Origin of the sequence: Rhodococcus sp. 008 (assembly GCF_001682295.1) — a bacterium.
GTDB lineage: Bacteria > Actinomycetota > Actinomycetes > Mycobacteriales > Mycobacteriaceae > Rhodococcus_F > Rhodococcus_F qingshengii.
In genome coordinates this window covers 3,549,558-3,606,860 of sequence record NZ_CP012749.1, presented here as the reverse complement: position 1 = coordinate 3,606,860, position 57,303 = coordinate 3,549,558, and the positions used below count along the sequence as shown (strand labels likewise).

Annotated in this window: 56 protein-coding genes, 1 tRNA gene and 1 pseudogene (2 of these 58 running past the window's edge); 39 read left to right on the top strand and 19 right to left on the bottom strand. The window is 60.7% G+C overall.

Features of this window, described 5'->3' with window-relative positions; genetic code table 11:
- The 3 genes in view from AOT96_RS16770 to AOT96_RS16760 are tightly spaced (each overlapping or abutting the next) and all read left to right on the top strand, a layout consistent with a single transcriptional unit that may run on beyond the window.
- Positions 1 to 294, top strand: partial view of an acyl-CoA dehydrogenase gene (locus tag AOT96_RS16770; RefSeq protein WP_054826873.1) — the end only. 645 nt of this gene lie to the left of the window's left edge; the window shows 294 of its 939 coding nt (coding positions 646-939); its start codon lies off the left edge, out of view; its stop codon occupies positions 292 to 294.
- Positions 288 to 1,046 carry a PIG-L deacetylase family protein gene (locus tag AOT96_RS16765; protein ID WP_065352043.1) on the top strand — a complete coding sequence of 253 codons (759 nt, stop codon included), beginning with the start codon at positions 288 to 290 and terminating at the stop codon, positions 1,044 to 1,046. Before AOT96_RS16770 ends, AOT96_RS16765 begins: the two co-directional genes overlap by 7 nt.
- Positions 1,043 to 1,657, top strand: coding sequence for a class I SAM-dependent DNA methyltransferase (locus AOT96_RS16760; RefSeq protein WP_007726541.1), 615 nt, complete (start codon positions 1,043 to 1,045; stop codon positions 1,655 to 1,657). Before AOT96_RS16765 ends, AOT96_RS16760 begins: the two co-directional genes overlap by 4 nt.
- Positions 1,658 to 1,709: 52 nt before the next feature.
- Here AOT96_RS16760 and tatA read toward each other — a convergent pair whose 3' ends face one another.
- Genes tatA through AOT96_RS16745 form a run of 3 tightly spaced genes read right to left on the bottom strand, consistent with a single transcriptional unit; the run spans position 1,710 to position 4,177 of the window.
- Positions 1,710 to 1,886, bottom strand: a complete 177-nt coding sequence (gene tatA / locus AOT96_RS16755; protein ID WP_003943732.1) for a Sec-independent protein translocase subunit TatA — start codon at positions 1,884 to 1,886, stop codon at positions 1,710 to 1,712.
- Positions 1,886 to 2,557, bottom strand: a complete 672-nt coding sequence (locus tag AOT96_RS16750) for a Rid family hydrolase (RefSeq protein ID WP_007726540.1) — start codon at positions 2,555 to 2,557, stop codon at positions 1,886 to 1,888. The genes tatA and AOT96_RS16750 overlap by 1 nt, the downstream gene beginning before the upstream one ends.
- Positions 2,558 to 2,596: 39 nt before the next feature.
- A complete protein-coding gene (locus AOT96_RS16745) occupies positions 2,597 to 4,177 on the bottom strand; it encodes a flavin monoamine oxidase family protein (protein WP_054826872.1) in 1,581 nt (526 codons plus the stop codon).
- Between the two features lie 238 nt (positions 4,178 to 4,415).
- On the opposite strand from AOT96_RS16745, the gene AOT96_RS16740 reads away from it, so the two are divergent.
- The gene (locus AOT96_RS16740) at positions 4,416 to 5,927 is read left to right on the top strand and encodes an APC family permease (protein WP_042452324.1); all 1,512 of its coding nucleotides are present in this window, start codon (positions 4,416 to 4,418) and stop codon (positions 5,925 to 5,927) included.
- Positions 5,927 to 6,679, top strand: coding sequence for an IclR family transcriptional regulator (locus AOT96_RS16735; RefSeq protein WP_007726535.1), 753 nt, complete (start codon positions 5,927 to 5,929; stop codon positions 6,677 to 6,679). Before AOT96_RS16740 ends, AOT96_RS16735 begins: the two co-directional genes overlap by 1 nt.
- Positions 6,680 to 6,682: 3 nt before the next feature.
- Here the strand turns inward: AOT96_RS16735 and AOT96_RS16730 are convergent, their stop codons facing one another.
- The 4 genes from AOT96_RS16730 to dcd all read right to left on the bottom strand — a co-directional run bounded on the left by AOT96_RS16730 (position 6,683) and on the right by dcd (position 9,414).
- On the bottom strand, positions 6,683 to 8,206 hold the full coding sequence (locus AOT96_RS16730; protein ID WP_065352042.1) for a hypothetical protein: 1,524 nt from the start codon (positions 8,204 to 8,206) through the stop codon (positions 6,683 to 6,685).
- Positions 8,207 to 8,236: 30 nt separating this feature from the next.
- A complete protein-coding gene (locus AOT96_RS16725) occupies positions 8,237 to 8,443 on the bottom strand; it encodes a hypothetical protein (RefSeq protein WP_007726530.1) in 207 nt (68 codons plus the stop codon).
- A gap of 91 nt (positions 8,444 to 8,534) precedes the next feature.
- Positions 8,535 to 8,819 carry a hypothetical protein gene (locus AOT96_RS16720; protein WP_054187570.1) on the bottom strand — a complete coding sequence of 95 codons (285 nt, stop codon included), beginning with the start codon at positions 8,817 to 8,819 and terminating at the stop codon, positions 8,535 to 8,537.
- A 25-nt stretch (positions 8,820 to 8,844) separates the two neighbouring features.
- Positions 8,845 to 9,414, bottom strand: a complete 570-nt coding sequence (dcd, locus tag AOT96_RS16715; RefSeq protein ID WP_003943702.1) for a dCTP deaminase — start codon at positions 9,412 to 9,414, stop codon at positions 8,845 to 8,847.
- Positions 9,415 to 9,719: 305 nt separating this feature from the next.
- Between dcd and AOT96_RS16710 the strand changes: the two genes are divergently transcribed.
- The 4 genes from AOT96_RS16710 to AOT96_RS16690 all read left to right on the top strand — a co-directional run bounded on the left by AOT96_RS16710 (position 9,720) and on the right by AOT96_RS16690 (position 14,308).
- Positions 9,720 to 9,793 (top strand) — tRNA-Gly (locus AOT96_RS16710).
- 2,483 nt (positions 9,794 to 12,276) lie between these two features.
- A complete protein-coding gene (locus AOT96_RS16700) occupies positions 12,277 to 12,639 on the top strand; it encodes a GntR family transcriptional regulator (protein ID WP_042452337.1) in 363 nt (120 codons plus the stop codon).
- On the top strand, positions 12,636 to 13,571 hold the full coding sequence (locus AOT96_RS16695) for an ABC transporter ATP-binding protein (protein ID WP_058227586.1): 936 nt from the start codon (positions 12,636 to 12,638) through the stop codon (positions 13,569 to 13,571). The genes AOT96_RS16700 and AOT96_RS16695 overlap by 4 nt, the downstream gene beginning before the upstream one ends.
- Entirely contained in the window at positions 13,568 to 14,308 is a 741-nt protein-coding gene (locus AOT96_RS16690; RefSeq protein ID WP_007726514.1) for a hypothetical protein, read from the top strand. Before AOT96_RS16695 ends, AOT96_RS16690 begins: the two co-directional genes overlap by 4 nt.
- Positions 14,309 to 14,457: 149 nt before the next feature.
- Here AOT96_RS16690 and AOT96_RS16685 read toward each other — a convergent pair whose 3' ends face one another.
- Positions 14,458 to 14,949 (bottom strand): FBP domain-containing protein, encoded by a 492-nt coding sequence (locus AOT96_RS16685; protein ID WP_007726512.1) that lies wholly within the window; start codon positions 14,947 to 14,949, stop codon positions 14,458 to 14,460.
- Positions 14,950 to 15,149: 200 nt separating this feature from the next.
- Positions 15,150 to 15,767, bottom strand: coding sequence for a hypothetical protein (locus AOT96_RS16680; RefSeq protein WP_007726510.1), 618 nt, complete (start codon positions 15,765 to 15,767; stop codon positions 15,150 to 15,152).
- A 183-nt stretch (positions 15,768 to 15,950) separates the two neighbouring features.
- On the opposite strand from AOT96_RS16680, the gene AOT96_RS16675 reads away from it, so the two are divergent.
- From AOT96_RS16675 to AOT96_RS35760, 5 genes are all read left to right on the top strand, one after another.
- On the top strand, positions 15,951 to 17,615 hold the full coding sequence (locus AOT96_RS16675) for a hypothetical protein (protein ID WP_231917219.1): 1,665 nt from the start codon (positions 15,951 to 15,953) through the stop codon (positions 17,613 to 17,615).
- Positions 17,616 to 17,661: 46 nt separating this feature from the next.
- The gene (locus AOT96_RS16670; RefSeq protein ID WP_065352041.1) at positions 17,662 to 18,915 is read left to right on the top strand and encodes a wax ester/triacylglycerol synthase domain-containing protein; all 1,254 of its coding nucleotides are present in this window, start codon (positions 17,662 to 17,664) and stop codon (positions 18,913 to 18,915) included.
- A gap of 137 nt (positions 18,916 to 19,052) precedes the next feature.
- Positions 19,053 to 19,937 (top strand): MBL fold metallo-hydrolase, encoded by an 885-nt coding sequence (locus tag AOT96_RS16665; protein ID WP_042452347.1) that lies wholly within the window; start codon positions 19,053 to 19,055, stop codon positions 19,935 to 19,937.
- A 186-nt stretch (positions 19,938 to 20,123) separates the two neighbouring features.
- On the top strand, positions 20,124 to 20,585 hold the full coding sequence (locus tag AOT96_RS16660; protein WP_007726499.1) for an Hsp20/alpha crystallin family protein: 462 nt from the start codon (positions 20,124 to 20,126) through the stop codon (positions 20,583 to 20,585).
- A 58-nt stretch (positions 20,586 to 20,643) separates the two neighbouring features.
- Positions 20,644 to 20,787, top strand: coding sequence for a hypothetical protein (locus AOT96_RS35760; RefSeq protein ID WP_165639161.1), 144 nt, complete (start codon positions 20,644 to 20,646; stop codon positions 20,785 to 20,787).
- A 357-nt stretch (positions 20,788 to 21,144) separates the two neighbouring features.
- Here AOT96_RS35760 and AOT96_RS16655 read toward each other — a convergent pair whose 3' ends face one another.
- A complete protein-coding gene (locus tag AOT96_RS16655; RefSeq protein WP_042452349.1) occupies positions 21,145 to 21,861 on the bottom strand; it encodes a TetR/AcrR family transcriptional regulator C-terminal domain-containing protein in 717 nt (238 codons plus the stop codon).
- 223 nt (positions 21,862 to 22,084) lie between these two features.
- Between AOT96_RS16655 and AOT96_RS16650 the strand changes: the two genes are divergently transcribed.
- The 4 genes from AOT96_RS16650 to AOT96_RS16635 all read left to right on the top strand — a co-directional run bounded on the left by AOT96_RS16650 (position 22,085) and on the right by AOT96_RS16635 (position 25,688).
- Entirely contained in the window at positions 22,085 to 23,416 is a 1,332-nt protein-coding gene (locus tag AOT96_RS16650; RefSeq protein ID WP_065352040.1) for an ice-binding family protein, read from the top strand.
- Positions 23,417 to 24,070, top strand: coding sequence for a class F sortase (locus tag AOT96_RS16645; protein WP_065352039.1), 654 nt, complete (start codon positions 23,417 to 23,419; stop codon positions 24,068 to 24,070). It abuts the gene before it with no gap.
- A 95-nt stretch (positions 24,071 to 24,165) separates the two neighbouring features.
- Positions 24,166 to 25,317, top strand: coding sequence for an alkane 1-monooxygenase (locus AOT96_RS16640; RefSeq protein WP_054826870.1), 1,152 nt, complete (start codon positions 24,166 to 24,168; stop codon positions 25,315 to 25,317).
- A complete protein-coding gene (locus tag AOT96_RS16635) occupies positions 25,314 to 25,688 on the top strand; it encodes a hypothetical protein (protein WP_065352038.1) in 375 nt (124 codons plus the stop codon). The genes AOT96_RS16640 and AOT96_RS16635 overlap by 4 nt, the downstream gene beginning before the upstream one ends.
- Before the next feature lie 44 nt (positions 25,689 to 25,732).
- Here AOT96_RS16635 and AOT96_RS16630 read toward each other — a convergent pair whose 3' ends face one another.
- From AOT96_RS16630 to AOT96_RS16615, 4 genes are all read right to left on the bottom strand, one after another.
- A complete protein-coding gene (locus AOT96_RS16630) occupies positions 25,733 to 26,149 on the bottom strand; it encodes a hypothetical protein (RefSeq protein ID WP_065352037.1) in 417 nt (138 codons plus the stop codon).
- Positions 26,150 to 26,162: 13 nt separating this feature from the next.
- Complete coding sequence (locus AOT96_RS36055; RefSeq protein WP_442978619.1) at positions 26,163 to 26,486, bottom strand: pentapeptide repeat-containing protein; 324 nt, start codon at positions 26,484 to 26,486, stop codon at positions 26,163 to 26,165.
- A 682-nt stretch (positions 26,487 to 27,168) separates the two neighbouring features.
- A complete protein-coding gene (locus AOT96_RS16620) occupies positions 27,169 to 27,969 on the bottom strand; it encodes a peptidoglycan DD-metalloendopeptidase family protein (RefSeq protein WP_231917217.1) in 801 nt (266 codons plus the stop codon).
- Positions 27,970 to 28,657: 688 nt separating this feature from the next.
- Complete coding sequence (locus AOT96_RS16615) at positions 28,658 to 30,373, bottom strand: 3-ketosteroid-delta-1-dehydrogenase (RefSeq protein WP_003943733.1); 1,716 nt, start codon at positions 30,371 to 30,373, stop codon at positions 28,658 to 28,660.
- A gap of 187 nt (positions 30,374 to 30,560) precedes the next feature.
- Between AOT96_RS16615 and AOT96_RS35325 the strand changes: the two genes are divergently transcribed.
- From AOT96_RS35325 to AOT96_RS16595, 4 genes are all read left to right on the top strand, one after another.
- On the top strand, positions 30,561 to 30,701 hold the full coding sequence (locus AOT96_RS35325; protein WP_156778952.1) for a hypothetical protein: 141 nt from the start codon (positions 30,561 to 30,563) through the stop codon (positions 30,699 to 30,701).
- Between the two features lie 159 nt (positions 30,702 to 30,860).
- Positions 30,861 to 31,409 (top strand): hypothetical protein, encoded by a 549-nt coding sequence (locus tag AOT96_RS16610; RefSeq protein WP_064443219.1) that lies wholly within the window; start codon positions 30,861 to 30,863, stop codon positions 31,407 to 31,409.
- Between the two features lie 470 nt (positions 31,410 to 31,879).
- Positions 31,880 to 32,302: a hypothetical protein gene (locus AOT96_RS16600; protein ID WP_007726468.1), complete on the top strand. Its 423-nt coding sequence runs from the start codon at positions 31,880 to 31,882 to the stop codon at positions 32,300 to 32,302.
- Positions 32,303 to 32,400: 98 nt separating this feature from the next.
- Complete coding sequence (locus tag AOT96_RS16595) at positions 32,401 to 33,651, top strand: amidohydrolase (protein ID WP_065352036.1); 1,251 nt, start codon at positions 32,401 to 32,403, stop codon at positions 33,649 to 33,651.
- 66 nt (positions 33,652 to 33,717) lie between these two features.
- Here AOT96_RS16595 and AOT96_RS34720 read toward each other — a convergent pair.
- Positions 33,718 to 34,815, bottom strand: a pseudogene (locus tag AOT96_RS34720) (MFS transporter); the annotation flags it as partial.
- A gap of 127 nt (positions 34,816 to 34,942) precedes the next feature.
- On the opposite strand from AOT96_RS34720, the gene AOT96_RS16590 reads away from it, so the two are divergent.
- The 11 genes from AOT96_RS16590 (at position 34,943) to AOT96_RS16540 (ending at position 48,098) form a co-directional block, all read left to right on the top strand.
- Entirely contained in the window at positions 34,943 to 35,392 is a 450-nt protein-coding gene (locus AOT96_RS16590) for a winged helix-turn-helix transcriptional regulator (protein WP_007726458.1), read from the top strand.
- Positions 35,393 to 35,415: 23 nt separating this feature from the next.
- Positions 35,416 to 36,018, top strand: a complete 603-nt coding sequence (locus AOT96_RS16585) for a hypothetical protein (RefSeq protein ID WP_083197641.1) — start codon at positions 35,416 to 35,418, stop codon at positions 36,016 to 36,018.
- A gap of 556 nt (positions 36,019 to 36,574) precedes the next feature.
- Positions 36,575 to 37,738, top strand: coding sequence for an aminotransferase class I/II-fold pyridoxal phosphate-dependent enzyme (locus tag AOT96_RS16580; RefSeq protein ID WP_231917216.1), 1,164 nt, complete (start codon positions 36,575 to 36,577; stop codon positions 37,736 to 37,738).
- Entirely contained in the window at positions 37,735 to 38,934 is a 1,200-nt protein-coding gene (locus AOT96_RS16575) for an MFS transporter (RefSeq protein ID WP_065352033.1), read from the top strand. The genes AOT96_RS16580 and AOT96_RS16575 overlap by 4 nt, the downstream gene beginning before the upstream one ends.
- Positions 38,921 to 40,522: a carboxyl transferase domain-containing protein gene (locus tag AOT96_RS16570; RefSeq protein WP_003943673.1), complete on the top strand. Its 1,602-nt coding sequence runs from the start codon at positions 38,921 to 38,923 to the stop codon at positions 40,520 to 40,522. Before AOT96_RS16575 ends, AOT96_RS16570 begins: the two co-directional genes overlap by 14 nt.
- Positions 40,523 to 40,526: 4 nt before the next feature.
- On the top strand, positions 40,527 to 42,494 hold the full coding sequence (locus AOT96_RS16565; protein WP_065352032.1) for an acetyl/propionyl/methylcrotonyl-CoA carboxylase subunit alpha: 1,968 nt from the start codon (positions 40,527 to 40,529) through the stop codon (positions 42,492 to 42,494).
- Positions 42,495 to 42,555: 61 nt separating this feature from the next.
- On the top strand, positions 42,556 to 43,386 hold the full coding sequence (locus AOT96_RS16560) for a sulfurtransferase (protein ID WP_065352031.1): 831 nt from the start codon (positions 42,556 to 42,558) through the stop codon (positions 43,384 to 43,386).
- Positions 43,383 to 44,687, top strand: coding sequence for an NtaA/DmoA family FMN-dependent monooxygenase (locus tag AOT96_RS16555; RefSeq protein ID WP_007726446.1), 1,305 nt, complete (start codon positions 43,383 to 43,385; stop codon positions 44,685 to 44,687). The genes AOT96_RS16560 and AOT96_RS16555 overlap by 4 nt, the downstream gene beginning before the upstream one ends.
- Positions 44,688 to 44,701: 14 nt before the next feature.
- Positions 44,702 to 46,312, top strand: coding sequence for an ABC transporter substrate-binding protein (locus tag AOT96_RS16550; RefSeq protein ID WP_065352861.1), 1,611 nt, complete (start codon positions 44,702 to 44,704; stop codon positions 46,310 to 46,312).
- Positions 46,313 to 46,371: 59 nt separating this feature from the next.
- Positions 46,372 to 47,349, top strand: coding sequence for an ABC transporter substrate-binding protein (locus AOT96_RS16545; protein WP_007726443.1), 978 nt, complete (start codon positions 46,372 to 46,374; stop codon positions 47,347 to 47,349).
- A gap of 281 nt (positions 47,350 to 47,630) precedes the next feature.
- On the top strand, positions 47,631 to 48,098 hold the full coding sequence (locus tag AOT96_RS16540) for a DIP1984 family protein (RefSeq protein WP_007726442.1): 468 nt from the start codon (positions 47,631 to 47,633) through the stop codon (positions 48,096 to 48,098).
- Between the two features lie 254 nt (positions 48,099 to 48,352).
- On the opposite strand, the gene AOT96_RS34715 is transcribed toward AOT96_RS16540, so the two are convergent.
- The gene (locus AOT96_RS34715; RefSeq protein WP_042925672.1) at positions 48,353 to 48,574 is read right to left on the bottom strand and encodes an RGCVC family protein; all 222 of its coding nucleotides are present in this window, start codon (positions 48,572 to 48,574) and stop codon (positions 48,353 to 48,355) included.
- 238 nt (positions 48,575 to 48,812) lie between these two features.
- Here AOT96_RS34715 and AOT96_RS16530 point away from each other — a divergent pair, with 238 nt between their 5' ends.
- From AOT96_RS16530 to AOT96_RS16520, 3 genes are all read left to right on the top strand, one after another.
- On the top strand, positions 48,813 to 49,157 hold the full coding sequence (locus tag AOT96_RS16530) for a nitroreductase/quinone reductase family protein (protein ID WP_037129595.1): 345 nt from the start codon (positions 48,813 to 48,815) through the stop codon (positions 49,155 to 49,157).
- Between the two features lie 234 nt (positions 49,158 to 49,391).
- On the top strand, positions 49,392 to 50,123 hold the full coding sequence (locus AOT96_RS16525; RefSeq protein WP_039972719.1) for a response regulator transcription factor: 732 nt from the start codon (positions 49,392 to 49,394) through the stop codon (positions 50,121 to 50,123).
- Positions 50,113 to 51,813 (top strand): sensor histidine kinase, encoded by a 1,701-nt coding sequence (locus AOT96_RS16520; RefSeq protein WP_064114281.1) that lies wholly within the window; start codon positions 50,113 to 50,115, stop codon positions 51,811 to 51,813. The genes AOT96_RS16525 and AOT96_RS16520 overlap by 11 nt, the downstream gene beginning before the upstream one ends.
- 3 nt (positions 51,814 to 51,816) lie before the next feature.
- On the opposite strand, the gene AOT96_RS16515 is transcribed toward AOT96_RS16520, so the two are convergent.
- On the bottom strand, positions 51,817 to 52,197 hold the full coding sequence (locus AOT96_RS16515) for a VOC family protein (RefSeq protein WP_007726436.1): 381 nt from the start codon (positions 52,195 to 52,197) through the stop codon (positions 51,817 to 51,819).
- A gap of 199 nt (positions 52,198 to 52,396) precedes the next feature.
- Here AOT96_RS16515 and ctaD point away from each other — a divergent pair, with 199 nt between their 5' ends.
- From ctaD to AOT96_RS16500, 3 genes are read left to right on the top strand one after another with little or no spacing between them, the layout of a single operon-like run.
- Positions 52,397 to 54,139 carry an aa3-type cytochrome oxidase subunit I gene (gene ctaD / locus AOT96_RS16510; RefSeq protein WP_007726434.1) on the top strand — a complete coding sequence of 581 codons (1,743 nt, stop codon included), beginning with the start codon at positions 52,397 to 52,399 and terminating at the stop codon, positions 54,137 to 54,139.
- Complete coding sequence (locus tag AOT96_RS16505; protein ID WP_007726433.1) at positions 54,132 to 54,383, top strand: hypothetical protein; 252 nt, start codon at positions 54,132 to 54,134, stop codon at positions 54,381 to 54,383. Before ctaD ends, AOT96_RS16505 begins: the two co-directional genes overlap by 8 nt.
- A complete protein-coding gene (locus tag AOT96_RS16500) occupies positions 54,361 to 55,179 on the top strand; it encodes a universal stress protein (protein WP_007726432.1) in 819 nt (272 codons plus the stop codon). Before AOT96_RS16505 ends, AOT96_RS16500 begins: the two co-directional genes overlap by 23 nt.
- 17 nt (positions 55,180 to 55,196) lie before the next feature.
- On the opposite strand, the gene AOT96_RS16495 is transcribed toward AOT96_RS16500, so the two are convergent.
- A complete protein-coding gene (locus AOT96_RS16495; RefSeq protein ID WP_007726430.1) occupies positions 55,197 to 55,670 on the bottom strand; it encodes an NUDIX hydrolase in 474 nt (157 codons plus the stop codon).
- Between the two features lie 79 nt (positions 55,671 to 55,749).
- Positions 55,750 to 57,303 carry the 3' portion of a catalase/peroxidase HPI gene (katG, locus tag AOT96_RS16490; RefSeq protein ID WP_007726429.1) on the bottom strand. The gene runs 669 nt beyond the window's last position, so the window shows 1,554 of its 2,223 coding nt (coding positions 670-2,223); its start codon lies off the right edge, out of view; the stop codon is at positions 55,750 to 55,752.

Here is a 57,303-nt window from a genome sequence, read left to right as displayed (position 1 = left end):
CTCGCCGCAGCGCGCAACGCGCTCGCAGTCGCGGCGGCCGAGGTCGATGCGGATCCCTTCGACGAAAATGCCGAGGCCATGCAGCGGGCACTCCGTGTGCGCGCAATTGTCGAGCGCGCCGCTACCGAGACCCTGGATCGGGTGGGACGCGCTCTCGGCGCCGCACCGCTCTGCATGGACGCCGCGCACGCCGCACGGGTAGCCGATCTCACCGTCTACTTGCGGCAGAGTCACGCCGAGAAGGATCTCGCCGAGCTGGGCCGGATTGCAGCCAAGGGGAAACGGCCGTGGTGAACTCGAAACTGTTCGCGCAGAAGCCTGTCGACGACGGCGGTACTCCCGAATCGACATGGCGGGAGTGGGGAAGAAGTTTTCCGGAACTGGATCTCACCGGATGCTCACGATTGATCATCGTCGCTCCCCATCCCGACGACGAAATACTCGGTCTGGGCGGAACCGCTCTTCTGGCAATACTTTCCGGCATCAGTGTTCAGGTCGTATCTGTCACCGACGGCGGAGCTTCGCATCCCGATTCACCGACCGTGACTCAGCCCGAGATGGAACGCCGTCGACGGTCCGAGTCGGATCGGGCAGCGCGTGTCCTCGGAATTCCCACACCGGTTCGATTGAGCATCCCGGACGGAAAGATCGGCGAGAACCGACAGGAGTTGACCGACCGCCTCAGCTCGATTCTCGGTGATTCCTCGGCGGATACCTGGTGCGCCTCCACGTGGCGCGGGGACGGCCACCCGGACCACGAAGCCACCGGATACGCGGCGGCGAGGGCGTGCGCGGACACTGGATCGCGCTTGATCGAGTATCCCATCTGGGCGTGGCATTGGGCCGCGCCGGATCATGCGGCAGTCCCGTGGGAAAGAGCACGAAAGGTGACCTTGCCCTCCGACGTTCAGGCTGCGAAATCTGCTGCCACCAATGAGTTCACTTCACAGATCGCTCCGCTTTCCGATCATCCCGCGGATGCACCCATCCTCCCCCGCCACGCGATGGAACGATTACTGAGGCCGTACGAGACGGTGTTCGTATGAGCGATCGTGAACTCCCCGCGGATTACTTCGCCAAGATGTATGCCGCACAGTCCGACCCATGGGATTTCGAATCCCGCTGGTACGAGCAGCGGAAGTACGCACTCAGTGTCGCTATGCTCCCGAAACCTCGATACCGTCGCGCATTCGAACCGGGGTGCTCGATCGGGGTTCTCACCGAGAAGTTGTCCGAGCGCTGCGACAGCGTTCTCGCCACCGACATCGTCCCGACCGCACTCGAGAGCGCTCGTGCGAGGCTTACCGGACATGACGCCGAATTTCGGCTCTGGGCCTTGGGTGACGACTGGTCCGAAGAAACCTTCGACCTCGTCGTCATCAGCGAAGTCGGCTACTACCTGACCTTCGAAAAGCTCATCGAGGCAATGCTGCAGGTCGTCGAGCATCTCGAGCCTGGCGGAACGCTGCTGTGCGCCCATTGGCGTCACGTCGTGCCGGAGTATCCGCAAAACGGTGACGCTGTTCATTCGGCTGTGCGCCAGACGCCGGGGTTGGCGCAGTTCGCGTCGTACCAGGACGAGGACGTGCTGATCGATGTCTTCGTGAAGGGTCCGCCGTCACCACCGTCGGTAGCTCGTTCCGAAGGTCTGATCTAGTAGACCTGTGCGCGGTTGAGGAGTGTGGGGGCTCCTCAACCGCGCACGGGGGTCAGTCTCGCTGCTCCAACGCGAGGTCCGTATCCGACTGCAGTTCACCGACTTCGGACTTCAGGATCCGCATCGACCTGCCGAGGCCCCGGGCCGCGTCGGGCAGCTTCTTCGAACCGAACAGCACCACGAGCACTACTGCGACGATCGCCCAGTGAGTCGGGCTGAGCGCGCCCATCAGGCGGGTTCCTTGCCGTCGGGGTACACCGCATCGACCTCTACCTCGACGAGCCAACCGGCAACGGGCAGTCCGGCAACCTCGAGGGCGAATCGGGTGGGCCGGGCGCTGTTTCGCTCGATCGGAGCGATCGGCTCGGCCGTGCCCATCGGCACCAACTCGGTGTCACCCGTGTCGAGATTGGTGTTGGCGAAGAACTGCCGGTACGCGCGATTCCATCCTGTGTAGTCGGCCTTGTCCGATCCCGGCGCGTTGTCGAGGAAGACGCGCATCGTCACGACGTCTTCGAGACTCAATCCCTGAGCTTCGAGGTTGTCGCGGATCTTCTTGAGTACATTGATGCCCTGCGCCTCGGTGACGGTGACACCGGTCGGCAGAACACCGCCGGAGAACTGACCGTCGATGTACGACTCCGGCGAACCTTCCGGCGCCGCCTTGTTTCCTGCCGACGGACCGATGCCGCTGGTCTTGTAGATTGCGGTGTCGCCGCCGATCGCGACGCCCTGAGCGATCATCGGGTTTGCCTGCCCCGCTTCGAGAATCGATTTCGAGACGAACGAACTCGATGTGGTCTCGGCGTCCGCCTCGTCAGACGAGCAGGCAGTGGCGAAGCCCAGTAGCGTGGTGGCGGCGAATGCCGCTGCAAGGACCTTGGTGCTGCGAGATTTCATGATTAGACCTCCAGAAAAAGTGATGGGAAACGAAGCACGTCAGGCAGTTTGCGCAACACGCTGATGCAGGTGGGTCACGACGTCCTGCGCGGACGTGAAGGCCCCGTGCTGCCAGGCGATGGCGTTGGAGAGGTGATCGCCGGCGAAGTAGATCCGGTCGACGGGTTCGAGCAGCTTGGTGTACTCGGGAGTTGCCATGCCGCCGTGGGAATCTCCCGCGCCGGCCCATGATGCCCAGGCGGATTCCGAATACTTGGTGCGACGCCAGCTTCCGGAGAAGGACGACGAGATGTCGCGAGTGTATTTGTCGCCGTGGATTTCTGCGCCTTCGGCGATGGCCTTTGCCAGCCGCTGACGGTGGGTGAGCGATTCGAAAGCCTGTTGACGCTTACCCGAGCTGTAGTACGCGACGACGACGCCGCGGTCGGAGTTGTAGTGATCGTAGGGGAACATGATCTGGGAGATGTCGCGGTCGGTGTTGGACGCGCCACCGTAGATGCGGTCCTCGGTCTCCCACCACCGACGCGAGTATTCGATACCGAGCTTGCCCGACGACGACGGCTTGGCTGCATCCAACGCGAGCAGGATGTCGGAGGGCAGATTGTTGTTCAGCCGCTTGATCAGGTGCGGTGGGATCGTGCAGATTGCGTAGTCGGCGGTGATCGACTTGGTCTTGCCGTCGACGACGTAGTCGACGGTGACGCCTTCCGGCACGTTCTTCATGCCGCTGACCTCGGCGCCGAACTCGATGTTGTCCATCCCGATCGCGTCCTGGAACTTGTAGTAGATCCGGTCCATGCCACCGACGGGGGTCATCATCGTCATGGCCTGGTCGTAACCGAACTCGAAGGAGAATGCACGCCCGATGCCGCCCTGGATGACATCGCTCATCCCGAATGGTTCGATCTCGGTTCCGAAGTTGAGGCCGGCGCCCGGCTCCGCGGAGTGCCCTCGACGCGAGGATCCGACATAGCGGCCGTCGCTGGAGAGATCGCCGAAGTCGGTGAGGAAGGACGAGAGTGCTTCTTTGTCTTCCTTGCTCAAGACCTGGTCGAGAGCGCCCTGATTGGTGGCCTTCTGCAGCAGCTCGGACATGTATCCGTAGGTGTCGGCTTTGGCTGCTCGGTAGGTGATCGACTGATTCGCCAGCGGCTTGTTGCCGGTGTAGTTGACGAAGGTGTTCGCATTCTGGTTTCCGAACATCTGCAGTTCGACGCCCAGTTCGCGGCAGTAGTCGATGGTGTTGTGATTTTGCGGAATACGCGTCGCACCGAGGTTGTAGAAGTGCCCCTCGGAGAACGAACAGGTCTGTGTCTCACCGTTCAGGTCGGTTTCTTCGGTGCCGTTGCGGATCGACCACACCCGACCACCCGGGCGGTTGCGTGCTTCGAGGACGGTGACCTTGTATCCGGCCTTCTGCAGTTCGTAGGCAGAGCACAGCCCGGACGGTCCGCCGCCGAGGATCACGACGGAGTGATTTCCCTTGACCTTTCCGATCAGGTCACCCGCAGCAGGTGCCTGAAATCGCCTCGGCGTCGACGCCACTGCCGGCGCCAGGCCGATGGACGACATAGCACCGAGTGCCAGGCCGGCGCCGCCGGTGATTCCCAGGCTGCGCATGAAAGATCTACGTGTGTATGGCATTCGAGCTCCCCAGTGTGCTCCCGGTGACCCGGGTGGTTGGTGTTGAACACAGACTTCAGGAGCGTTGGGTCCGGAACTTGACGCGCAGGAAACAGTCGGTGGGGACCGAGTGAGAAACGTGCGAGCGTTCGCATCTTGCTCTCTCACCCGAGTGCGATCAGCGGAAGCATGCCCGCAATATCGGCGTTACAGAACCGGACTAGCGTGACGCGACATGTCCGCTCTCACCGAAGCCATCGCGCGGTCCTTCACCACGCGCGAGAAGCAACCCCCGGCGCGATCACCGCTGCGGGCGTTGGGCCGTCGGCAACTCTCGGGCGCCGAAGTGCTGGCCCAGTCGGTGGCAACCACTGCCCCTGCTGTGTCGATGGTCGTTCTGCCCGTCACCATGCTGACACACGGCCGATTGTTGAGCGGGATGATCACCATCATCGCGGCCACCGTGCTGGTGACGCTCATAGCCTTCTGCGTTTCGCAGTTCACTCGCCGAATGGCTGCGTCGGGCGGATTGCACAGCTTCGTCTTTCGTGGCCTGGGCACCCGGGCGGCATTGACCACCGGCATCGCCATGCTGGTCAAGTACGTCGGCAGCGCGGTGATGACGCTCTATCACGGCGGACAGGCCGCAATCGCATTGCTCGGCTTCGCGGGTGTGCACGTGGACAAGACTTTTCACGTCATCGCGCTCTATCTGGGGATAGCCTTGCTGATTCTCGGCGCTCTCGTGCGAAGTGTCAGATTTGCCGCGCTCGCGATCCTCGTCGTCGAAAGCTGTTCACTTCTGTTCATCGTCGGGCTCATGATCCTGGGCGGTTCCGGAAGTCAACAAGCACAGATCGTTCCACCCACCTCCGGCCACGGGTTGTTACTCACCGCCCTGGCTGCCGTGTTCGCTCTCGCCGGATTCGAGAGCGCGGCCTTCTTCGGCCCCGAGGCCCGTCGTCCGCTGGTAACCGTCACCCGCACAGTCCTTCTCACTCCGATCATCTGTGGATCGCTCTTCATCTTCGCGGGCTGGGCCGCTTGGTCCGGGCGCAGTGACACCCTCGTCAACGCCTATCTCCACGGAACGGCGACGGGCGTGAGCCCCGGTGTCGTGATCGCGCTCAACGTCGGTCTGGGGTGCTCGTGGCTGGCGTCCTCGATGGCGTCGTCCAATGCTGCGTCACGCCTGGTCTATTCGTTCGGTGTCGAGCGCCTACTCCCCCGCCGGTTCGCCTCGGTTCACAGTGCCTTCCGTACGCCCTACTTCGCATTGACTACCGTGGTCTGCACCGTCCTGCTGGGCGGCGGAACCTTTGCCGTTCTCGGGCGCGGAGAAATCTTCGACGACGTTCGGCTGACTGTTCGCGGCGCCGTCATCGTGGCCTATGCACTGACGGCTATCGCATCCGTTGTCTTCCTGACACGGATCGGCGAGCACACTCCCGGCGTTCTCGCGGCCGCGTCGTGTGGCAGTGGTGCCGGCGCGATAGTCCTCGGTTACCTGGTTTATGCCAACACGATCGACCACGCGTACGTTGCACCGATCGCCGTACTCGTGATCCTGACCTCGGGCACACTCTGGCAGTTCTACCTGCGACGCCGAAGCCCCAAAAGTCTGCTGCACGTCGGCGCTTTCGACAGTCCCGAAACCGAGGACGTACTACCAGGAGCTGGGGTGTTCGCCACCGACGCAGCCGGAAACATCGTGCTGGTGGGCGAGCCGACTGCCGGCGCCCGCTGATGGTGGGCCGACCACGCGACCTCGGTGGGCACGAACCCCGAGCGGTTCAGCGCGCCCTTGCCCTCCTCGAGTCGGCGGCCAGGCTCGGATCGGGAGCCACCGCCAAGGACATTGCCGCCCTGGCCGACATCCCACCTGCCACTGCGTATCGGTTACTCAACATCCTTGTCGCCGACGGTTACCTGGTTCGGATCGCCGACCTCTCCGGCTTCGCACTAGGCCGACGCACCCGTGAATTAGCCGGGGCTGCCGCCGAACCCACACCCATCGACAATTCGGTGCTCCTCGAAGAACTCCGCGAACAGCTACGGTTCGGCGTCTACCTCGCGTCGTTTGCAGAAAACAGAATTCGGCTCGTCGATCGCGATCCCGACCACGAACTCAGTGGTGAACGGACACTGGTCACAGCCGTTCACGCGTCGGCTATCGGGAAGCTGCTCCTCGCCAACCGACCCGAATTGGCCGAGGCCCCACTGCGAAAGGTCACCGCACACACCATCACCGACGGCGACGCGTTGGAACTCGAGCTCTCGCGGATCCGGCGCGGTGAGGCCGCCCGTGAGGTCGACGAGATTCGTGTCGGGCGCTCCGCCGTCGCCGTCCCGATCCACGACGCGGAAAGGTGTGTCGTCGGTGCCTTGGCTGCGATAGGTCCGACCGGCAGACTTTCCGTCGACGACGCAGACCTGGTGGCACTGCTGCGGGAGTACGCGGAACGCATCGTTGCACCGACGATGTCGAAGGCAAGCTGAAAGTCAGAGGCCGAACACACGTTTGGCAAAGCCGAGATGCTCGTCGGCCCAGCCGATGACGCCGAGCGTGGAATCGAGATTCTGCGGCGGAGTGCGCACCAAGGTGTCGCGTCGGACGAGTCGGTCGAAATCGACCTGAGCGCGGTCGAACTGGACCCCGGCCGTGACCATGATGTTCGCCAGTTCTTGCGCCATCACCCCGTACGCGACTGTCGTGGGATGAACGCCGTCGAGCGAGAAGAGGCCGCCCGAAGCGCGGCCGCCGCGACCGTCGGCGGAGAGGAACAGCGAGTCCGGCACGGGTTGCAAGTCGGTCAGCGCCTTGGGAAGGGGGTACGGCGTCCACCATGGCGGCCGCGCATTGACGTCGGTGACGTAGCGCCGTGAGGCCACGCGCTCGAGCAACCCGGCAATATCGCAGAGGTACCAGTCCTTCCCCACCCGACGGGCATTCGCGACGGCTTGCTCGATTCCGTCGTTGTACATGTCGATTGCGGTGTCGACGGCCCACGCCTGCGCGCCGGTGATGTGCTGATCGCGTTGTGGGTCGAAGTCGGTGTCGCGCACCCACGGTCGTGCGTAGTACGGGAAGTAGCGGGATCCGATTTCGATCTTCCCCCCGAGCCCGTGGGCGATCGGTGCGATGGTCACGTGTGGGACGGTGCAGAGGATGACGTGCTGCGCGTTGATCTTCCGGATCGCGGCGAGCACCTCGGCATACTCCGACGCGAAGTGCTCAGGCCGCCACACCGTGTAGTCGCGCTTGCCGACCGGATCACGGAAGTTGTTGCCGCTCCACTCGACTCGGAGTTCGGTGACGGTGCGGAGCGCGTTGTTGGCACCGAGGAAGACGATCAGAGTTTCGATGCCTTCCTTGCCCAACTCCGCTGCTGCGTCGAACGCGGTCATACGCTTCTCGGCGTCGGAGCCTCGCGGCAGAACTCGCAGTGCGGCGCGCTCGCCGTTGTTCTCGACGATCTGGCTGATCAAATCGTCGTGCGGTTGGTGAAGAGCATCCTCGCAGCCCTGCGCCGTCTTGGTCAGAGCGTCACGAAGATCCCACCCGTACACCGAGAGGTTGTGGTTGATTATCGAGAATGTCGGCGCTTCGCTGCCCGGTCCGCGTTCCCAGTAGTCCTCTACCTGATCCATGAACGCACGTGCAGCAAAGAGTGCGAGCGGAACCTCCCAGAGGTCGAGCCGTGGGCCGAAGCGCTCCTCGAGGGTGCGGAGCAACAGTTCGATGTTGAGCGGAAGCCCGCCCGGGCCGCCGTAACGGGGAAAGCGGAACTGGTCGAGCCGGCCCAGCTGGTAAGCAATGATCGCCGGATACGACAGATCGGTATTGAAGATTGCCCCACTCTGAAATCCCTGCGACAGCGAATCCCCGATGACCACCAACTGGTGGGGAACATCGCCACCCGGTGGAACTACCGGAATCCCGATTGTTGAATCGAACTGAGGAACCCTGGGCCCTGCTGCGGCCGCGGCCACGACGTCGTCGGGAGTATCGGGTGGAAGTTCCATGCCCACTCACCTCCGGAAAAGTCCAGCTGGTCAGCTGATCAGTGGTGGCTTACGCCGATCGGCATTGTCCTGCTCCGATTGCTTCTCGATCGACCTGACAACCTCGTCGGCCCACTGTTGATTTCGCCCGTCGAATTCCGCGCGGTCCCGACGCGCGATACCCCGCCCCACCAGGATGGCAATCGGAATGGAACACACGACCCATACGAGTAGTACGCCTCCGACAATCCACCACATAACCAGTAATTGTGCCCGATTCGACGACTGTTGTGCTCCAGGTCGAAACATCTGTCCGAATCGGGGCGGTCAATCCAGTTGAGCGCGCAGGTCAGAAACGATCTGCGCCGACGGTTTCGCGGGCTTTGCGAACCTGATTCCAACCACGAGCGGCGATGCCGAAGGCAACAAGCGACATCAGATCCGAGACCGTCAGACCGTGTTCTCTGTTCAACGACCACAAGACCTGACCTTCCAGCGGTCCATTGAAGAACAGCCACGCCACCCCTGCACAGACGGTCACAACAACACTGGCTTTGGACGGCTTCATCAAACACACGGTGCTGGTCACGAACAACAAGTTCATGAAAACCAGACCGTAGAAAATTCCGATCATGCGACTCCCCCCGAAGTTCGTTCGTTCAGCCGCGGTTGAAGTTCAGGTACGCCTTCGACGGTGTCGGGCCGCGCTGGCCCTGGTATTTGGATCCGGCCTCGGAGCTTCCGTAGGGGAACTCTGCAGCGCTCGAGAGCTTGAGCAGGCAGAGCTGTCCGATCTTCATTCCCGGCCAGAGCGTGATCGGCAGGTTTGCGACATTGGACAGCTCCAGTGTGATGTGGCCGCTGAAACCCGGGTCGATGAAGCCGGCGGTGGAGTGCGTCAAAAGGCCCAGGCGCCCGAGGCTCGACTTACCTTCGAGGCGCCCGGCCAGGTCGTTCGGCAGTGAGCACACTTCGAGAGTCGAACCGAGAACGAACTCGCCGGGATGCAATACAAACGGCTCGCCCTCTGCCGGTTCGACCAGGCTGGTCAGCTCGTCCTGGCGCAGTGCCGGGTCGATGTGCGTGTACCGCGTATTGTTGAACACCCGAAACAGACCGTCCAGTCGGACGTCGACGCTCGACGGTTGCACCATGGAGTCGTCGAAAGGGTCGATACCCAGACGTCCAACGGAGATTTCGGCACGGATGTCACGATCGGAGAGCAGCACAGGTAGAGGTTACCGGTTCTGCGGGCAGTGCCGACCCATCGCCGGGGCGATCACATTGTGGTTACCGAACACGATGCGCGGGTTCTGGACTCCCACGGGAGAGCCCAGCCCCACCTATCTCAAGTTCTCCATCCCGAAAGGTGTTCCTGCGCACAAATTTTGGGCAAATCATTTACCGAAGGCGCCGACTTCGACACGCCTGTGTTGATCAATGGCGGCCGGGGACACCGCCGCTTGAAAGCTCGTCTGATAATGTTCGGAAAGCACGTTGATCGGCGGTGAAAACACGTCCGGTCGGCTGCGACGCCGATGTAGTTCAATGGTAGAACATCAGCTTCCCAAGCTGAATACGCGGGTTCGATTCCCGTCATCGGCTCCACAGATTCTCCGCAGTTCAGAGCCCTTTTGGGGCAGTCGAACTTCGCTTGTTTGGGACCCAATCCTGTGACAGGTACACGGCAGGTACACAACCCCTCCATTCAGTGATCAGTCAATGTGAATCCAACGAAAATGGGGGTGCTAGAGGACCGCGTCTCGGAATTCTGCAGTTCATCGATGCAGTCCGACTGGTCGTCCCCCGGCCTGAATCGGTGTCCATTGCGCGCACTGTCAGGAGAGTGCTGTCGACCTCGAAGCCGATGGTCGCCGGTACCTCGGTTCGTTTGCCGTCCATCAGTGATTCGAGCGCGACTACCAACCGATGGGGTTGGAAACTGTCTCCGCTCGGACTCCGCGCGCTTATCAGTTGAAGTTTTTGAAACCGATCTGCCGTAGCGCACCCGGACACCGGGGACCACAACTCATGCAAGAATGCAGATCTTCTCACAATCACAACTGTGAAAATACCCAAGCCGTCAAAAATCACCTTCGAAAAGAATCAAGTATGTATTCTTCCTAAGTATCGGACGCCCTAACCGTAAGTGCCAATGTACGACCTCGCTCTGCACGGATCCGGAGAGCCGGATAAAGCTCGAAGAAATACCCCAGTTTCGAGGACTGTCACATTAGCGTCGTGCTACCTTCCCGACGATCTTTAGAAACCGGCAGATTGGCCCCAATTCGATAGAAGGCCGTAAGTGTCCAGAGTCGAAACCTTATTCCCCGCAAGCATCGCAGCGCCTTCCCTGGTTATGACGTTCGGAGCTACGGCTTCTCACGCAACTCCCAAACCGGGCAACTTTGGCGCAGGTGCTTCTGGTGGACCTTGGTTGGTGGACTACAACTCCTCGAATCGCCTCGGATATATCAGGACAGTCACCTCATTCGGTCCAGGCTCGCCCGCTTACATTGCAGGTCCCAATTTCGACAGCAGGACATCTGCCCTGTATGCAGTAGCGAATCTTGCCGGCCCTAGACGGAGCGAGGAGGTGAATTCAAATGGATAACGTCCTCTTTGCTATCGTCAACATGATCGTGGCGATGGCGAACGGTTCCACGATCCCCTTCTCATTAGAAGGCGCAGGGCCACTAACCGCTCCCGACTTGTAGAGAAGATCGGCCGACCGCATGTGGATGACATTTTCAGCTCTGCCTGAAACCTGCATATCAGAAGATGCGTGGATCGTGCGGTGGTCACAAACATAAGCTCCCCTACCTGGCCAGGAAGGGGAGCTTATGTTTGACAGGTCTCAAATAGTCGGTCGAGGCCGCCCCGAATAGGATCAGCAACCGAATGTCACAGCGCCGACTGGTTTGATCACGCGAGTGTGCACCGTGAGCAGAATTCACACAGAGGTCGATTAATGTGCATCTGCTGAATCAGTCTTCTCAGCTCCGTTTGATCGAATACGTCTGCTGGCTCGAGTGCCCTTGCCACGGTGAGGCAAGCTACCAATCTCGGACGCGGGCGGGCGCTGTCACTTGATGTTGATGTTGACCACGATGGACCTGTACCTAGTTGGCACTGACCAATTTAGGTCGTCGAACAGGTAGCCGGTGGAAGCGCTTCGGTCTTCGGCCTGATCACGAGCGGCCGCTATGTGGTGAGAATCGGTCGGTCTCCTCTTGAAATGTAGTCGGCGAATCGTTCAATTCCTGCTTGTGAGAAGCTTCCTCGACCTGCGCGTCTAAGTGCGGCTTCGACGAATGGGAGCGGTTTCCTGCGGTACGTGCGGTAGATGCTGTCTAGTACTGGTTGCAGTGCCCGGCGTGCGAGGTCTGCTGTTTCCGGGTCTGAACCCCCGAATTTCACTGTCACATTCGGCATAGATACCCCTGCTGGTCGAGTGTCCGATTCCCTGGCCGGAAGCGTACGTATCGGGATCGCGAATCAGTACAGAAACACCAAAACGAGGCGCTAAGTCCCTACTTGCGGTGGATGCAATTCCGTCTTTGGGTTGACGAAAACAGCCCGACCGCGGCGTGCGGTCCGGCTTCTGTTCTACGACTCCGTGTTACGCCCCGAAGCCGAGGCTTCTGGTTTCGCCTGCTTCACGGGTGGGTGGCGAACTGCCGATGCTGACGGGTGTTTGCGTCAACACATAGCGAACTCCCCATCTACAACGTCCATGCAGAATGACCCCCGCGACATAGTTGCCGCCTTCGACGAGGTGGCCGAATTCATTGAGGCGATAACTACCGGCCACCCGAAGGTGCCCCGTCCCGTGGTCGACCACCTAGATCGGCGGTTCCATGGTTCCGAAGAAGCTCAATGCCTGTGCGCAACGCCCCGGGATCTGGAAGTCGTAGCCGGTCTGCATCCAAGCTGTTCCATCAGCCTCTGCGATGAATGTCCCGATAGGCAGCGCTCGGAGACCCAAGTCATCGGTGCCAGATTCCGCGATCTCATTGCCAACATGCCCCACGACGTTCTATGGTTCATTACATGAGTAATGAACGAGTGAACATCGGGCATCGATCATCGTGATCGACGACGGACGACCACTGTTCCAGCAGATCGCCGAGCAGATCGAAGGCTCGATCATCGACGGCTCCCTGCCGGAAGACGGGCAGGTGCCCTCAACCAACGAACTGGCGGCGTTCCACCGAATCAATCCGGCGACGGCAGCCAAGGGCCTCAATCAGCTCGTAGGCGAGGGGATCCTCTACAAGAAACGGGGAATCGGAATGTTCGTCACGGTCGGCGCCCGCGACGCACTCAGGTTCAGACGACGAGAAGCGTTCGCGCGCCAATACATCGAGCCGCTGGTCACGGAGGCCGACCGGCTCCAGATTTCCCTCGGCGAACTCAAATCCATGCTGGACGACAGGAAGGCGGACCGATGAACGCAAGCACGACAACGACCGAGCCCCGAGTCAGGCGTTTCGACGAAACTGAACTTGTCGCCTCGATGCGCTCCGTGGACAGAAAGTACGGGGATGTCGACGCGCTCGCGGACGTCTCGTTCGAGATCAGCCGCAACAAGATCTACGGCCTACTCGGCCGTAACGGCGCAGGCAAGACGACGATCATGCAGATACTGACCGGGCAGGACCTGCACACCAGCGGCGACGTCGAAGTTTTCGGGGCCGCCCCTTTCGAGAATGCCGACGTCCTGGCGAACGTGTGCTTCGTCAAGGAAAGCCAGACGTACCCCGAAGACCTCAAGGTCAAGCACGTACTCGTCGCCGCCGGCCATCTACTCCCGAATTGGGACCACGCGTTCGCCGAGACACTGCTTGACGATTTCCAACTTCCCCTGTGCCGCAAGGTGAAGAAGCTCTCGCGCGGCATGCGGTCAGCGTTGGGAGTGATCATCGGACTTGCCTCCCGTGCACCGCTCACGCTTTTCGACGAGCCGTATCTCGGTCTCGATGCCGTTGCACGCCAACTGTTCTACGATCGCCTGCTTGCGGACTACGCCGAACATCCTCGCACTGTGGTGCTTTCGACTCACCTGATCGACGAGGTAGCCAATCTACTCGAGCACGTGATTGTCGTCGACGGCGGCCGGATTGTCGTCGACGCAGACGCGGATGCACTGCGTAGCCGCGCCGTGGTGGTATCCGGTCCCATTGATGCGGTGGATGCCGTTGCTGCGTCCGGCAGGGTCCTGCGCCGGGAGACACTGGGCGCCCACAGCCGAATCATGTTGCAGGCCGATGTGACAGAGACCGAGCGAAACCGACTGCGGGAGGCAGGAGTCCAAGTGGAACCGGCATCTTTGCAGGAACTTGTCATCGCGACTTCGACGCAGCGCAAGGAGATCACCGTATGAGTATCGCAACGACAGAGCCACGGACGGTCCCGAAGACGCCCGCTCGGTCCAGGATCGGTGCCGTCCTACAACTGCACACGGTCGCGTGGCCGTTGCTGATCGCCTGGCCGGTGGGCATCCTGTTGATCTCGTTCCTGATCAGCTTCACTATCTACGCGATCGTCGGGAACGAGGAGGGTGAGGGATTCACCGGCAGTGTGTTCTCGGTCTACGGTTTCGTGCTGGCGTTCTACCTCCAGTCGATGACGCAGACGTTCCCATTCGCGCTCGGACTGAGCGTGACTCGCCGCGAGTTCTTCACTGCCACCACGGTTATGGCGCTGGCACAGTCCGCAGTCTTCGCAATCGCGCTGCAACTGCTGTCCGTGCTGGAGTCCGCCACCAACGGCTGGGGTGTGCACATGCGCATGTTCGGCATCGCACGCTATTTCACCGACAACACCGCCGTACAGTTGCTCGCACTGTTCGCGACGCTGCTGCTGACCAGTTCGATCGCAATGCTGGCAGGTGCTATCTACCAGCGGTGGAGGATCACCGGTCTACTCGCCTCCCTCACCGGGCTTTTCGGCTTGCTCGGCTTGTCAGCGATCGCGATCACCTGGGCTGGGTGGTGGCCGGCGATCGGTTCGTGGTTTGTCGATACTCCCCGAGTGGTACCGATGGCACTACTCCCTCTGGCCCTTGCCATCGCGTGCATCGCCGGAGCCTGGGCGACGTTGCGTCGAGCAACGCCGTGACCGCGCAATCATGTGCGACGCCACATGTCGCGTCGTCTCGAAGTGCTCGTCGGATCAAACCCGTCTAGACAGCTCGTCCCCCTCCCTGAGTCAGGAAAGGGGGACGAACGTCGCAACAGGGTGCTATCTCGTCCCCGATTTGGTCCGCTCTACTGCCGAGCCACCCGCTCGACAAAACTCGAAGCCCGCAGCACCAGTTCATCTTTCCGGTTCTGGCGCGCAGCGGCGGCATCGTAGCCGGCATACGGGAGCGGGGGGTCGTTACGAACATTGGACGAGCACTGGAAGTCTCGGCAGATCAGTGTTCCGACCGTGCTGCCACGTCGACCGGCGGGCCCGGCCAACTTGGCGCCGTAGAAGACGACCTCGTTGGGGAGTCGCGTGTCGCGGCACCAGGAGCACTGGGCGCGCGATCGCGGAGTGGCCTCGGCTTGAACGAGCAAGACTCCGATGGTCTCCCCGTCGAGTGTCGGGACGATCGCGTAGGCGCGTCGGCCCATTTTCGGATCTCGCCAGCCCAGGTAGTCGAGAGCGTCGAAGTCGATGGTGCCGAAGCCGTCCGGCAGGGTGAGATCGGACTTCTCCTTACGACTCGCGTTGACGAGGCTGGAACGAATAGATGTATCGGTCAAAATGATCATGGGTGTATACCAATCGTGGCTCGGTGAAGGTGGGTACAGCTCATGGCCCGATCAGCACCAAGTGCTGTCGGGTCCGAAATGCGCTATCTGTCGCCGGCGAAGACGACGCCGACAACCCCCTCACGCCCATGGGGCGTCACCGTGTACGTATCCACACCGCGATGGTAGCTACAGGCCTGCGTTACAGGCCACTCGATTTATCAGTCACGCCATACCGCCGTGAACTCGTACCAAGGTCCGCCGAGGTGAGTTGCGGAGAAATCATCGAACCCCGATGGTGGGCCGCTGGGCGAGTACACCCACCCACTCGAGGTGATGAACATGCTGTCGTTGTCGATGAAGTAGACCTCATCCGGCCGCACGACATGGGCACTACTGATATCGAACTGGCCGATCTCGAGCTCTTCCACGGTCGATTCAGGCTGCTCCAAAAGACCAATCGCGATGGTCTCGAACTCTCCGCTCTTGTCGAGGAAAGTTGCCGGCGGCATCAACAACACCAGAGCTACTGCAGCGATGACGGCGATCGGGGAGGACAGAATCCACCACGACCACCGCCGGTCCTGGCCAAGGGCATAGAGGGTGCGGATCGCCCACACCAGACCGACCACGATCAAGATGAGCAGAGCCGCGGCGCTGACGAGGAAGGGATCCAACCATCTGTACTCCCCGAACGGCGAAGGCCACCAACCGTAATGCCGGCAGACCAACGCAATGAGCGGAACAACGGTGAATGCCAAAAGAATCGGCCCCGGTGGCTTGGACGACTCCGGAGGGTCAGCTACCAACCATTCACCCAGCGACTTCGGCCTTCTCATCACCCCACCGTATCTGCAGGTCATGGCAAAACTCAGCTACACGGCGAATACCTTTGCAGTACACGCACTCTCGTTCCACTCACAACAACCAACGCAGCGATCGGCACTCTCGCCGCAACCGACACAGATGGACAAACCTCACAATTCGCAGATTCAACGTGCCGATCATGCGACAATCGGACGGTGAACGAGACCGCGAGTGGAGTTTCGCACCCGCACCGACCGCGACTGCTGAGCGTCGGCGTCCTACTCTCCGCCGCCCTCCTGTGGTCCACTCCCCTCGCCGCTGCCGCGCCCACCGAACCTGGGCCGGCCAGTTGCATATCATTCGGAACCGCCCAACTGCCACCAGGTGCGCCCTCCGGTGGAGGTCGAGTCGGGTTGGCAAACCTACCGACATTCACCGGTTCAACCGCCCCCAGCTCGGTCCAGATCCGCACGCCAACTACGCAATTCAATCGTTTCTGGGACTTCGCGCTAGTCGACCACGACTTACTCGCTCGGCCGCGAGAGCCAGGCGCATCAACGGCTCAACCGTGGCGTTTCGTGCCGATGCCCGAGTGCCTGCGTGGACGACTGGTCGGGATATCACTGGACGACGACGAACTCGTCGCGGTCGACGACAACGGCTGGATCTACACGATGGACAACGCATCCCAGGATCCGCTGGTGTGGAATTGGACCTCGGCATGGGGCGCACCGCTGTGGAGCGGTCCCGGCCGACAACTCCCCGGAGACCACCCGAACGGGTGGGCACTGAGCGTCTCGTCGCCTTGGGACAACCAAACTTTCACCGACGTCGCAGGACGGATTCACTTCGTCGGACTCGCCAAGATGACGATGATCCCCACGTTGACCGGGGACGGCAGCCGGATAACCTACGCGGACCCGTGGCTGCCCAACGACGACAGCTACGAGATCGGCGGCCCGCTCGGCGGGCGATTCCAGGCGGACTCGCTGTCGGCGGCCGGATCAACCACTTTCGTGATGAACAAGTACGGCGACATATACACCCGCACATTTGATTTCGATTCTTCGGGATCGGACTCGATCTTCTTCCGCTACAGCTGGGAAGATCAGTCGGACAAGCCGTCGGCACCCAACCTCGTGGCCGAAACACTCGACCGCAGCACCGCCGCGATCCGACTTCCGGCCCCAGACTGGGTGCACCAGCCCAAAATTCCCGGTGAAGTCACATCCGCGATCAGTGTGCACTCACTCGGTCCCGGCCCGAACCGGCGGGAGTTGCGCGTCGAGGGTCTCCGCGGCGCCGAATCCGGCTTCTGGCACAAGGATCTCGTCGGGGATGCCTGGGAGTTCACGCCGACCGGCGCGTCCCTCCTCGGCACACTGATCGAAAACGCGCCGACAGACCGGTCGACGGATACCCTGTCCCCCGCTGCCCCCTGGCACTTGTCCACGACCCTGCCCGCCCGCGACGGTGCCATCGACGGTCAGGCTCTGATCGACATCGGGTTTCCGTACTCTGTGGTGGATCCGCGTCTGCTCGACGCGATCGGCCAGCACGCACAACCGTCCGGATACCGACTGGACGTGGACCATTTCGACCCGGTCGCCACCACGCGGACCGCGACCGTGACTGCACCGGATGGCACGGTTCTTCCGGTCGTCCTGCACACCGCCGACGGACTACGGATGGCTCCCCGCGCATCCGGCCTCGATGCCGATCCGCGCCACCTCGTCGGGGCAATCGAGATCCCGTCGGACGCGTACGCGGATCGGGCATCGAACCCCGCTCTGGACGCGTTCGTGCAGGACTGGATGCGCGGAAACCCCATTGCCGCGATCACGCTCAGCGCCACCGACCACGACTTGGTGATCCGCTAGCCGAAACCATCGCCGTCCACCGTGTCGCCTCGATTAGGCTCAGCAGATGGTCGACACCACACCCGACGTGCCGATATCACCCGTCGACGCTGCGAGCTTCCAGCTCGGTGTGCACGTCCAGCCCTACCTGGTCACTATTGCCGGACTGCTCGCTCCTGGTGGCTTCGTCGATCGAGACGGTCGACCTGATCTAATGCGACTTCACCGCACCCTCGCCGCTCACATCGCGCAGGAGCCGTTACTGCGGCAGCGACCGATCATGCGGAACGGGTCATGGTGGTGGACGGAAAACGACATCGACTTCGACCTCCATCTCTCGCTTGACGAACGCGGGCCTACAGAACCCGACTTCGAATCCGTCTGTGGTCGACTCGTGATGCAACCCCTCGACACCACCCGACCGTTGTGGCACATCGCCTTCGTTCCTGCAGCTCGACCGGGTCTGTGCGGCATTGTGATCCGAGTGCATCACGCGGTTCTCGACGGCGCCAGAGCCAGCGACCTTTTCGAGCGCTTGTTCGCCTCACCTGATTCGAAAAGTACCGACCCGGGCGCTCCCGTGGCGAACATCCCTCCGAAGGCCGCCGGTTCCCTCGACCTCCTCCGATTTCGAATCGGTACTTTCCTGCACCGGCCAATCCGATCACGGGTGTTGCTGGGCGCCATTGGTCCCACGAGATCGATCTCGTCCGTCAACGTCCGCACCTCTCTGATCGAGCATGCCGCGCAGCAAGCGGGAGGCACTTTGAACGATGCCTATCTCGTTGCGGTGGGCGGCGGACTGCGATTCATCCTCCAAGAATGCGGCGAGCCCATCCCCAAGTCGATTGCGGTATCGGTACCCGTCGCAGTCACAGCGATCGGTAGCGCACGCAATGCCGTCGGGTTCATGATCATCGACCTTCCACTTCGTGAAACCGACCCACAACGCACAGTCGCGATCGTCGCGAAGCAAACCGCTGCGGCCAAACCTTCCGCACGCGCTGCGGGAACAACCTTTCGGTCACCGCGTATCGCCGGCGTTTTCGACAAGCTCGCAAAGCGGCAGCACATGATCGGTGCAGTCGTGTCCAACGTCCATGGACCGCGCGGCCCGCTCACGCTCGACGGGGCAGCGCTAGTCGAACTCTGGCCTCTGGGCCCGTTGGCGGGCAATGTCCGCGTCGGCTTCACCGCAGCGTCCTACAACGACACATTCTGGATCGGAATCCAGGCCGATGCCGAGCATCTCCCACCTGCAAGCAAGATCGCCCGAGCCGTCGAACGGACTCTCGACGAAATAGCCGGCACTGCACACTGACTGGATCTACTGCCACTATCCGATGCACCTCGCCGCTTGGGCAACGGATACTGTCGAGACGTCTCGACAACATCTCCACTGATTCGAGCCTGCAAGCCGGTGTCGTCACGACACGATCGTCACGAGGAAGGCGAAAGATGTTCACACCTGCAGAATTCGGCAAGGTCTCGGTACTGGTTCCTGAGAACGGTGGTGCCGTCCCCTACGGGAACACCGTGGTAGTGCACGGATCTGAAAGCACGCTCGTGATCGACCCTTCGCTCTCCCTCGACCGCGATCCCGTCGGCGCAGACCTCGTATTCGTCAGCCACGGGCACGAGGACCACATCGCCGGACTACGCCATTTCGACACCCCGGCCTATGCGCACCATCTCGACGCACCCGCAGTCGCATCCCTCGACACGATGCTCACCAATTACGGCCTTCCTCCGAACGAACGAGTCGAGGTCCAGCAGTCGATCGCTACGCAATACGGCATACCCCCGACCCACGAGAACGTGTCGGGGATCGCGGGCGGCCACGTCTTCGACCTCGGCGACCGCACTGCGACAGTCATTCATTTGCCAGGGCACACCCGCGGACACTGCGGGGTCCTCGTCGAACCCGACGGCTTCTTCTACGTCGCCGACATCGACCTCACCTCCTTCGGCCCGATGTACGGCGACCTGGGTAGCAGCGTCAACGACTTCCTCGACTCCATCGACCACGTCGCAACGATCGACGCACGCTGGTACGGAACATTCCATCAGAAGGGCGTGGTCGAGGGCAGCGACGAGTTCCGTCGCCGGTTGTCCGCATACCGCGACAAATTACTGAGCCGCGAAGACCGTCTCATCCAATTCCTCGGCGAACCAAAACTCTTGGAAGACATAGTCGCTCATCGACTCGTCTACCGCCCCCACGTATCGGCCCCGTACGTCGACGCCGTCGAACGACGGACAGCTCAGCTACACCTCGAACGACTCATCGCATCCGGTGCCGTCACAGTCGACGAAGACAAGGTGTTTCGCCGGACCCTCTGACATCCCTGGCGAACTGATCGCGCCATTTCGGATACTTCCGAAAATCGGACCGAAGTTCACCGAAAAAATCTGGCACTCGAGGTTGCAGAGTGCCAGTTTGGCTGGTTATCATGTTCTCGCACAGTAAGTTCGGTCGCCGTCGAGGTGACGGTGACCTTTCTTAGACGATACGGGAGGTGTGTTGCTGTGCTTCGTTTCGATCCTTTCACCGACATCGACGCGATCACCAAGTCCCTGCTTGCCACCGGAACCGGCAGCAGCCGAAGTCCACGCTTCATGCCGATGGACCTCTACAAGATCGATGACCACTACGTCCTTCACGCCGATCTTCCCGGCGTCGACCCAGGATCAGTGGACGTACAGGTAGACGGCTCGACCCTCACCCTGACCGCGCACCGCAGCGCCATTTCCGAAGAGGGAGTGACGTGGCTGGCCGGTGAGCGTTTCACAGGAACATACAGAAGGCAGCTGTCCATCAGCGAGGACATCGATTCCGAACGGATCGTCGCCTCATACGACAACGGCGTGTTGACCGTGACCTTGCCGATCGCAGAGAAGGCGAAACCGCGGCGGATCGAAATCTCGTCGGGGCCGCCGTCCCGCACCGCAAACTCCGAGGTGAAAACCCAAGGACAGATCGAAGCCTGACCTGAACGGCTTGGCACGAAATCGACTGTACGAGAGCCTTTCATCCAGGAGGTCCACTATGCCCGCGCCAATCATGGCCCCCGCCGCAGCTCTGGCTGAACCGGTCGTCTGGAACGAAGACCCGCAGCGGCAAGGCTGGTGGAAGCGCATCCTCGCGGCCACCCCGCCCGAGAACCCCACCAACGAAGAATTTCAACCCTGACAAAACCAGACCGTGTTCGCCGAATACGGTCACCCACAAATGAATTGATGCCTTCCGTCCGTCCACCGAGGCGGACGGAAGGCATTTACAGGCGCTCTACACACGTTCAGCTCGATGAAGCATTCCGGCCGAACCGAAGAGCCATCACCTGCAGCAGGTCAGGAACCGCCCGAAATGGGCGAAGCAGGACGAAACACTCACACAACAAGGACGAAGCTCGCCGCCACCCTGCCAACCGTGACTCGTACGGTTGAAATGTAGACGTCAGTGACTGCGCTGACGCTTACCGACCTCGTCGGTCCCCTGAATTGTGTGGCCGTCGAGGTCGTCTCATGTCTATACCCAAACTGAAAGTGGTCAGCCCTCAACCCTCGTCGGAGGAGATGCCGTCGCCAGACCCTCCAGAAGGATTGCCAGACCGCGCTCGAGTTCGTCCTGCCCGTCGTAGTGAGCCATGATCGTAGCCATCGACCGCAGTCTCGGAAACTCGGCAAGCGCAAGCCGATGCAGACCGAGCCGCAAGAGATCGTCCGTCTCCTCGGGATTTTCGACTATTTCCTGAAGCTCGTTGAGAATGTGCCCGTTGAGGAAGCCGAACACTGCTCGGTAGATGTGTAATGCGTCTTCAGGAGTGAAACCGGCCCGTATCAGCAGTTCGAGAATCGCTTCGACGTAGCGCAACGTCCCGGGAGGACGCAATCCGAGCGGGGTGGACAGCGGCCGAGTGACCAGCAAAGGAACCACGTTGGGGTGCGCGAGCGCGAGGCGGCGATACCCGTACGCAACTGCGTGCAGCTGCCCCCTCCAGTCGCGATCGGACGGGTCGACGACCAGTTGTTCGAGCACGGTCTCGACGACCCCGTCCAGCAGGGCCGCCTTGTTGGCCGCGTACCTGTAGAGAGTCATCGGATTTCTGTCGAGCGCTTTGCCCAGTCGGCGCATGGAGAGGCCGTCGGCACCTTCCTCGTCGATGATCGCCAACGCCGTCGAGAGTACGAGCGCCCTGGTGAGGGGCTCCTCGCGGTCCGCGGCGGGAATCAAACCCTTAGTGCGATCTGGCGAGTGTCCGGTCATCCACAAAACATACATCGTATGCCTACGCGTTGACAGAACAGTACGGCTGGTTTACTGTTCGGATACGCCCTATGCATACAACGTATACACACATCGTATACCCGGAATGTCCGGATTTACGTGGGCGCTCATCGATACGTCCCGGCGCCGGAGTCGGCGCGGACGTACGGACTCACTTTCGTCGCATGAGTCCCTTCTTCAAAGGATCGAAGATGAACAGAACATGACAGCACCCACCGCAACACGACGCTCGCGGTTCTTTCAATTCTCGGGTATTGCAACGATTTCCGTTTTCTCCGTCGGCATTCTCGTCTTGCCGGCCGGCACTGCCGGCGCGGAAGCGACTGCTGTCGGACTCGGCACCGCTGAGCCCTTTGCAGTCCTTGCCGGAGCAGGAATCACCAACACCGGACCGACAACCCTCGGCGGCGATATCGGCACGTATCCGACTCCAACCATCACCGGTGTATCGGACCTGACGATTACCGGCACCAATCATGGTGGCGACGCGGTATCGCAGGGAGCGAAACCCGACGTGTTGACTGCCTACAACACTCTTGCCGGTCAGGGACCCACACAACCGCGGGGAGACGACTTGACCGGTCGGACACTGGTTTCGGGTGTCTACAACTCCGGTTCGTCGATCGCACTGTCGGGAACCGTCACCCTCGACGCGCAAGGTGACCCCGATGCAGTCTTCGTCTTCCAAGCGGGATCAACGCTGATCACATCGTCGTCCAGCACCGTTGCACTGATCAACGGAACGCAGGCGTGCAATGTTTTCTGGCAGGTTGGAAGTTCCGCCACCCTCGGCACCAACTCCGTCTTCCGAGGAAACCTGTTGGCGCTGACAGACATTACTGCCACAACCGAGGCAACCGTCGAGGGTCGACTGTTGGCGATCAATGGCGCGGTCACTCTGGATACGAACACCGTTACGATCCCGACCTGTGCGCCTCCTGTCACGACCACGACTCCGACCACTACGACGACTACAGTCCCGCCTGACACCGCGACGACTACCACCACGACTGTGGTCCCGCCGGTGGTGACTACAACCACGACGGTCGTCCCGCCGGAGGTGACTACAACCACGACGGTCGTCCCGCCGGAGGTGACTACAACCACGACTGGTACACCGGTGGAAGCGACGACCACCACACCAGGGCCGAACGGCACGACTACAACCACTGTGGACGTACCGCCGATCATCACGACCAGCCGAAACATTCCGTCCATACCCGAGATTCCCGGTCTCCCACCACTGCCGGGAATACCTCCCACCGTTCCCGGGACGGTAACCGTCCCGTCTCGGGTGCCGACGACGTCAGCTTCTCGAACGGGTACCCCGACCACTCAACCGGTAGGCCCGGAATCCCCGAATGTTCGAGCCCCTCAGGTGCAGCAGGTACCACGAGGGTCGGTCGACACCGGTGACGGAAGCACACAATCCCAACGCGGCGGACAGTCCAGTGGAGGGTGGATCGCCCTGCTCGTCGGCTTCTTCAGCGTCGTGGCTATGTCGGCCCTCGTCATCCGTCGGACAAGTCGATAGATGAAAGACGAAAACTCCGTGATGGCTCCGCGAACTCGCCGAGCCATCACGGCTCTCGCCCTTACTGTTTCAGTACTCGTAACGGTGGTCGGATGCGCCGGTGGACAATCCGACAGCGGAAATTCACAACCACACTCGTCGCCTCGACAAGACACCACATCCGCGCCGCGCGCCACTGACTCTGCACTGCCCGAAAGGGCGCCGGTAACTGCTGACCACCGCCCCGCGCGCCTCGAAATCCCGTCCATCGGCGTCGACACCGACATCATCGATCTCGGACTCGATACCGATGGAACACTCGAGGTCCCACCGGATGGGAAGGACGCAGGGTGGTACACCGGCGCTCCCGCCCCCGGTGAGGTCGGACCGGCAATCATCGCCGGCCACGTCGACTGGCAAGGCTCCGACGGGGTCTTCTTCGATCTGCGGAATCTCGAAACAGGAGCCGACATCATCGTCACCCGCGAAGACGGAAGTCGCGCAGTGTTCACCGCTACCAGTGTCGAACACTTCCCCAAAGAGGACTTTCCCACCGACGTCGTATATGGCGACATCGACCACCCCGGACTCCGGATCATCACGTGCGGTGGATCCTTCGACGAAACCGCACGCAGTTACAACGACAACATCATCGCATTCGCAGACCTGGCCTAACCGCCTGAGACGCCGCAGCACACCACTTCGAAAGTCCGCACGAACCGTTGGAGAGCAATGACCGTATTCCACTTTCCCGTGCTCGAGAAGTTTCGATGACAGACACCGACGACATTCGAGCGAGCGCCGAAGCAGGTGTCGACGCTCCTGCATGGCGGGATCGGAAGCGTTACTGGTGGCCGTTGGGATTGCTGATCCCGCTGAGTCCCTTCCTGTCCTGGCTGCTGGTCGAATATTTGCACCTCGGCCTGTTCTGGGCGACCGGTGCCTGGATCCTGATTCTCGTCATCCCGATCGTCGACGTCGCAGTCGGCGCAGATGGCCGCAGCCCACCGGACAACGTGATCGCGGCATTGCAGGACGACCGCTACTACCGATGGTGTACCTACCTGTTCGTGCCACTTCAATACGCTGGCCTCGTCTTCGCCGCATGGTGTTGGGCGCACGCCCCGATGGCAACCGGAGAGAAGATCGCACTGGCGATGACCGTCGGCGTCGTTGCGGGCGTCGGTATCAATGCCGCACACGAACTAGGCCACAAGAGCAGCCGCCTCGAGCGGCGGTTGGCGAAAATTGTGCTCGCTCAATCGTTCTACGGGCACTTCTACATCGAGCACAATCACGGTCACCACGTCAACGTTGCGACGCCGCGCGATCCCGCCAGTGCTCGTTTCGGGGAATCGTTCTGGATATTCCTGCCCCGCAGCGTATTCGGAGGTCTGAAATCGGGCTGGCGGATCGAATCAGCACGCCTGCGCCGGCAGGGTTCACCCGCACTGTCGCCTCGAAACAACATCTTGCAGGCATGGTCGCTGAGCGCCGCACTGTTCGGGACGTTGATCACCTTATTCGGGTGGCAGATACTGCCCTGGCTGCTCCTGCAAGCCTTGGCCGGGATCACGTTCCTCGAGGCCGCAAACTACCTCGAACACTACGGATTGCTCCGTGCGCGAAGACAAGACGGCAGCTTTGTCAAAGCCCGGCCCGAAGACAGTTGGAACAGTGATCATCTCTTGTCCAATTTGTTCCTGTACCAATTACAACGACACAGTGACCATCACGCGAATCCGCGTCTGCGCTACCAATCTCTGCGCAGCGCTCCAACCGCTCCGCAACTCCCTGCCGGATACGCGGTGATGATCGTCTGCGCTGCCGTACCACCACTGTGGCGGCGGATGATGGATCACCGTGTCCTCGGCTACTACAACGGCAACGTCGAGCTCATTCACACCAAGGCGACGATATGAATGACAATGCCCGAGACGACGACCACAGCGACGGGCACTACACGGCCACCGGGCCGACCAAACACGCCAGAGCTGCGTACCAGCCGGCGCGCACCCGGCTCAGACGAGCCGCACCGAGCCTAGACGTCGTCGCTGCCGCGGAGTACCTGTTGACCCAGCCCGACGCATACCTCTATCGCCGCCGATACCTCGACCTGATCACTCAAACCCCCGGGCCCGACGGAACATCGATCACCGACTACGCCGCAGCTGAACGCTACCTACTTGTCACCGCTACCGCGCACCGCAGAACTCATAGTGAGGTTCGTCCATTGCCGGCACCCGGCGATTTCTGTGAAGTGGTCACCGCAGTGTTTGATGCCAGAGAGTGACAACAGCCTGACGAAATCGGGAGCGCAGCATTTGTCATTTGCCATCACAGCTTTGATTCGCGCTCGCCAATGTCATCGACGATCAAGAACTCGATCTTCGCTCGCTCCCCGTCCGCATCGAAGTCGTTGTCGCGGTCTGAGACACGCGTGATCAGTTCCGTCAGTGCCGCATGGATCGTCGTGTACAGAAATGCACGCGGGTCGGGCACCCCCATCACGTCGTCAGTGTTCATCTGTACCTGCGCCGTAGCGGTACGCCTGCCCAGAAATACACGCGGAAGCCGGATCCCGGTCGGATCGGTCACCACGGAGATGTCGCCACCAACGACAACAAACAGATCGAAGTCGTACTGCATCGCGATGCCCCTCAGCCGGTGTCTGAGCCGAGTCAACTCCTCGATGAAGTCAAGCGGCACCGACGGTCCACCGAATACTGTCCTGAACGTGACCCCGCGAGTCATCGATCTGCCCCCTTTACGAATCATCCATTTCAGGATCGAGGGCCATACCCTCTGTGTCCTTCACGCCAAGTGCTCGGGCATATCGACCGGCATACCGCTCCAGTGCGACTGCTGAATCGGCCTCACCTTCCCATTGATCCGGAATCGCGGTGCCGTCACACGTTGTTCGCGACACTTGCGCCTCGGAGAACTCGACAGCGGTCCGGGTGAAGGAACACCGCACAAAACTCGTGGCCGCCGAGAATCGTGCGCCGCCGAAAGTGCACTCCACGAATGAGGTATCGGCGAACTGCGCACCAGTCAGGTCTGTGTCGTCGAATGCGCATCGTTCGAACACAGTATTGGGCACGGAGCGGAGCCCGCGCGCTTTGGCTCCAGTGAAATCGCAATCGACGACCCTCGGTCCGAGCGCCAGACGAGAGAGCGTCGCACCCCGGAAACTGCACCGTTCGAATCGGCGATTGAAACGGGGCTGTCCGGTCAGTGCCACGAAATCGAAACGGCAGTCGAATAATTCGGATTCGAAGACGGAGATCGGACCCCGAGCGTAACTCAGATCAATCCGTTCCAACGTGAGATACCGGATGTCCAATCCAGCGCTACCCGCTGTCAGGCCACGCACATCGATCAGCCCGTCATCGGTCTCCGTTCATGGGGAGACGAGAGTGTGGGGCGGCTTGACGATCCGCGACTGATCGAGCAGCTGCGCCCGTAAATTATCGACGCCCTCATCTGACCAACGTCGACGTAGGGAGGTGATCGCGGACCGGTTCACGGGCTCAATAGTATCGGCAAGATCCCCAGCGATTGGCCGTGGCTGCCCGAGAAGCGAACCACCACACATCAGTACTTCGGTAGGAATCACTTCTCGGAGCGCGCAAAACAGCCGGACCGTGAAATGCACGGCCCGGCTGCAGCGCTCACGCGCACGAAGTGGAACTCGGAGTCAACTGGGGTACTGAAACCGGTCGTGTACGAGCCGTTGACTCATCCCCGGATCAGTATCGAATTATCAACTCTCACAAGTTGATCACGTCGCCCACAAGGATCTGATCGGGATTGACGATCTGCGGATTCATGTCCCACACCTGCTGCCAGGTGAGACCTCGTTCTGTCGCGAGGTCGAACAATGTATCACCGGCTGCAACGACTACCTCTGAGCCGGGCGCTGGAGTCTCCGACTCCGGAATGCTTTCTACCGGTACAGATTCGGATGCCTCAGAGTAGACAACGGGAGCAGGCGCCGGTTCCGGTGCAAATTCGGGTGCTACGTCCTGTGCCGGCGCGGGCGCGGGAACAATACTCGACCCGGTATCGCACGCCCCGATCGAACTCAGGAAGGACATGGGATCGACGGCGCCCCCACTGTGAATGCGGAGATGCAGATGTGGGCCGGTGGAGCTACCGGTGTTACCCGTTGCCCCGATCTCGTCGCCTACCTCGACGTGTTGCCCCACACCGACCCATGTTTCGGAGAGGTGGCCCATCTGAATCTGCTCGCCACTGTCCGCTTCCAACTGGATGTACGTTCCATATCCACCCGGATCATTGGGTCCGGCAACAGAAATCGTGCCCGATGTGGGCGCGTGGAGCGCGGTGCCGACGTTGACAGCGAAGTCGACTCCGTCATGTCCCGCGTGGTAACCCTGCGAAAGTGATCCGCTTACCGGCCACTCCCAATTGCAACTCGCCGACCAGCCCTGCGCACCGGCGGTACCTGCATTGGCTACTGCTCCGGCCCCCACAAGGGCGCCCAGTCCCGCAGTTACGGCGATGAATCGTTTTGTGCTGGAAGGCTTGTGTTTTCTGTGCTTACTCATGTTTTCCTTGACTGATGTGCTCGGAGCGGGTGCAGGCTCTACCCGCAGACAGCACTCAATACGTGCTGAGCTACTCGGTGTATCGCACCAAGACTCCGTTGGAGTGAGATGTTCGGATCGCGCCATGGAGAGAGGTACGGTGACCGCTCTCGAACGCGAGCGCGCGCATAGACCCGCAGGTCTGCATCTCCTGGTGACAGCACAGGAGATACGGGTTCTACATCGAGGCAGTGCCTGAATCGATCGTTGATCGAGGACTACGAATGCCGGAACAAACCGAAGGCTTCTCATTCGAAGATCGACAGGGTGGGTGTCTACCCGGATGGTCGGAAAGGGGGTGGAACATGGAGATCCTTGCGTTGCGGATGAGGAATCACCTCATACGCTGTCGCTTCACGACGCTCCACACCACGGTTGAATTACCTGGGTACATACCTGTTTTTGCGCATTCGACCCGACCGGTCGATATCAGGCGCGCCTTCGGTAGATGGCATCTGTTCGAACAATCGCCAGTGCCCCATGTCACTTCTGGAGACGATACCGCGTCTTGGTCACCTGGCGCGTCAGCGTTACCGAGATGGGACATACAGGTGCATTGCTCCTACAAGCCGAACGGGAGACCAGTGCACGTTCCCGGCATCGGAAACGCGTGCTGATCTCCCGTTCGGCGATCTGTTGCCTAGTGGATCTACTGCTGAGTCGAAGCTACTTTCTCGGCTGCGTGGTGGGCGGCAATGTATCCGTAAACCAGCCCCTGGCCGATCGTCGCACCGGCGCCCGGGTAGGTGTGACCGAATGCGTTGGCCGCAGTATTGCCGATCGCGTACAGGCCGTCGATCACGCTGCCGTCCTCACGAAGCACGCGTGCATGCTCGTCCGCCTGCACACCGCCGCAGGTGCCGAGGTCGCTGAGCGTCATCTTCACCGCGTAGAGGGCACTCGTGTCGAGCTTCCTCAGGTTCGGGTTCGGGGACACTGTCGGGTCGCCGTAGTACCGATCGTATGCACTTCCGCCGCGACCAAATTCCGCATCGCTACCGGCAGCAGCGGCCTCGTTGAACTTCTCGAAGGACTCGGCAAAAGCCTCCTCGGGAAGACCGACCTTGCGGGCAAGCTCGACCGGACTGCTCGCCTTGTGCGCGATGCCGGAGTCGAAGAATGCCTGCGGAAGCGGCTGACGGGGGAAGATACCGCCTGCGAACACGTAGCTGTTGCGGTACTCCTGGTCGAAAACAAACCACATCGACTCGGCCGGATCTCCGGCCTTTTCCCGTTCGAGCACGCGCTGGCCGAACGACATGTAGTCCGTCGCCTCGTTCACGAATCGACGACCGGTCTGGTCGACGATGAACGAGCCTGGCAGCGCACGCTCTGCGAGCATCACCATCGGCGGGCGGCCCTTGATGCTTGCCACCGCCGGGAACCACCACGACTGATCCATCGATCCGATACCTGCGCCGAGCTCTTGTGCTGCCTCGATCGCTTCGCCGGTGTTGCCCTCTGCGCCCAGGCTCTCGTGCTCACCGAGGCTCTCCGACTGGTACTTGTGGCGCCACTCCATGTTGTGGTCGAACCCGCCGGCTGCCAGAACGACACCACGCCGAGCCGTCACCGTCACTTCACGTCCGTCTTGCACTACAACTGCACCCGTTACGCGGCCATCTTCGGTGATGAGCCGAACCAACGACGTTTCCGTCCACACCGGGATACCGGCCTGGACCACACCTGCGAACAGGCCGGCGGCGAGCGCCTGACCGCCTGCGATGTATTCACGCTTGAGTACGTACTTGCCGTAAACGCCCTGCGCCAGGCGGCGGATGATGCGAGGGAAAGCCTTGCTCGGCTTCTTCACCATCAGGTTCATCCACTTGTAGTCCGCACCTGTCACCGGCATCGGCAGTCCGGCTTCCATCAAACCGGGCCGCAGGCGACCGCGTTCCGCGCCGAGTACCGACGCGTCGAACGGCAGGCACTCGCAGGTACGTCCGGCGGCGCTACCTCCCGGCAGTTCGGGGTGGTAATCGGAGTATTCCTTGGCCCAGAAGAACTTCATGGGCGTCGTGCGGTAAAGCATGTCGACGGTGGCCGCACCGTTGTCGACGAATGCCTCCCCACGTTGGGCAGGGGCAGTATCACCGACCACCGACCGCACGTATGTCTTCGCGCGCTCAACGGTGTCGCCCGCACCGGCTTTCGCCAAGATCGGGTTGGCAGGCATCCAGAACGCTCCACCGGACCGCGCCGTCGAACCGCCAACGTACTGCGTCTTCTCCACGATCAGCGTGGACAAGCCGAGCTCGTTCGCGGTGAGGGCGGCAGCCATGCCGGTACCGGACCCGATCACCAGTAGATCGACAACGATGTCCTTGGCTTGTGTCGCGGGGGGTGCCTGATTCTTCGCCATTGAACAAATCCCTTCACGTGGTTATCGACGTAGAACGCTAAGGCAGTCGCGGCGCAGAAGGTTCCGGATGCCCAGTCAGCGGGACATTGCGAGTGGATTGGGGAAGAACGACTCCTGCCACGGGTCGGGCGTTGTGCCCGCCCCAGCAGAATCGCGGCTTGCCTTCTTCGATGTCTACGCTGCTCACGTGAGGACAAATCCCAGCTTCGGCATCGTCGACGAAACGCTCGGCACCCTTGCACGCGGCATGCTTCCCCGCCTACGCCACGTCTTCGAGCAGCACCAGGCTCTTCACCGTCAGGACGTCGAAGCGATTGTCAACGTCTGACAGACTCGTGCGGTTTGCATTTCATGGACGGGTACTGGCCGGCGGTTCGCTTCAACGGCGACGATGGCGTGATCGAGGTGACTGTCGAATCCTGACCGCGATCCTTGTCTCGGGCTGTCGGCTGATGTTCCTCGGCACTGATGAAGAATAATCATCTACATGAAATGGAACACCCCTACAGAGACCGGCTGGTTCGTCAACCTCGCCGAAGGTGGTTCGGCCGTATCGATATTCGATCCGTCGGGGAACGTTCAAGGCGAACTGATTCCCGCATCCGACGACGGATCGGAGAGCGTTGCCGGCGGGCGGAAGAGGAAATCGTCAACAGCCGAGCAGGATCGATCCAGGCTCACATTCCGCAAAGGCCGACCTGCATCACTTCGATTGTCCGACGGAACGATCGGGACCCTGATCGACCAGAAGCCCAAGGCCATGCGCCGCAAGAACAAGCTGTGCGAAGTCGATATCGCGGGCAGAACATACCTCTTCGTTCATTCATCGGGCCGAAAGGCAACAGCCCGGCGTGACGGAATCGCATTGGCACACATGGAACGTGGCCGATGGTCCGCTAGAAGTACCGTCGCCAGAAGAACCCTCACGGCAACGGACGCCCTTGACGAATGTGTCCTGACACTGTTTCAGAAGGTAGTGACACCTGGACGTACCGGCGCCTTCGATCAGGTACTGACCGACCTCAGCAACATATGACGTACGCCATATTCGGTGGATCTCAACCGCACTCGAGATAATGACTTTCAACTCTCAGGTCCACGGACATGCCTTGGACACAATGAGTTTCACATCTCGGAGCGGAAGGCTGAAACCAGATCATGGTCAATGTCGACGCTTTGAACACGCTCGCCCAGCGATTGTCGCCAGGTGCGATGATCACAGATCCAGATCTACTCCAGTCCTATCGGCAGGACTGGAGTTTCGATCCCGCAGCCGGAACACCGGTTGCCGTAGTACGTGCTTCGACGACGGCAGAGGCGGTTCGACGGACGGCATCTGAGGCCGCCACATGTAGCGAATAGCGCCGAGTACCTGAATTCTCCTGTGCAACCGGATATGGTGAGGCTGTCGTCTTCAATGCGGCGATGCAAGAAGGGAAGCTACGACCAAAACGTTACGTCGGGGAAGACAAGCAAATCACCTGGACATGGCTGGAGGCCTCCGTGATGAATCTCGTTCGCCGACTGAGCGTCTGCACATCCGTCGTGATCGCTTCTACTCTGACGTCGGTGGCGCTCGCATCCGCCGCGGTGACCATTCCATTCCAGGTCAACCCTGCGCCGTACGGCAACCCGAACGGCAGCTTCGACGCGCCGGCCGTCCGCTGCGTAGCTGTCGTCGGTGAACAACCCGGCACGGTGACGATCACCGGAGGCAAGGAAGGCAGGTGGGGATGCCTGCTCTCGTCGGAAGTGCGCTGGCTGAACCTTTCGACCGGGGCCTCCGGCTCCGCTCGGCTCTCGGACGGTCTCAACGGAGTCCCAGCAGAGGCGATCGTGCAGACCGGGACCGGTCAAGTCGCTGTTGCCGTGCTGTCTGTGGCCGGATCCATCATCACCCCAGGCGTCACATCGTTCTACGTGCCGTAGCACCAGAACTCCGCATCACCGGCACCGTGGGACCTAAGGTCCTGTTTACCGACCCGTCATCCCGGTTAGCCTGAAAAGACGCTACCGAGAGGACACTCATGACCTCGTCAGTGCACGAAACGATCGCCGTGGATCTGGATTTGATCGACCTGTACAAGGACCTCCACAGCCATCCGGAACTGGGGTTTCAGGAGCAACGAACATCCAGTCTGGTGGAAAGACATTTAACAGCACTTGGATTCGACACCACCACCGGTGTCGGGACTACCGGAGTCGTCGGAGTCCTGAAGAACGGAGTGGGCCCCACAGCGCTGCTGCGTGCGGATATGGACGCCCTCCCGGTTCGGGAAGAAACCGGATTGGACTACGCCAGTACCGTGACAACGACCGACGATCAGGGAAAGACCGTCTCGGTCAGCCACGCGTGCGGGCATGACCTGCATACGACCTGCTTACTCGGTGCGGCCCGGATCCTCTCTCACGATACGACGACATGGTCTGGCACTCTTGTCCTCGTCTTCCAACCGGCTGAGGAACTTGGCGCGGGTGCGCAAGCCATGGTCGACGACGGACTGTTCGAGCGATTCCCGAGGCCCGACATCGTTCTCGGACAACATGTATCGCCGCTACCGGCAGGCACGATCGCCGGGCACGCCGGCCCCTCGTATGCGGGATCGGACTCACTTCGTGTGAGACTGGTCGGAAAGGGCGCCCACGGATCTATGCCGGAGAACTCGGTCGATCCCGTGGTCATGGCAGCCGAAACCGTGTTGCGTTTGCAAACTGTCATCTCACGCGAGGTCCCGAGTACTGCCACAGCTGTCCTCACCGTCGGCTCCATCCATGCTGGAGATGCCGCCAACGTCATTCCCGGCGAAGCAGAACTGCAACTCAACATCCGCAGCTACGACGCAGGTGTGCGTCAGCGCATCCTGGACAGCGTCGACCGCATCGTCCGGGGCGAAGCGGCCACCGCCGGTGCACCCACCTCACCGACCATCACCGAGACGGAGCACTTTCCGATCGTCGTCAATGATCCGGCAGCGCTGGACAAGACACTCGATGCGTTTGCCGAATGGTTGGGGACGAACAAGATTCTCGATCCCGGAGCGGGAGCAGGTAGTGAAGACGTCGGCATTCTCGCGACCAGTGCCGGTGCGCCACTGTCGTACTGGCTGTTGGGCGGTACCGACCCTTCACTGTTCACGACAGGTGACATGACTGATCCGGCTTTGCGAACCGTGCCGTCGAACCACTCTCCGCACTACGCTCCCGTGATCGAGCCGACCCTGACCATCGGTGTGAACGCCTTGGTCGTCGCGGCCAGGACGTGGCTCCCAACTCCCTAGAGTGTTGCGGGTCCGCAATCGATCGATCGTCCATGCGATCAAGGCTGCAAACGCGTAGGCGCCGCCGAGAATACTTGCAGCGCCCCACCCTGCCGCGTCGAAAACCATAGTGGTGGAAACCGCCCCAGCCGCGCTGCCCAACGAATAGAACACCATGTAACTACCGATGATCTGCCCCGACGATTCCGGTGTGTTCGCGACGATCAGATTCTGGCTCGTGACATGAACAGCCTGCACGGCGAAGTCCAACGCAACAACACCGACTACGAGTAACACCAGCGAGTGCGTCGCCTGCGCGTTGAATACCCACGACAGCAAGAGAACGACCAAAGACGCCCCGGTGACGCGTTGCGCTTTGCCTTGATCGGCCCACCGACCGGCACCGACCGCGCCCAATGCTCCAACCAATCCTGCGATTCCGAAGAGCCCGATCTGTGTGGTCGACAACCGCCATGGTTCCTCACTCAACGGCAGGGCCATTCCGCTCCACAAAGCACCAAAGGACGCGAAAAGGAACAAGGCGATCAGGGCCCGGGTGCGAAACAGTCGGTTCGTAAGCGTCAACGTCACGACAGACCCCATTGCACGCACGTACGAACGCCTATCATGTTGCAAACGAGGATCTTTCGGCAGCATCGTCAGCGCGACGGCCGCGACCAGTACCGAAATGAAAGTGGATCCCGCGTAGACCGCCCGCCAGCCTGCCAGATCCGCAACTGCGCCGGCGACAGTCCGAGCGAGGATGATGCCGACGACAACGCCGCTGGTGATGACACCGATGTTTGCGCCCCGCTCGTCCGGGTCACTGATTGCCGCAGCATAGGCAACTATGACTTGAACAACTACCGAGAACGTGCCTGCGACCGCCATCCCGATCAACAGCTGCAGATTCGTGGTGGCCAGAGCAACAAGCATCGTTCCCGTTGCAGCAGCGACGATCTGGATTGCGATCAATTTCTTTCGATTCACGAGATCGCTCAATGGCACCAACACGATCAACCCCACCACATAACCGAGTTGGGCGAGTGCGACTACGAAACCGAGGCCGGCCGGAGGAATGGAAAGATCCGAGCCTATTTGCCCGAGGAGCGGCTGTGCGTAGTAGATGTTGGCTACCGAGACCCCGCAGAGCACTGCGAGCAACAGGCGAAGTCCGCGAGACATTTTCAACTTGCCCCGCGCGTTCTCGACAGCATGACGTGCAGTCACTTCCACCTCAACTTGGTTGCGTTTTGATACCATTTGGAGGTTACGTCAATACAGTTTCAAAACGCAACCAATGAGGAACTCGATGCCGGATCGCGCACAATGGACGGACCCGCACTGCCCGACGGCCCGAGCGGCCGACATCATCGGCGACAGATGGTCGCTGCTGATCGTGCGTGACGCCTTCGACGGGTCATCGAGATTCAGTCAGTTTCAACGAAACCTGGGCATCGCAAAGAACATTCTCACGGACAGGCTCAAAGTCCTTGTCGAGCAGGGAATCTTCGAAGTCCAACCGAACGCGCAAGGTACCCGCAACGAGTACATCCTGACCGAACGCGGTATGGATCTGTTCATCGTGATCATTAGCCTGCGACAGTGGGGAGAGCGCCACGCCTTCGATGACGGTGAGCCACACTCGATCTTGATCGACGACACCACGGGCGATCCGGTTCCCAGGCTTCGACTGATCAACACACGGAATATCGACCTGGACCCTACAAGTACACATGTGGAGAAGGTCGAGGAAGGTTGACCCGCAACTCGCCAGATTGACAGATGGGCGCACATGATTCGAAGTACGCGCATACTCCGACCATGACTGTCGATCTCGAGTTCTCCTGGCCGCAGTTTCTCTGGATTGCATTCATCTTCGTCGGCGTGCCCGCAACTATCGGCGCGAGCATCATCTGGACAATCTGGCGTTCGGAACGAACTGGCCTGGAGCACTCCACGACCGTCCTCGGCGGCGGGCACACGGGATCGGGCCCACTCGGACTGTGGAGCACCGGCCTGTTGGCCTTTGCGCTGGGCTTTCTGTCTTGCGTGGGCTGGCTCAGCTGGTCAGCCGACTACAAAGGCGGATTCCGCGGCCCCGGCCTGCCTGCCCCGACACAGTTCCCTCCCTGGCAGGTCGTCGCCTGTGGACTGACAGTGATTCTGGCGTGTTTCGGTTCCGCACATTGCTCGCGATGGATGAAGGCGGGCGGTATGACGGCCGCTGCCGGCACTGCTGCAGGATTCACCACAGCATTCAGCATCGACGCCAGTGCCGATGTCACCGGACAGGCAGGCGTGGGCGTCGCACTGTCCACAATCGGATGGGGCCTCACCCTTACCGCACTGATGCTTCTGCGCGGCAAGTGGTCGCGACGAGGATGAATCATTACCGGATCATCCATACTCCGAGTAAAGAATTCGATAAGCGGACCTAACACGTTTTGAAATTCATTAAGAAGAAAATCGATTCCAGATACAGGATCGCCTGATTGCCGAACCTCCACGAGATCCTCGAAAAATATGAGACAGAAGCCTTATCGCTTCCGTGCCAACCCTTTGACGCATGCGGATCATAATATTCTTCGAACATCACGCGGAAGTGCACACAAGTCTGTGACTCACGGCATTATCCGATTTATCACGGGAAATCGTGATAAATCATCACCGTCTCTGAACTGCAACAACGCCTTAAGTTACAGATTCAACTAGTTCCAAACCATAGGGTTTCTTCCTTTTTCTCGGCGTCTCGATTCCGTAATGCTTGACATCGAATTGTCTTTCGTTCTCAATGAGCGATGTCAACTGACGATGATGCATCTCAGTGCATCAACGCAGTAATTCCGCTATCGAATCCAGTGAAGGGACCAGCCGCGAAATGACGGTTGCCGAGAGCTTGAAAGATAGGAATCTGTACTCCAACCTCAGGCGTGCTGCTGATTTGAGCAACCCATTCTGGGATCGCGCAGTCAGTGAGGGTCTGGCCGATATCACCGCCGATCGCGTCGCAGGTTTCGAACACCGGACGATCCAAGGATACGAATTCGAGAACTTCTCCACGTACTCGTATCTGGGGCTCGACACCGACGACCGAATTCGTTCGGGTGCGATCGCCGCTCTCGAGCGCGAACGAACGTTGAACAGTTCCATCTCGCGGATGAGAGTCCACTCCAGCCTTCTCGACGACACAGAGGCCGCGTTGAGCGAACTGCTTGACGCACATGTGCTCACCCTCGGATCCGCCGCAAACGCTGCGTGGAGCTTGCTCCCCCTCGTCGCGTCCGGGTTGCTCACCGGCGGTGAACCTCCCTTCATGGTGTTCGACAAGAACGCACACTTCTGCCTCAATGCCATGAAGGCGAGCGTCGCCGACGAAACGACGATCGTGACCATTCGGCACGACGACGTCGATGAACTCGAAAGTCTTTGCCGAACAAATTCTCAGGTGGCATACGTGGCGGACACCGTCTACAGCACAGGCGGGAAGGCGCCCCTGAACGAACTGTTTGCATTACAGGCCAAATACGGACTGATTCTCGTTCTCGACGAGGCGCACAGCACCTCGGTCATCGGACACAACGGGCGTGGCGCGGTCCTGGATCTCATCGGCAGCCTCAATGATCGAACATTCTTGCTGACATCACTGAACAAGGGATTCGGTGCTTCCGGCGGTGCGATCGCACTCGGCCGGAACGGGGGCAGTCGAAATCGTGATCTCGCACTTCGCTACGGCGGCCCGTTGACGTGGTCGCAGCGTGTGAACGTAGCCGGGCTGGGTGCTATTGCGGCGTCCGTGGAGCTCCACCGCAGCGGAGAGGTCGACAAGCGGCAGCGGCAACTCCGCACGGTTGTCGAACTGTTCGATTCGCTCGTCGACACGCCGGCATCGGGCGATGGACTCCCGATCCGCTTCGTCACGCTCCACGAGGAAGAACAAACCATCACCGCAGCACAGAAACTGCTGGCTAGCGGTTTCTACACATCGGCGGTCTTCTTCCCTGTCATCGGCCGGGGCAAAGCCGGGCTGAGACTGATGCTTCGGGCGGACCTTCCACATGCAACGATCGAGCGCTTCGCCGACGTCCTACGAAGTGTCACGGAATGAGCGACGACCGCACTGTGGCAGTGACACCGCTGGCTTGTGCCGTCGTGTTGACAGCACAAATGGCCACGACCATCTACCTCCCTTCACTGCCGAAGATCGCGACGGATCTGGGCATCGAAGATTCCGTGGTGAAGTGGTCGGTGACACTCTTCGTGATCAGTGCCGCACTTCCGGTGGTCGTGTGGGGGCGGTTGGCAGATCGACTCGGACGCAGGACGGCACTGTTGTCCAGCTTGGTATTGTTCGTGATCGCCTGCATTGCATTGGCTTTGGTCCAGAGCGCCGCCGTACTACTGATCGGCCGGATCGTTCAAGGCATCGGAGCAGGAGGTGCGGCCATCATCGTGCGAATGATGGTGAAGGACAAGTTCACCGGTTCGGAGTTGGCTAGCCGCTTGTCGCTGTTGTCGATGGCATTTGTGGTGGCACTGGGCGGTGGCCAACTGATCGGCGGCGCTCTTGCGTCGTTCACCTCGTGGCGAACCGGCTTCGGCGTGCTCGGAGTACTCGGAGCAGCACTCGCTGCGGTGGCACTGAGGACCGAGAACACCACAGTCCGCGACAACAACGAACGCGTTGTTCGGTGGAATGCCATAGTCCTGACACCCCGGTTCTACAAACCAGCCATTGCGGGGGGCCTGGGTTTCGGCGCGATACTCCTTGTGCAGCAATCGAGCCCCTTCCTGTTCAGCGATCGATTCGACTTGCAACCGTGGGCATTCGGAGCCTTCGGAATCCTCTACGGAACCGCCTACTTCAGCGGCGCGCTTTACGTCAATCGAAGGGCCACAACCGTCGGTTCAGAGAAGTTGATGCGTCGAGGTGCGCTGTGCATGCTGCTTGCCGGCCTCGTCCTCATGCTCTGCTGGTATCCCCCACTCGGTTCCACGCCGTTGCTCGCGGTCTTCCTGCTCGGATACATCGCATTGACATTTGGGCAATCGCTTCTCTTCCCGAACTCGGCAGCATCAGCAGTGACGCATTTTGCTGAAGGCGGAGCCATCGCCGTCGCGTACTGCGGACTCGTACAGCAGGGAATTGCCGGCTTCGCCTCTGTAGTCGGACCTCTCGCATCCGATGAACGCGTGTGGTCAGCAATCGTCGCACTGATCACTGCAGCAGCGACTGCGCTCGTATTCTCCCTCCGCACAGCTTCCTCCGAACCGACAGTAGGTACGTCCCATGCCCGTCATTGAACGCACCGCACAACTCGACCCCGGTACCCGCGAGCAAAACTTACTGGCATACAAGGAAATTCGCGAGCGAGTTGCGGACGCGCAACACTTGTCCGTTCACGGGGCACCCGAGCGGTCGGTTGCCAAGCACCGGGCTCGCGGCAAATTGCCCGCTCGCGAACGCATCGATGCTCTTCTCGACGTGCAGTCCCCGTTCTTCGAGATCGGACAACTGGCCGGATTCGAGGTGTACGACGAGCAACTCCCGTCGGCTGGTCTGGTCACGGGCGTAGGGCTCATCCGCGGCTCACTCTGCGCCATCTTCGCGAACGACGCCACCGTCAAGGGCGGCACCTACTACCCGCTGACCGTCAAGAAGCAACTGCGATTGCAATCCGTCGCTCGTCGGCTGAGGCTGCCGTGTGTCTATCTCGTCGATTCCGGAGGTGTTTTCCTTCCGATGCAGGACGAGATCTTCCCCGACGAGCACCATTTCGGCGAGATGTTCAAGAACATCGCCGAAATGTCGGCAGACGGCATCGTTCAGATCGCAGCAGTCATGGGTTCCTGCACGGCTGGAGGTGCATACATCCCAGCGATGTGCGACGAGACCGTCATCGTCCGCGGTACCGGCACCGTGTATCTGGGCGGCCCTCAGTTGGTCAAGGCTGCAACCGGTGTCGACGTCGAACCGCAAGAGCTCGGCGGCGCCGACGTGCACGGGGTGATCAGCGGCGTCGTCGATCACATCGCCAACGACGACATCGAGGCTCTGAGCATGATCGCCGACATCGTCGCCCGCGGTGATCGACGGGAGGTACGGGCGCCGTCACGATCTCCGCGACCACCTCTTCACTCCCCCGAGCAGCTCGACACGGTGATCCCGGCTTCCTCGAAAACCCCGATCGTCGCGCGCGACGTTCTGGCCCACCTGCTCGATGCCAGCGAATTAGTCGAGTACCGAGCGAATTACGGCCGAACCATCGTCTGCGGGACCGGCCATATCGAGGGGTACACCGTCGGGGTCATCATGAACGACGGTGTGCTCTTTTCGGAGGACTCCCTCAAGGCCGCGAACTTCGTCGAACTGTGCTCACAACGAGACATCCCATTGTTGTTCCTGCACAACGTCAACGGATTCATGGTCGGGAAGCAGTACGAGGCGGAAGGTATCGCCAAACACGGCGCGAAACTGGTCAATGCCGTTGCCTGCGCCAGGGTTCCCAAGCTCAGCATCGTCATCGGCGGAAGCTACGGGGCGGGAAACCTCGCGATGTGCGGACGATCGATAGGTCCTGACTTCATGGCCGTGTGGCCGAACGCGAAGACCACCGTGGTCGGTTCCGAGCAAGCAGCGTCGGTGATGGCATTGATGAAGATCGAATCTGCGCGCACACGCGGAACTCCGCTCACGGAAGAGGAAATCGAGGAAATCAAACGGCCGATACGCGAAGGTTACGACCGGCAGGGCGAGTCGGTGTACGTCGCATCCAGGCTATGGGTTGACGCGATCGTCGACCCGGTCGACACGCGATCCTGGGTTTCACTCGCGCTGTCCATGCTTCCCCGCAATCACGGAACAACGCGCTTCGGCGTCTTCAGGATGTGAGAACATGACTCGACTTCTCATCGCCAATCGGGGTGAAATCGTCACGCGCATCGCGCGCACGGCGCGTCGTCTCGGCATGTCGGTAGTGACGATCTCCTCCCCCGTCGATTCACACGCACAGTGGCATCGCCTCGCTGATCACACCGTGCTTCTGGACGGAGACATCCCCTCGGAGTCCTACACCGATTCGGATCAAATCATTGCGGCCGCGCTGGCCGCGGATTGCGATGCCGTGCACCCGGGTTACGGATTCCTCTCCGAAGACTCCGATTTCGCTGAAGCCGTCGTCGCTGCAGGTCTGACATTCGTCGGTCCGGCCGCTGAATCCATCGCTCTACTCGGAGACAAGGCAAGAGCGAAGAAGGCCGCCGCTGACGCCGGCATCCCGACTCTCACCGCGTGGGGCGAGGCAAGCGCCGATCCCGATACCGTCCTCGGTCACGTTCGATCTCTCGACGTGCCGGTGCTGCTGAAACCGGTGTTCGGGGGCGGCGGCAAGGGGATGGTTCGACTACATCCGGGTGATGACGCACGAGAGGTCATCACCTCTGCAATCGGTTTGAACGAAAGGAACTTCGGCCGCGGCGACCTGATGATCGAAACGCTGGTGGAGCGTCCGCGTCACATCGAAGTTCAGGTCCTCTTCGATTCCTTCGGTACAGGAGTTCACTTCTTCACCCGTGAATGCTCCCTACAGCGTCGGAACCAGAAGATCATCGAGCAGGCACCGGCAAGTTCTGTCCCCGAATCGGTCCTGGGAGCCATGCAGCACGACGCTCTGCGACTACTCGGAGGCGTCGGCTACGTGAATGCGGCAACCGTCGAATTTCTGGTTGACGCCGAAAACCGCTACTACTTTCTCGAAGTCAACACGCGCCTACAAGTCGAACACACGGTCACCGAGGAAGTGACCGGCGTCGATCTCGTCGAACTGCAACTCGACATCGCCCTCGGCGCCCGTTTGCCGTTACAGCAGCGCCATATCGCGCTGCGGGGTTTCGCGGTGCAAGCCAGAATCTACGCCGAGGATCCGTCGAACGGGTTTCGGCCCGCACCTTCACATTCCGTGGACATAGCCTGGCCGTCGGGGGTTCGCATCGACAGTGCTTTCGAGGGTGCCGGCAGCATTCCGCCGTTCTACGATCCGATGATCGCAAAGGTCATAGCAAGCGGTCCGACGCGGTCAACCGCACTGGAATCATTGGACCGAGCTTTGGCCGACTCGAGTTACTTCGGTGGAACCTCGAATATCGGTTTCCTCCGACTTCTCTTGGCGACACCGGCTGTGCGCGCGGATGACATTCACACTTCCTTCGTCGACGAGCACCTCACTCGGTTGATCCCGGATTCTGCAGAGCTCCAGGCCACCGCCGCTGCTGTTGCGATGGTGTGGACTTCCGTCGAGGAACAATCGCCGGTCACCGGGTCGTCATGGACCGGCCCCCACGGACTACATCGAGAGACATTGCGCAAGTTGGGATCCGACCCGATCGGACGCGAACTCATTGCCGACGGCCGCGTCGTGCCGACAACCGTCATCTCACAACGAAGCAACCACTGGATTGTCGCCGCCGACGGCCGGAACATTTCGGTGGTCGTCAGGGGTGGAACCGACGAGGTGACACTCAGTCTGGTCGCCGATGGTTTGACAACCACCGCTGGGCGCCTCGGAGTCGGCACCGGTACATGGGTGTGCGTTGGTGGCTGGACCGTGAAGGTGGACGAGAAAGTCTATACAGCAAAGGATTCCGATCTCAGCGACGGAGAGATCACATCGAAGATGCCGGGAACAGTGCTGGCAGTGCTGCAGACTGGAACGCGGGTGTCGGAAGGTGATGTCGTCGCGGTCGTAGAAGCAATGAAGATGGAGACTGCCCTTCGTGCTTCCTCACCCGGAATCGTCTCGGCGGTGACAGTAACGGTGGGAGATGTCATCGATGCCGGACAAGTGCTGGCAGCCGTGGCGCCATGAGTAAAGATTGCCACGATCTTATCTCTTTCTTGACTGAAGCAATTGTTACACAATATCTTTCATGTCAGAAGCAGGGGGAATCGAGCGTCGCGCAGTCATTGTTTCCGCAACCGAACTCCGCGAACTCATTCGTTCCGATCGGACGCTCGTCGTCGTCAACGTGGTGCGAGACAACAGCGAGGGCGGAGCCGGAATCATTACTGCGCCGCAGTCCATCACATTGTCGATCAACGACTTTCAAAGCAGTGGCGGCGGGACTGACGGGAATCGACCGCTGCCAGACCTCGACGCATTCGGAAGAACACTGAACGATCTGAAAGTATCCGCCGATGCTCACATCGTGGTCTACAGTTCGCACAGCCCCCTGCTTGCGGCCCGCGCGTGGTTCACGCTTCGCTGGGCAGGACGTTCAGTGCGGTACTTGGACGGCGGATCGTCCGGATGGGTTACAGCCCGGAAACGCATATCGACAAACGATTCGATTCCCGTACCACCTTCCACCACTAGCACGACACTCGCCGACGCAGAAGACGCCCTGCGCGCGGCATCGGCCGGCAGATTGCTCGACGCCCGAGGATCGAGCAGTTTCCGCGCCGGCCACATTCCCGGATCTATCTCAGCGCCGGCAACTGACCTACTCGACGACAACGGATTCCTACTTCCCGACCGCGAGTTACGAGAATACTTCCACCAGTTCGGAATAGAGCGTGGTGCCACCGTCGTGTCCTATTGCGGCGGCGGAGTTGCCGCGTCGCACAACGCACTGGCGCTTGCAGCGGTCGGCATCAGCTCCGCGGTCTACGTCGCGTCGTGGTCGGGGTGGAGCGCCGACCCCGAACGACCCGTCTCCACTGACATCCATCACACACCAAGGAATCCGGACCAGCGATGACACGACAGATGATCCTCGGCGCCTACATGGTCTTTCCGAGTATGCACAGTGCCGGAATGTGGCGGCATTCGTACTCGGAGAATGCCTTCGAGGACAGAGCGCTCTACGAGCGATACGCGCAAGCAGCGGAACGAGCAAAATTCGACCTGATACTGATACCTGAGCGTGTGCACTACGTCGACGGCCACACCAAATACGGTCTGCTGACCGGCTTTCAACATGATCCGACGCAGTTGGCTGCAGTGGTGGCCGGCGCAACAAATCGTATCGGTCTCGGCGTAACCCTTTCGGCAAGCTTCAACAGCCCGTACAACCTGGCGAGAACTCTGGGCAGCCTCGACATACTCAGCGGTGGGCGCGCGGCCTGGAACATCGTGATGACGGCACCCGGTCCGGCTAACGACAACTTTCCCGAAGTCGATCGGCTTCCGAGAGAAGAACTGTACGAGCGCGGCGACGAAGTTCTCGAAGCAACCACCGCACTCTGGTCGTCGTGGGACGGCGACGCCGTATCGGCCGATCGCGACAGCGGAATCTACGCAGACACAAGCAAGATTCACGCGGCCGACTACAAGGGCAAATACTTGTCGGTGCAGGGTCCACTCACCTTGCCACAATCACCTCAGGGCCGCCCGGTCTTCATCCAGGCAGGTGAATCTGTGAGAGGGCGCGAATTCGGTGGGCGGTGGGCAGATCTGGTCTTTGCGATCGACCCGTTGGAGGAAGATCTTCGAGCGAAGCGCAAGGCAATTCGCGGCTACGCGGAAGAGGCCGGACGCGACCCTGATTCGGTGCGCCTCGTCGCCGCTGTGCAACCGATAGTCGGCGAGACGACGAGCATCGCGAAGGAACGGCAGGAGTACCTGCGATCCTTGATCCATCCGGATGCGGCAATCGAGTGGGTCTCCCACTCCGCAGGACTAGACTTGTCGCAGTTCGATCCGTCCACTCCGATCGCCGAAGTTCTCAACCGCGGTAGTGGCCCCTCGCGTCGATTGGCACGCCTGATCGAATCCCGAAATCTCACCATCGCCGAAACCGCAGAGTTGTTCGCGCGCAATGATCTCACTCCCGAGATTGTCGGCTCGCCGCAAGAAGTGGCGGACGAGTTGACGCACCTCTTCGAATCGGGAGCAGCTGACGGTTTCATCCTGACCGCTACCCACTTCCCCAGGGGGCTCGACGACTTCGCGAGTTCCGTCGTGCCACTTCTGCAAGATCGGGGCGTGTTCCGGCGCGAATACACCGGAACGACCCTGCGGTCCCACATCTTCGACACCACTCGCACTTCCCCACGATGAACGGAACTCAGCCCATGACGACGTCGCGGCTTTCATCCATACCGATCCGAGTCGCCATCCTGGCGTCGACGCTTGCAGTTGCAGCCGGCTGCAGCACTGCAACGCCAGCTGCGAGCGCCGACTCCGAGCCCGTGTCAGGGGGCGATCTGACCTTTGCGATCAATACGTTTCCACCGTGCATCGACAAGACCCTGAACGGTCAAACTGCTACGGCATTCCATCCACTCTACGACAAACTCGTCGACCAGAACCTCGAGACCGGGGAGATAGTGCCTTGGTTGGCGACGTCCTGGGAGGTCCGGAACGACGGTCGACGATTCGTCTTCGCTCTGCGGGACGGCGTGACCTTCAGCAACGGCGAGCGTCTGGATGCGCAGGTTGTCGCGGACAACTTCGAAAGCCAGAAGAGACTGGGAGACAGTGGCTTCGCGACCACTGCGAAGTCACATCTCGCAAACTTCACTGGAGCGGAGGTACTCGACGCTTCCACTGTCGCACTCAATTTCTCGGAACCGTCAGCGGGCTTCCTTCAAGCCGCCCGCTCCGACACGCTCGCCATCATCGCACCGGAATCGTTGAAGAAGACGCCCGAAGAACGCTGCGCCCAGGGCGTTATCGCTTCCGGCCCGTTCGTACAGAAAGAACTGGAGACCAACGCGAAGGTCGTCCTCGCTCGTCGGGACGGGTACCACTGGGGATCCTCACTCAACAAGAACAAGGGAGAGGCCTATCTGGATTCGATCACCTTTTTGGTGGTCCCCGAATCCTCGGTGCGAATCGGCGGTTTGACGTCAGGACAACTGGACGCCGCGATCGACATTCCGAGCACAGACGTCGACCGGGCAGAAGGCGCCGGACTCACTGTCATCCCGTCCCTTGCTGCCGGCATCAACGACTCGCTCTTGCTCAACCCCACGTTCGCGCCGGTACTTGCGGACCTGAACGTGCGGCGTGCTTTGGTGAAGGGCATCGATACCCAGCAGATCATCGACACCACCTACACACCGAGTGACGAGAAAGCGCGAAGCATCTTGTCGGTGAAAGCGCCCGGCTACACCGATCTGTCGTCCGAGTACACCTATGACCCGTCGGGTGCGAAGTCACTGCTGGACGCCAGTGGATGGACAGTCGGCGGTGACGGATTCCGAACCAAGGACGGTGAGAAACTGACCGTCGAATTGGCCTACCGCAACCACCTCCCCCAATCGCAGTTCGAACTGATCCAATCTCAGCTGCGCGACATCGGAGTTGCAGTGAACTTGCAACCTCGCTCGACTGCCGAGGACAACGCCGCGAGAACCGACGGCACATGGGAATCGATCTACTTCCAGAGCTTGCGCGCCGACGGTGACGTACTGCTGGTGTTCAGTCCCACTCTCGGCTCGACCAAAGGCATCGCCTCGACTCCGGAGCTGAATGCATTGCTGGTCAAACAATCTCAGACCGTAGACGTCGATGCGAGAAACGGAGTGTTGAAGGAGATTCAGGAACTGATTGCCGATCAGGCACTGGCGATCCCGTTGCACGCCTCTTCGCTGATCTACGCGACGACTTCCGCGGTTCACGACCTGCGCATCCAAGCCGATCTCTACTCGGTGGACTTCGTGGATGCGTGGAAGAGCTAGCCCACACTTCGTGATCTCGACAACCTGCTTCGACAAACCCTCTTCCCGGAAGGAACCCGATGTTCACCCGTCCTCGCACCGCAACGCTTCTGATCTCTACCCTGGCCACAGTTACTCTCCTGGGTACCGCTTGCGGAAGCCCAGATGAAGAATCGACCGGGCAACACTCCGGTGCAACAACATCCAGTATCAACTTGTCGGCCGAGCAGAACCGCATCAGCACCGACAAGGTTGATTCGATCGCAGCGAAGGTCCCTCAGGAGTTCCGCGACCGGGGCACGATCCGAATCACCGGCAACGCTGGAACCGCTCCACCGTTGCGCTTCTATGCCGACGACGACAAGACTGTCATCGGTTCCGAGACCGACTTCGCGTATTTGATTGCAGAGGTGCTCGGGCTGAAAATCGACCTTCAGGTCGCGGATTGGGCGCAGAATTCGGTGCGGATCGATTCGGGAGACGCAGATGCGTTCATCTCCAACGTGACGGTCACCGAAGAGCGCAAAGAGAAATACGACTTCGCGACGTACCGCCTCGACACTCTCGCGTTCGAGGTCAGAAAGGACAGGAATCTCTCACTCGAGAAGCCGGAAGACATCGCCGGACTGAAGATCGGAGTCGGCGCTGCCACCAATCAGGAGGCTTTGCTGGTGAAGTGGAATGAGGACAACCTCGCAGCTGGGCGTGCTCCCGCTGAAATCACCGTGTACCAGAAGACCACTGACTACTACCTGCCGCTGTCTTCCGGTCGAATCGACGCTTACTTCGGCCCCAACCCGTCATCGCAGTTTCACGCTGCACAGACTGGCGAGAACGAAGTGATCGGTCAGTTCTCCGGAGCCGGTGAGGCCGCGTTGGGCCAGATCGGTGTACTGGTCAAGAAAGACAACGGCTTGGTACAACCGATCAGCGAGGCGATAGATCATCTCATCGAAAACGGCACATACGAGCAAGTTCTCGAGCGATGGAAGATCACCAACGAGGCAGTCGACAAGTCGCTGGTCAATCCCCCTGGCCTCCCGAAGACGAACAAATAGGAAAGGCGCACTCTAACTCGTCTCGTGGCGACTATCTCGCCTGAACCGCGAGATCGACGGCGGACCATCGTATGCCTCGCCCGCCCCGTCGACCCGAGACCGTGCGCAGCGTGCTCCACCGGCTGCATCGCTTCATCGAAGGACACGCAGCACCAGCTGTCTCCAAGGTGATTCGAATGCTGAACTGGGAAGAACGCAGCAAGACAATGGAATCCGACCCAGGTTGTCAATCGAGTGCTAGCTTGGAGTTCCCGATTCAGGTCAGAGCAGGAGCTTCATCCATGAAACTGGCAGAGGCACTGGCGCTACGCAGTGACACCACTCGCAAGGTTGCGCACTTGCGCGAGCGGATCGTCGACAATGCACGCCACCAGGAGGGAGAAGTTCCCGCCGAAGACGCCGCCGTCCTTCTCGAAGAGCTGACGTCAACTCTGAGCGAACTCGAATGGTTGATGCGCGCGATCAATCGAACCAATGCGCAGGCGATCCTCGGAAACGGCACTGTCACAGATGCACTCGCCCATCGAGATGTGCTGCGTCTGAGACACTCTGCAGTCAATGCCGCTGCGGACGCCGCGTCGGGGCGCGAAGAGCGAGGTTACGGTCGTCAACTCCGATCAGAATTGGTCTATGTCGCGGCAGTCCCCGTCACCGAACTTCGGGCAATCGCGGACGACCTCGCCCGCGAGATTCGCGAGGTCGATACACAGATTCAACGAACGAATTGGGAGGTGGATCTGATCGAGTAAGCACGGCAGCGTTGGAGCAGGTAGTCGTTCGGCGAAGCGAGCACACACCGCGACCGGCGGTCTATCCGGTCACCTCTGAGCGCGGCGGGCAGCGCACATACACATTGCAGCCCTGCACGTCGTACAGGTAAAAGTGCACTACGCACACATCACCACCACGTGCTGATCGTCGATAGACGAGGGCGGGTTCGGGGCATCCAGCACTGTCGGCGACTACAGGTCGGTGCGTCTCCGATTGGGATGCAGGATGCACCTCAGTAGCGCGAATAGTGCTGCATCTCCTCGCGATCTGCAGCGCAGATGCACTTTCGATCGAGACCGCGGTCGGCAGTCACTGCGCAGAAGCGAACCCCGAGCGGATCGTGGGATTTCATACTGTGCTGACACGCCGGGCAGATCGACGGTGTTTTCTGATCCTCGTCAGTCGACTCGGATTGCCCTCGTGCATTCGACACATCGGACGGGTTCGACGCCATACCGGCGCTCCAGTTCTCGGCCGTTCGACCACAGACCGGGTTGGCGTCGAGGACGACATGGCTTGACCGCGCATATTCGAATGACCCTCGACGTACCCCACGCTACTCGCTTCGGCACACCGGTTTGTACCAATTTCTGCCCACGCGACAATCCCGGTCGAGCAGGATAGAACTACTGCACGCACCATTTCCGTGCAGGATTCGAATTCGTGCAGCATTCGTCGTGAAAGGGCTTCTCGTGAACACTTTCCAACGTGTATCCGCCGCCGTGAACGTAGTGGTCCAACCACTGATCGGCGCTCCGATCGTAGGCAAACTACTGGGCCGTTCCATGACCGTCATCACCTACGTCGGACGCAAGTCCGGTCGCACCTTCAGCGCGCCCGTGTCCTACAAACGAAAAGGCGACCATGTGACGATCGGCGTTGCCATGCCGGACAAGAAGAGTTGGTGGCGCAATTTCTACCCGGAACAAGGTCCGATCGTTCTCCAACTGGACGGTATCGATCGCCCCGGCGAGGCACTCGCACACCGAAAAGGCAAGGGTGTCTACGTCTCCGTCGAACTCGCTCCCGTCGACTGAGCGGATCGAACAGCCACCGGTGCAATCACATTCAGCTCACACCCACCGCCTCACGAGATCTGGGTGATTCAGATCTCGTAACGGTCGGGACCTTTGACTCTGTGCAATCGAGACTCGGTCTCGCACCCTTCGACGCGGGTTTTTTGTCGACCATCGGTCGGACAACCCGATCCTGTCGGGACATTACCGTCCGGTAACATCGACGGCAGGCGTGAGCTGGAAGAGGTGACCACCGTGACGATCGGCATCTATCTGGTCGACGACCACGAGATCGTCCGTCGTGGATTGGCAGACCTGTTGAATCAGGTATCGGGATTCAATGTTGTTGGCGAGGCGTCGTGTGTTCGCGAAGCCTCGGCCGGAATACCCGAATGCCGACCCGACGTGGTTGTCATGGACGTCAGACTTCCCGACGGTAACGGTGTGGAACTGTGCCGAGAACTGGCGTCGACCTACCCGAGCGCCGCCACTTTGATGCTCACGTCGTACTCCGACGACGACGCACTGCTCGACGCCCTGATCGCCGGCGCACGAGGATTCGTCCTCAAGAACATCCGCGGCCACGACCTGGTGTCGGCGATCCGCACGGTTGCTACCGGCAAGTCGCTGTTGAACACCCAGGCGGTGATCGGTTTGGTCCGGCGCATCCGGTCCGAACAGGAGTCGGGTACTGCGGCAGCCCTGTTGACCGATCAGGAGCTCTTGATCTTCGAGTTGATCGGCAAGGGACTGAGCAATCGAGAGATCAGCTCGCACGCAGAACTCTCGGAGAAAACAGTCAAGAACTACGTCTCACGCATCCTCGAGAAACTGGGTCTCGAACGTCGAACGCAGGCCGCAGTTCTGGCGACAAAGCTTCGTGCGGGCACTTCGCACCCGGATCCTTCCGGCCAGGCGACCACTCACCTGCTGACGCCGTCCGGCTCGCCCTTCTCCGCCACCACGGGCACGCACCATGCCAGGTAGCCGCGACGCGCTCATGCTCAGCCTTTTCGGCGACATCGCCGGAAGCGCGGAGCTGACTGCTCTCAACCCGACTGCAATTCCCAAACTGCTCAGTGCCGTGTTGACCGTCGGGTCCACACTCCAGCTCGACGAAACCCTGCAACAGATAGTCGACGTCGCGCGACATCTCCTCGAAGCGGACTACGGCGCGCTCGGCGTGAAATCCCCCGACGGACGCTTGTCCCGATTCATCCACTCCGGTTTGACTCAGGGGCAGGTTGCCAAAATCGGGCATCTTCCCGAAGGACACGGCCTGCTGGGCCTGGTCGTTCGAGAACCGTGCCCGGTTCGAACCGACCGAATCTCCTCGCATCCGTCCTCGGCAGGGTTTCCGACCAATCATCCGCCGATGGACACGTTTCTCGGTGTTCCGATCTTCGTCAGGGGCGAGGTGTTCGGCAGCATCTACCTCGCGGACAGCTCGGAACGGACTGCATTCGACGACCGCGACGAGGCTGTACTCCAGATTCTGGCAAATGCTGCGAGCATCGCCATCGACAATGCGCGTCTGTTCGAGGAATCCCGGACGCGAGAAGCCTGGCTCAAGGCCGTCGCCGCCGTCAATGCACGTCTGCTCAGCGGCGGATCCCGCGACGAGACGCTATCGGAACTGGTTCGGACGACGCGGCACCTCACGGATGGAAATCTTGTGTGCGTCGTTCGCTACGACCTCGGCAGAGAGCCGGTAGTCCACGTCGCCGATGCTGCTGATTCCCAGCCTGTCCCCGCGACCGGATCAGCCGTCGATCTGTCCGGGACCGTGATCGACGACGCTGCGCGGAGCCGGCGGCCGATCTCTGCACCACATGGCAGTTCCGTTCCGGCACTGAATGTTTCCGGCGACGAATCAGTGGTCGCACTCCCCCTCTCCGGGACCTCGTTCGGCGGCGGTGTTCTCTTCGCGTCACGCCGCAGCAACCGCCCGTGGGGAGTGGACGAGATCGAGCAACTGACGGCGATGGCAGACATCGCTTCTGTCACTGTCGAATTCGCAGAACAGCAACGGAAAGAAAGACTGGTCGACGTCCTCGAAGATCGCGACCGAATCGCGCGGGATCTCCATGACCACGTCATCCAACAGCTGTTCGCCACCGGGTTGAGTTTGCAGGGGGTGCTGCAACGTCCAGGCGACGAGGACACCGTTCGAACCGTATTGGACACCTCTGTGGATCAACTCGATCGAACAGTCCGTGAAATCCGCACCGCAGTCTTCGACCTCCATACGAGCGAGATGTCTACTCCCACAAGCCTGCGGCGGCGACTACTCGATGCCGTCAACGGTCTGTCCGGCCACTCGTCGATCACTCCCAGCGTCACTTTCGAGGGAACCATCGACAGTTCCGTCCCGTCTCGACTTGCCCCGCACGCCGAAGCCGTTGTGCGCGAGGGCTTGAGCAACGCTCTGCGGCATGCACATGCCGATGCCATCGACGTCACCATCCGGGCCACCGAGGAGCTTGTCATCAGCATCGTCGACGACGGTGTGGGAATCGACCAGGCAACCAGAATCCACGGTCTCGACAACCTGGCGACCCGCGCTCGTCAGTGCGGAGGCTCGAGCAACATCACCAGCGAGAACGGTGTCACCGAACTGGTGTGGCGTGTTCCGCTGAGCCCCAGGCGAAGTCCGTTGCCGATCCAGCATCGTTGAGCGTCAGAGCGGATCCAGTTGGGCCTTGAGCAGGCAGAACTCGTTACCTTCCGGATCGGCCAGGACGTGCCATTGTTCGTGCCCTGTCTGGCCGATGTCGGCCGGCCGCGCACCAAGACTCAACAGGCGTTCCAGTTCGGCCTCCTGATCGCGATCGGTGGCGTTGACGTCGATATGCAGGCGGGGCTTACCCTTCTCCGGTTCGTCTCTGCGACTGAGGATGATCGTCGGCTGCGGACCGCCGAACCCTTCGCGTGGGCCGATCTCCAACGAACCGTCGTCCATTCGATCGAGCACGACGAAGTCCAGGACCTCGCACCAGAACCGGCCCAGCACCTCGGGTTCCCGGCAACCGAGCACCAGTTCACTGATACGACATGCCATGACCATCTCGCTTTCTTTCCGCTCGTGAAGACAACTCTCTCGACCGTACCGGACCACGTGATCTACGCCATGCCTCTGTTCCGATCCTAGGGACCTTTTCCCCTCGTCCGAGTTCCCGGTCGCCACGATCATTGCGTTATGTTCCACAGTCCCAGGCATTCTCGGTCTTTCGTCACGTCGATGTGCGTAGGCGGCCGTCGTGGTTGATCTCGCACCCCGGCCGGTCGGTGAGGTCGATTCTCCCGCCGATGCAATTCCCCGAACCGCTCCGAAGGGTTCGAAACTGGTCGAGATCCTCAGGACCACCGATCACAAGATGATCGGTCTGATGTACATCGTGACATCGTTTGCCTTCTTCTTGATCGGCGGACTGATGGCACTACTCATGCGCATGGAATTGACCGTTCCGGGAATGCAATTCCTGTCCAACGAGCAGTACAACCAGTTGTTCACCATGCACGGCACGATCATGCTCCTGCTGTACGCGACCCCGGTGTTCTTCGGATTCGCCAACTACCTCATGCCACTGCAGATCGGGTCGCCGGACGTGTGTTTCCCGCGACTCAACGCCTTCAGCTACTGGCTCTATCTCTTCGGCGGCCTGATCGCGTCCGCCGGATTCGTAACACCTGGTGGTGCGGCAGATTTCGGCTGGACCGCCTACGTACCGCTCACCAGCGAACTCCACTCCCCCGGCATGGGCGCCGACCTGTGGATCATCGGTCTCGCTCTCGGTGGGGTCGGCACCATCCTCGGCGCAGTCAACATCGTTTCGACGATCGTCTGCCTGCGCGCCCCGGGTATGACGATGTTCCGCATGCCGATCTTCACGTGGAATGCGCTGGTCGCCAGCATGCTGATCCTCCTCGTTTTTCCGCTGCTCGCTGCTGCCTTGATCGGACTGTGGGTGGACCGGCACCTGGGAGCGCACCTGTTCGACCCCGCCACCGGTGGAGTCATGTTGTGGCAGCACCTGTTCTGGTTCTTCGGCCATCCCGAGGTCTACATTCTGGCGCTGCCGTTCTTCGGCATAGTCTCGGAGATCTTCCCCGTCTTCAGCCGCAAGCCGATCTTCGGATACACCGGATTGGTCTACGCAACATTGGGAATTGCTGCACTGTCGATCGCTGTGTGGGCGCACCACATGTACGCAACCGGCGCCGTTCTCCTCCCCTACTTCTCGTTCATGACCTTCCTGATCGCAGTTCCCACCGGAGTCAAGTTCTTCAACTGGATCGGCACCATGTGGAAGGGGCAGTTGACTTTCGAATCGCCCATGCTGTTCTCCGTCGGCTTCCTGGTCACATTCCTGTTCGGCGGACTCTCCGGCGTCATCCTTGCCAGCCCGCCCTTGGACTTTCATGTCACCGACTCGTACTTTGTTGTCGCGCATTTCCATTACGTCCTCTTCGGGACAATCGCGTTCGCGACATACGCCGGAATCTACTTCTGGTTCCCGAAAATGACCGGCCGGATGTTGGACGAGAAGCTCGCCAAGATCCATTTCTGGTTGACCCTGATCGGCTTTCACGCAACATTTCTCGTCCAGCATTGGCTCGGCGCCCAGGGCATGCCTCGGCGGTACGCGGACTACCTGCCATCGGACAATTTCACTCTTCTCAACACGATCTCGACCATCGGCGCGTTTGTGCTCGGAGCCTCGACGATTCCGTTCATCTGGAACGTTTTCAAGAGCTACCGGTACGGCCGAATTGTGACCGTCGACGATCCTTGGGGCTTCGGAAACTCGCTCGAATGGGCGACGTCCTGCCCACCACCGCGACACAACTTCACCGAACTTCCCCGAATCCGCAGTGAGCGGCCGGCATTCGAACTGCACTACCCCCACATGGTCGAAAGAATGCGCGACGAGGCGCATGTCGGACTGCTTGGTCACAAGTCGGTTTCCGACGTGAGAACTGAGGTGAAACAACATGAATGACGGCACGAAGTACCGAGCCTGGGCAGAAAAGCAGCACCACGAATGCCGAGCGAAACCCGGCCATCTCCTCGCCCCGTTGCTCGTGCTCATGTTCGCTGTCACGACGCTCGTGTGGTTGCCCCTGACGACTGCCGCGTGCTCGATAGTCGTCGCAGGATTGCTGTTCGGCACTGTCCTGCAAGCTAGTTCGCATTCAACAGACACAGCTCGAGGAGTTCACGATGAAGCCCGAACTATCGACTGATCTCATCACCTCGGAGTGGTCCGCGGACGGAGCGGTGGTCGTGTGCATCGACGGATCCCCGCTGCGCCCCGGCGAGATCACGTGGGCGGCTGAGTTCGCACATCGCCACGGTCTCTGGATGCGAATCGTTTTCGTAGCTCCGAGCGCCGATCTGAACACCTCGGCATCGCCGACCGGCCTGTTCATGGAGGCCATTCAGATCGCCGAGTCGGTGTCGCCAGATCTTCGGATCCGGACCGATCTGATCTCCGGGGAGAACACCGCAATTCTCACCGCGCTGACAGCTGAGGCCGCCTTGATCGTCGCAACACAGGACGATCCCGCCGCACCTGGACCGACATGTTCGTTCGCAAGAGTCGGAACACCGCGTGAAAGCAGCGCTGCGGCAGCCTTGCCGGTTGTCGTCGGTTTGGACGGAAGCGCCTACAGCGAAAGCGCTCTGGCCATCGCATTCAAGGAAGCAGAGGCAGCGAACACCGAACTGGTCGTCGTGCACGCAGCGCCGCCAGAGGCCGAGCTGCGTCGAGACGTCGCATCCGGGCACTCGCCCCAGCACTCGACGCCGCTGACGTGGCAACTGTCGGGTTGGGCCACGCTCTACCCTGGCGTCGCGATCCGTCAGATCGAGTTCGACGGCCCCTCGGTTGCCATTCTTGAACAACTCTCCACCGAGGCACGGCTTCTCGTCGTGGGCCGGCGCGGACGAGGTTCGTTCGACGACACCGCTCTCGGCACCACGAGCAGTGCGATGATTCGAAAAGCACACTGCCCGGTCATCGTTGCCAGCGAAGCCTGAATCAGATCCTCACCCGGTCAGAAGCCGTAACTGTGGATGGGTGCGAGCTGACCGGAGTGATGGGCTTCGATTACGAAACGCTCGTGGTCGACCAACTTCTCCGGAAGTTCGTCAACCGGCCACCACCGCAGATCTGCAGATTTCAACGGCTCCATCCGGCGTGGTTCACCCGACCACGTGCGGCATTCGTAGAAGAAGTCCACTCGATGATCCACCGGTTCGCTCCCGTCCGCGTGGCGGCGATGCAACACGGTCAGCGGCTTCAGTTCCGAGGAAAGCAACTCGACACCAAGTTCTTCCGCAGCCTCCCGAACGGCAGCGTCGATCGCCGACTCCCCCAGTTCGACGTGGCCCGCAGCAGCGTGAGCCCAGTATCCGTCCATGAATCCCGTGCCCTCGCGCAATTGCAGCAGCACCTCGCGCCGTTGTACCGGGTCGCTTCGACAGAACAGCACGTACACCGCTGGTACCAGCGCAAATTGATCGGCCACACGACCACGCTATCGTGCGCGTGAAATGACGGCGCCCCGCGAGAACAAGCTCGCGGGGCGTCGTCGACGATCTGCTGGATCAGTTCACGTCGAACCGGTCGAGGTCCATCACCTTGGTCCAGGCTGCGGCGAAGTCCTCGGCGAACTTCTGCTTGGCGTCTGCACTGGCGTACACCTCGGCGAGTGCACGCAGTTGCGAATTCGATCCGAAAACGAGATCGACCGCAGTTGCCGTGTACTTCGGATCGCCCGTCACGCGATCAACACCGTCGTAGACGTTTTCGTCCGTCTTCGACGGCTTCCACTCGGTACCCATGTCGAGAAGGTTGACGAAGAAATCGTTGGTCAACGTCTCGGGACGATCGGTGAACACCCCGTGACGGGTATTGCCGAAGTTCGCGTTCAGCGCGCGAAGTCCGCCGACCAGCACTGTCACCTCGGGCGGGGTCAGCGACAGCATGTACGCGCGGTCGACCAACAGAATCTCTGCCGGAATCTTCTCGCCTCCCTTGAGGTAGTTCCGGAATCCGTCGGCCCGGGGTTCGAGTACCTCGAACGAGTCGACGTCTGTCTGCTCCTGCGTTGCGTCCGTACGTCCCGGAGTGAACGAGACCGTGATGTCCTGTCCGGCGTTCTTCGCAGCCTGTTCGACGGCCGCTGTACCACCCAGAACGATCAGGTCGGCGAGAGAAACCTTGGCTCCACCAGCCTGGTTGAAGTCCTGCTGAACCCGCTCGAGAGTCTGAAGCACCGCGGAGAGAGCTGCGGGCTCGTTGACTTCCCAATTCTTCTGCGGCTCCAGTCGGATTCGCGCACCGTTGGCGCCGCCGCGCATGTCCGTGCTGCGGAAGCTCGCGGCAGACGCCCACGCCGTCGATACCAACTGCGAAATGGACAGCCCGGAGTCGAGAAGTCGACTCTTGAGGATCGCGATGTCTGCGTCCCCGATCAGTTGATCATCGGCCGAGGGAACCGGGTCCTGCCACAGCTGCGGCTCGGGAACCCAAGGTCCCAGGTAGCGCGTGACCGGTCCCATGTCACGGTGAAGGAGCTTGTACCAAGCCTTGGCGAACTCTTCGGCGAATTCTTCCGGATGATCGAGCCAGCGCCGGGTGATCTTCTCGTACGTCGGATCCAGGCGTAGGGACAGGTCGGTCGTCAGCATCGTCGGGGTGCGTCCGGCCGACGAATCGAACGGATCCGGGATGGTGCCCGCCCCCGCGCCGTCCTTCGGAATCCACTGCCACGCACCCGCCGGACTCTTGGTCAGCTCCCAGTCGTAGCCGTACAGAATCTCCAAGAAGGTGTTGTCCCACTTCGTCGGAGTGGGAGTCCACACGACTTCGAGACCACTGGTGATCGCGTCCTTACCCACACCCGTGCCGAAGGCACTCTTCCAGCCCAGTCCCTGCTGCTCGATGGGAGCACCTTCCGGTTCCGGTCCGACGAGGTCGGCCGGTCCGGCTCCGTGCGTCTTGCCGAAGGTGTGACCGCCGGCGATCAGCGCAGCTGTCTCCACGTCGTTCATCGCCATGCGGGCGAACGTTTCTCGGATGTCGCGGGCGGCCGCTACCGGATCCGGTTGCCCGTTGGGTCCTTCGGGATTGACGTAGATCAGGCCCATCTGCACGGC

Excerpts from the sequence above, each read along its gene's own strand:
- AOT96_RS16760 (WP_007726541.1), top strand. The coding sequence starts at position 1,043 with ATGAGCGATCGTGAACTCCCCGCGGATTACTTCGCCAAGATGTATGCC.
- tatA (WP_003943732.1), bottom strand. The coding sequence starts at position 1,886 with ATGGGCGCGCTCAGCCCGACTCACTGGGCGATCGTCGCAGTAGTGCTC.
- AOT96_RS16750 (WP_007726540.1), bottom strand. The coding sequence starts at position 2,557 with ATGAAATCTCGCAGCACCAAGGTCCTTGCAGCGGCATTCGCCGCCACC.
- AOT96_RS16745 (WP_054826872.1), bottom strand. The coding sequence starts at position 4,177 with ATGCGCAGCCTGGGAATCACCGGCGGCGCCGGCCTGGCACTCGGTGCT.
- AOT96_RS16740 (WP_042452324.1), top strand. The coding sequence starts at position 4,416 with ATGTCCGCTCTCACCGAAGCCATCGCGCGGTCCTTCACCACGCGCGAG.
- AOT96_RS16735 (WP_007726535.1), top strand. The coding sequence starts at position 5,927 with ATGGTGGGCCGACCACGCGACCTCGGTGGGCACGAACCCCGAGCGGTT.
- AOT96_RS16730 (WP_065352042.1), bottom strand. The coding sequence starts at position 8,206 with ATGGAACTTCCACCCGATACTCCCGACGACGTCGTGGCCGCGGCCGCA.
- AOT96_RS16725 (WP_007726530.1), bottom strand. The coding sequence starts at position 8,443 with ATGTGGTGGATTGTCGGAGGCGTACTACTCGTATGGGTCGTGTGTTCC.
- AOT96_RS16720 (WP_054187570.1), bottom strand. The coding sequence starts at position 8,819 with ATGATCGGAATTTTCTACGGTCTGGTTTTCATGAACTTGTTGTTCGTG.
- AOT96_RS16695 (WP_058227586.1), top strand. The coding sequence starts at position 12,636 with ATGAACGCAAGCACGACAACGACCGAGCCCCGAGTCAGGCGTTTCGAC.
- AOT96_RS16690 (WP_007726514.1), top strand. The coding sequence starts at position 13,568 with ATGAGTATCGCAACGACAGAGCCACGGACGGTCCCGAAGACGCCCGCT.
- AOT96_RS16685 (WP_007726512.1), bottom strand. The coding sequence starts at position 14,949 with ATGATCATTTTGACCGATACATCTATTCGTTCCAGCCTCGTCAACGCG.
- AOT96_RS16680 (WP_007726510.1), bottom strand. The coding sequence starts at position 15,767 with ATGAGAAGGCCGAAGTCGCTGGGTGAATGGTTGGTAGCTGACCCTCCG.
- AOT96_RS16670 (WP_065352041.1), top strand. The coding sequence starts at position 17,662 with ATGGTCGACACCACACCCGACGTGCCGATATCACCCGTCGACGCTGCG.
- AOT96_RS16665 (WP_042452347.1), top strand. The coding sequence starts at position 19,053 with ATGTTCACACCTGCAGAATTCGGCAAGGTCTCGGTACTGGTTCCTGAG.
- AOT96_RS35760 (WP_165639161.1), top strand. The coding sequence starts at position 20,644 with ATGCCCGCGCCAATCATGGCCCCCGCCGCAGCTCTGGCTGAACCGGTC.
- AOT96_RS16655 (WP_042452349.1), bottom strand. The coding sequence starts at position 21,861 with ATGACCGGACACTCGCCAGATCGCACTAAGGGTTTGATTCCCGCCGCG.
- AOT96_RS16650 (WP_065352040.1), top strand. The coding sequence starts at position 22,085 with ATGACAGCACCCACCGCAACACGACGCTCGCGGTTCTTTCAATTCTCG.
- AOT96_RS16645 (WP_065352039.1), top strand. The coding sequence starts at position 23,417 with ATGAAAGACGAAAACTCCGTGATGGCTCCGCGAACTCGCCGAGCCATC.
- AOT96_RS16640 (WP_054826870.1), top strand. The coding sequence starts at position 24,166 with ATGACAGACACCGACGACATTCGAGCGAGCGCCGAAGCAGGTGTCGAC.
- AOT96_RS16635 (WP_065352038.1), top strand. The coding sequence starts at position 25,314 with ATGAATGACAATGCCCGAGACGACGACCACAGCGACGGGCACTACACG.
- AOT96_RS16630 (WP_065352037.1), bottom strand. The coding sequence starts at position 26,149 with ATGACTCGCGGGGTCACGTTCAGGACAGTATTCGGTGGACCGTCGGTG.
- AOT96_RS16620 (WP_231917217.1), bottom strand. The coding sequence starts at position 27,969 with ATGAGTAAGCACAGAAAACACAAGCCTTCCAGCACAAAACGATTCATC.
- AOT96_RS16615 (WP_003943733.1), bottom strand. The coding sequence starts at position 30,373 with ATGGCGAAGAATCAGGCACCCCCCGCGACACAAGCCAAGGACATCGTT.
- AOT96_RS16610 (WP_064443219.1), top strand. The coding sequence starts at position 30,861 with ATGAAATGGAACACCCCTACAGAGACCGGCTGGTTCGTCAACCTCGCC.
- AOT96_RS16600 (WP_007726468.1), top strand. The coding sequence starts at position 31,880 with ATGAATCTCGTTCGCCGACTGAGCGTCTGCACATCCGTCGTGATCGCT.
- AOT96_RS16595 (WP_065352036.1), top strand. The coding sequence starts at position 32,401 with ATGACCTCGTCAGTGCACGAAACGATCGCCGTGGATCTGGATTTGATC.
- AOT96_RS16590 (WP_007726458.1), top strand. The coding sequence starts at position 34,943 with ATGCCGGATCGCGCACAATGGACGGACCCGCACTGCCCGACGGCCCGA.
- AOT96_RS16585 (WP_083197641.1), top strand. The coding sequence starts at position 35,416 with ATGGGCGCACATGATTCGAAGTACGCGCATACTCCGACCATGACTGTC.
- AOT96_RS16575 (WP_065352033.1), top strand. The coding sequence starts at position 37,735 with ATGAGCGACGACCGCACTGTGGCAGTGACACCGCTGGCTTGTGCCGTC.
- AOT96_RS16570 (WP_003943673.1), top strand. The coding sequence starts at position 38,921 with ATGCCCGTCATTGAACGCACCGCACAACTCGACCCCGGTACCCGCGAG.
- AOT96_RS16565 (WP_065352032.1), top strand. The coding sequence starts at position 40,527 with ATGACTCGACTTCTCATCGCCAATCGGGGTGAAATCGTCACGCGCATC.
- AOT96_RS16560 (WP_065352031.1), top strand. The coding sequence starts at position 42,556 with ATGTCAGAAGCAGGGGGAATCGAGCGTCGCGCAGTCATTGTTTCCGCA.
- AOT96_RS16555 (WP_007726446.1), top strand. The coding sequence starts at position 43,383 with ATGACACGACAGATGATCCTCGGCGCCTACATGGTCTTTCCGAGTATG.
- AOT96_RS16550 (WP_065352861.1), top strand. The coding sequence starts at position 44,702 with ATGACGACGTCGCGGCTTTCATCCATACCGATCCGAGTCGCCATCCTG.
- AOT96_RS16545 (WP_007726443.1), top strand. The coding sequence starts at position 46,372 with ATGTTCACCCGTCCTCGCACCGCAACGCTTCTGATCTCTACCCTGGCC.
- AOT96_RS16540 (WP_007726442.1), top strand. The coding sequence starts at position 47,631 with ATGAAACTGGCAGAGGCACTGGCGCTACGCAGTGACACCACTCGCAAG.
- AOT96_RS34715 (WP_042925672.1), bottom strand. The coding sequence starts at position 48,574 with ATGGCGTCGAACCCGTCCGATGTGTCGAATGCACGAGGGCAATCCGAG.
- AOT96_RS16520 (WP_064114281.1), top strand. The coding sequence starts at position 50,113 with ATGCCAGGTAGCCGCGACGCGCTCATGCTCAGCCTTTTCGGCGACATC.
- AOT96_RS16515 (WP_007726436.1), bottom strand. The coding sequence starts at position 52,197 with ATGGCATGTCGTATCAGTGAACTGGTGCTCGGTTGCCGGGAACCCGAG.
- AOT96_RS16505 (WP_007726433.1), top strand. The coding sequence starts at position 54,132 with ATGAATGACGGCACGAAGTACCGAGCCTGGGCAGAAAAGCAGCACCAC.
- AOT96_RS16500 (WP_007726432.1), top strand. The coding sequence starts at position 54,361 with ATGAAGCCCGAACTATCGACTGATCTCATCACCTCGGAGTGGTCCGCG.